A 57,671-nucleotide genomic window follows, 5' to 3' on the forward strand; every position below is an offset into this window, starting at 1 on the left:
TACCAGCTAGTATTCCCGGTATAATAGCTGTCTTTATTAGTAAACTTCTTTTAACAATTTTTTCGATCAGTAATATTCCAACCTTCTTGCTTATGGGCTTAGTCTATTGCAGCGTTTATGGTTGTAGTGTCTTTTTGTTTATGCCCCATGTGTCTCAACAATTACTTGGGTTACTTACTAAAAAAGAAAAGAGGTATCGGCGATGAGAAATAAAATAAAAGAGAGTATACCAAAACCAATGTTGGAACAGCTTAAGAATATTAGGAACTATGGCAGAAGTATCTCATTATTTAGGAAAGACAAACAACGTTTTCTACGTTATTTTTCAAAGATAAATACTCATGAAGAAGATCAATTAAAAGCTCGTTTACTGTTCTTTAGTCATTCAGTTGAAAAAGGCTTATCTAGAGAAAATTTTCGGTATGGATTTGGTCAAAAAGTCATCCCGGAATTATATGGATTGATCCAAACGTATCACGAATTAGGCTATGATCAAGAAGATGAGACCTATTTAAATGCAGTGTCTGTAGTGGACGAATATATCAAGATCCATGAAGAAAAACATTACGATCTAAGCGATCGGATCAATGTGGCTGAATTTAAAAAAAATTATTGTCGGAACAAATTTGAATTTGGCGGAGTAAAAGCAGTTAATCGTTCTGCTTCAAATGAAAACCAAACGAAGGACTTTAAAGAACTAGCACTCAACCGTAATAGTGTGAGAGATTATCAAGATACTGCGGTGGACTTAGAGAAAATCAATGAAGCGATTCAGATTGCAACGAAATCTCCTTCCGTTTGCAATCGGCAAAGTACACGTATTCGTGTCATTCGTGACTGTTCGCTCATTAAGAAAGCATTAGACATCCAGGGTGGGTTTAAAGGGTATCCTTTACCACCTTGCTTATTGATGATCACCACAGATACACGCTATTTTATCGATGTGACGGAACGTAATCAGGTATACGTAGACGGTGGGTTATTCGCAATGTCCCTTTTATATGCGTTAGAGTATGAGAGGCTAGCAGCCTGTGCATTGAATACGATGTTCGATCCCAAAAGAGAAAGTGCGACGCGAAAGTTATTAGGAATCAATGAATCTGAAAATATGATCATGTATCTAACTGTGGGGAACTTTAAAGATAATTACCGGGTACCTAAATCATACCGATTGAGTGTAGAGCAAATTGTAAAATATTTATAATAAAATAGAAGACAAGAAAGGTTAAACTTTATTGACATAAAGATAATAAGACGAAAAAGACACTCAGTAAATACTAGGTGTCTCTTTCGTCTTATTAGATGAGATGGTGTGAAGAAAATCGGCCTGTAAATCAAAAATATCTAAGTGGGAGAAGCTATAACAATATTTTTTGACTGGTCAGGCAGGCTTTATCTAAGCCTTTTTTGTAAGGTGTAACTCTTACAATACATAGTATAAAGTCTTTTTTTTTTAATTTTTTTCTTTCTTTTTAAACGATAATAGAGATACTGACAAAAATAAAAAATAGTCGTAGGAATATCGATAGAAAAAGCAATACTTTTCCTTATTTTAATTGTAAAAGTTAAAAAATAAAAATAAAAAAATGATGCCATTCTATATAATGAGAAACATAAAATAAGAATAAATCGAAGAGGAATGATAAATGATGGAAGCAAAAGTTGGAACAATCATTTCTGCACCTTCAGTGTCAGGAACGCTTGTTAAAGGAGAAATCATCAATATATTGACACATGTCGTTGTTGTTTCGGCAGATGTGGATCATTATGTCGTAAAAAAAGAAAAATTACTTGCTAACGGTTATACATTAAGTACTGAAGATGTAATTAGTAATAGTTAATTTTGTATGTTAGACATAAAAAGAAAATGCCAAGAAAAGAATTTATCGCAAAAAAGCAAAGATGGCTTCTCCTATCTTTGCTTTTTTGCGATCTTTTATTCAAAATTCATTATACATGAAGCAATATCTTTGATATCAGAGAGTAAGGAACTTAATGAGATAGGATAAACTTTTTCGTTTTTCATACTTTCTTCATCAAGTAGGGTACGTTCACAAATAATTAGATGGTCTGATTTCATAATATATTGTGGGACATCTTCTAGGGAATAGTACAGCGTCGTATCGAGAATCACGTCACTTAATGAAAGCTTTTTCTCCAATGATTTCCTAAATGTAATATGTGAGAGTTCGCTTTCTGCAACGATGATGACTCCGATTTTATGTTTGCTGCCGTTCGTCAATACAAAAGAAGTCAGTTGACAAAAGGCTTGTAAATGGAAATAAGGAATATAGCGAATAGGTGTTTCCAACTCTTGCCCCCATTTTTTAAAAATCTGCTTCACTCGTTGCAGCAATTCCATTTGTTGAGCACTTAAAAAAGTATGCTTTGTTACCAAAAAGTTACCGATATTCAAGGCACATGTATAAAGCAAATTAAATAACGGCACCTCAAATAAAATATCTCCATATAGATTGACCCCAAACTCTTTTTCAAATAGTTCAATCAGTACATCGATTTCTTTAAATTCCGCGACTAATCGATTTCGAACGTACTGATAATCTAAATCGATCATAAAATAGTTCGGTGAATTATAAGGTAATGTACGATAAATAATGGATAAATAAGCAATTTCTTCTTTTTTCAATGTTTCATCATATTCAGGTTCATTGAAAATATCTTGGAACATATTAAAAATGAGGCCATTTTCCAGAATGTTCATTGTTTCTGAAGGAATAACAATAGGGTTACTTTTTCGGCGAGACAGGGCTAAATAAATCGATAGTTTTAAAAAGGTATATTGTGTTTTATTGAGTCGATTTGACAAGATATTTAGAACAGTGTCTGTGTAATGTTCTGCTTTAGCCATAACGTCCCAATTAACTTCTGAGTTTAAATAATCACAGCGCATCCAAATCGATAAAATCAAAAAACGATATTGCAATTCATAAGTTTCTTCAGGATTATCGGACAAAGGTGAAAGCGCTTCTGCAAAATAATTTTCGACATCTTTCTTGATTTTAAAAGCTTTGGTTACTGATAAAAACTCTTCATCAACGAGCGTTATATAATCATATTCGCCAATGATGTAGCGGGAACAAACCTTTAAAAAATTAGAATCTTGATAGATGATTTTGATCAAATCATAACGTCGGATATTCGGTTTAAAGAAAATAAGGATATGACTACTTGTCATTTTATAAAATTTTATTTCATTTTCTAGTAAAATAGATAACTTCTGGAAATCTGATTTGATCGTGTTAAAAGTGACCCCTAATCTCTCTGCGGCTTCCCCTACATTTATTCGTTTTAGTTCAAAAGCAAATTCAATTAATTTCACTTTTCTAATAATATCTTTTTCGATGTAATCTTCAATCACTTTGGGACCTCCCTAAGTTTTTCATTTACTAACTATAAAAATACGCTATTCAAATAACGTTGTTTTTTTTACTTTTTATACTGTTTCATCCAATTGAAGAAATAATAAATAATTTTTTATGAGAGAACGAAAATGGAATCATAGTCTAAAAATAAAAATAAGTGTTTTTATAGGAAATGGGGAGAAAATTCACTAAATAATATTTTTTTTGGTTATTTTAAGATAATTTCATCTTTTATAAAAAACAAAGAAAAATGGATCTGCAGATGCTAGATAGAATAAATAATGTAACAAATATAGAAAAGAAGGAGAGAAATTCTATGAAAAAATTGAAAAATACACTTTGTGTTGTTGCAACGATTTTATGTTTGTTGTTACCAGCAGTGGTTCATGCAGATACGCAAGGGGCAATTACCAATGCCGAAAATGGAATACTGAAAGAACTCCAAGAAGGGGTCACTGTTAAAGGAAAAGCCTTTCATTTCGATCAGACAGATATCACTCAAGCTGAAAATTATTTAAAAGTACATGACTTGTCAGATAACGTTGCAGTTGAAGTGACTAATTATTTAAAACAAGCACGAACATTAATTATGGATAATGCGCAAGATGTTGAGGTTCAATCCGTTAATTCATTAAAACAATTGATTAAATCCTTGCCAAGACCCATTATTGAACAATTAAAACAAATTGTTATCGAAATTGGCAAACTGCTAAATCTAACTGTTACATTCTATCGAGATGGTGTAACGATCGTAGACTCATCAGGCAATCCAGTTTATTCGACGGGGAATGCAATTAAACAAACGGGTGGGAATTATACAATGAGTGCGATCACAGCAGGAGCATTAGCAATGGTTTCTATTATTGCTTATGTTGTAGCGCGTCGGCGTGAGTATCGTGTGTAAAAAGCAATTAGTGAAACAGATTGGGCTAGGATGCTTGATTTCGATCTGTTTCTTTATCCTAAATTATTGTTTTGTTTATCTTGTTGCAAGGCCAGTGATTCAATTTGTTTCATCGTCTATTCAGGTGTTATTACTCTCAGAGGCGCCTAATTTTGAACGAACGTTTTCAACCGGCAACATTAAAAAAACTTCGACAAATCAAGCGGAAATCAATTCAAGTCAAATTCAATTTCCTAAATACGGTGAACACTATGGTGAGATTAGTATTTCTACCCTTAAATTAAAGGTGCCCCTTTACTTTGGCGATTCAGAATCCATTCTTCGTGAAGGAGCGGGTCAGTATATGGGGTCTGTTTTTCCTGGAGAAATCGGGACAACTTTGATTGGTGGACACAATATTGATTCTTTTGGAAAACTATTGAATATCCAACCAAATGAACAAATAGACATCCAGACAACTTATGGAAACTATCACTATACAGTGACCGATAAAAAAGTGGCTAATAAAGCGGATTGGCAAATTGCAAAGGAACTAAGGCAACAAAAAAATCGTGAATTAATTCTTTATACGTGTTATCCAATCGATAGCCTCGGCTTGACAAACGAGCGTTTATTTATAACAGCAAATTTAATTTCTGGACCTAAAATCAATGAAAATAACTAATAAAGGACTTTAGCAATGAAGAAAAGTTTGATGAAAAGAACCGCTCAATTGTTTTTAGCGTTTGTGTGCTCATTTGTTTTCTTTGTTTTTCTGTCACTGATTGGCATACGAATGACACTGATGCGGCCAACATTTATGCAGCAACAAGTAAACCATTCGCAGTATGCATTCAATGTTCAAAAAGAAATGAATAACAAAATCCAAGATTTGGCACGAGGAAGCAATATCCCGCCAGAGGTAGTCAAAGATGTAATTCCGTCCACTCTGATCGAAAAAAATATGACGCAATACGTTAATACATTATATAGTGGTCATTCTTTCACCTTACAAGGTGAAGAAGAAGTGAAAAAAGAACTATACAAAAAAATAAACCAATATGCAGTAGATAAAAAAATGAAAACAGATGAACAGATGAATAAGGGAATTGCTCAATTTGTTGATTCTTCAATGCAGGTAGTGAAACAAGCTATAGAAATTCCTTATCTAGCTAATTTTGTCAATAAAGTCAATCAATATAAGGCAACTTTGAATACTTTTATTATCGAAGCAGGGATTGCTGTGTGTGTGATTATCGGGATGTTGTTCATGACCTGTCGTTCAAATAAAGAAAGAATCTCGTTTACCAGTCTGATACTGGCTGGGACAGGACTCTCTTTAGTAGTCGGACCATTGATCATCTATTTTAATGACTGGATGAGTAGAATAGGGATCATGACACAAAGTATCTATGAATTTGTCCAAACTTATTTAAGGACATTCGATCTGCTCTTTATAAAGATGGGTATCATACTATTGGTTCTATCGATACTTTTCTTTGTTACTTTTGTTGTATTGACACACAAATCAGGAGTTACAAAACAGAAAACCTAACTTGCAGCACCTGGTTCAAAAAAATAAAAAATAGACAATTATCTAGCTGATTATCAGAAAAGGTGGTTAGTCATATGGAGTTGAAATTAAAAGAAAATATCTCTTTTGAAAATAGCGTTTATGTAACGATAAAACCAAAGAAATGTTATGAAATGGTCAAACGATTATTAGATATTCTTTTAAGTATCATTGGACTGATCCTCACTTCTCCTATCCTCCTTTGGGTTTCTTTAAAGATCTACTTGGAAGAACCAGGAGCTCCTATCTTGTTTTCTCAAGAAAGAGTGGGGAAGAACAAGCGTACCTTTAAAATGTACAAGTTTCGTTCAATGTGTACGGATGCGGAAGAAAAACTTGAGAATTTGCTAGACAAGAATGAAATAGAAGGTGCGATGTTTAAAATCAAAGATGATCCACGCATCACTAAGATTGGTAAGTTCATTCGTAAAACCAGTTTAGATGAATTACCTCAATTATGGAATGTGTTAAAAGGTGAGATGAGTTTAGTTGGTCCTAGACCACCTTTGCCTAGAGAAGTACGCCAATATTCTCACCATGATGAACAACGTCTTCTAGTAAAGCCTGGATGTACGGGTATATGGCAGGTAAATGGTAGAAGTGATGTCAATTTTAAAGAAATGGTTGCGATGGATCTCCAATATGTGCAACAACGTAGTATCATAATTGACTTTAAAATCATTTTAAAAACCATATGGAAGATGCTCTACACAAAAGGTGCTTGTTAAGATCAAAGAAGCACATCTGAGTGTTTCACTGATAGATAAGAAAAAATGTTAAGTAGCTTTCTCTGGTTTCAAAATTTTGTTTTATTTCTTAAGGGAATGTTTTTGAATAAGGTCATAAACAGGATGAGCTGTTTATGGCCACTTTTTTGTCAATAAATTAGTTAACGAATACGTAGCCGATTTTTTATTTTTGCATTTTGATTATTCATTGCTTCTTTTAAAAGAAAAAATATAGTAAATCGATGAGGTAAAATTTTGATAAATAAAAGATTTACTGAATCTTTTATTTTACTTATCATTTTAGGAGGCTTGATTCATATGAGTAAGATCTATGAAGCAGTAACCATCAATACTGGTGGAAGAGAAGGAAAAATCTATTCAAAAGAGAAGAACTTTCTATATAATGTAACTTCACCAGGCTCAGGTGTAGCAGATGCAACAAATCCTGAAGAGCTTTTTGCTGCTGCGTACAGCGCATGTTTTAATGGAGCTTTGGAGCTAGTAATGTCAAGAAAAAAACTTGATAATACAACTTCTGTCCGAGCAACTGTTGCTTTGATGAACCATGGAGATGCTGATTTTTCTATTGAAGTTTTATTAGAGGTATTCATTGAAGGAATGTCAAGAGAAGAAGCTGTGCGCTTAGTGGAAGAAGCAGATCAAGTTTGCCCTTACTCTAAAGCGCTGAGAGGAAATACAAAAGTAATCATAGAAGTCGTTAATGAAGATTTCTAAAAAATATAGTTTTAATATATAAAAAGGGATCCATCCATTCATTCATTTATTTCAAGTTAATCTTAAACTAGAAGCCTCTTGGGGGAAGCTTCTAGTTTTTTATTTAGAAAAAATAAGACAAGAACGAAGCTTTGAACCCATTTTCACCTTAAACATACTTTAAGAAAAGAGCCCAAAAAATAAAGACAAAAAAAGCTGAATCATCTAGAAATGGCTTTGGCCTATTTTAAAATGATTCAGCTGTTGGACTGAGAAGCGCTTTGATTATTATTCTGTGTGTGAAAATTGATAGGATCCTTTTGCTATAAAGCCTTGCCCTTTTACTAGGCGCAATGGAGCCAGGTCTTCGGTAGCAATTGGATTAAAGTACAATTTACCATAGGAACGATAAAACCAAACGCTGTCTGTAGGATTATATTGATAGTTGCCGATTCCAACAGTAGGATCAATTGTTAAACTCAACTGATTGGAACCGTCAGATAAGATGAGTTCATTGGTTTTAGAATGCTTTCTCGAAGATCCCCAAATATCTTTTGTGAAGTTCCTGATTTCATAAGGATAAAGTGGATCACCTAGTGCCAGTATACTATTGTTATAATCATTTGTTGCTACTTGCAAAAAAGCATAATCTTTTAATGTTACGTCTTCTAATGCAGTAACATCCACTTCCACACCAATTTTTCCTGCAATGATCGTATAAATGACTTTTTCTCGTAACACAGGTCGCCCAGTACCATTTCTTTTTTTTGTATTGACCGCTTGGACTAAGTTTGTAGTGACTATTTTAAGTTCTTTAGTCGAAAAAGTACTATCTCCGACAATTTTTTTTCCATCTGCATATACTTCTAAACTTTCAGAAGCAGCTGTCGGTGTGTCGACTAATTCATCATAAGTATGCCATCCGCCAGTATAGCCATCATAGTTAGGATCATCGCCATCAATAGCTGATATGGCTCGTAAATCATGATAAGGCGAGACATAATCTGTATAAACTTTATTCAGGACTTCTTTTCTACTAGCAAATTTATCGGTAACATTCTCTGTCGAAAGAGGAAGTAAATAAGCATTAGATATTTGCCAAGTTTGATTTTTAGAAACTTTTCCAATAGTTAACATCAAATCATTCAACTGATCATAACGACTGATGGCTTCGATCTGATTGGCTGTTTTCTTTACGTCCATCGTTTCTTTTTCAATTGGTATATTTTGTTCATCTAGTTTTTGTAAATTCTCATCATAAAATACAATCGATACATTATCTGATGTTGTTAAACCAGGTAAATAGTACTTAAAAGCATTTAGTAGATCAAGATCTTGGGAAGTAGCTGATGTCTTTTCTTCAGGAAGGGTTTGAGAAAAGACGGGGATAGATAAGCAGATTGCTACAATGATCAGTGAGATGAAACTAAGTAAAAAATAAGATTGAATTTGTTTCTTTTTTTTCATAAATGATACGACCAACTCCTTATTGATTTTTTCTTGTAGTACCTAGGTTATTTTAATCCTTCCTTCAATTTTGTTTTTTTTCTTTTTGAGTCGAAGTCACTAGATTTTAGAATTCTAATGAATAGAAGGTTTGAACAACTATTTTTTCTTTTTATTTCTTACAAAAAAAACGTTTGAAAAAAAATAAAGAAAATTTTTTTGTTTGGATTCAGTAATATAAGTACATAGAGATGATTTGCTAATTTTTATCTCTTAATATTCTCTCACGAGGCTGGAGCAAGAAACTGTCCCAGCCTCAAACTCCTAAAAAAAGAACGATTAATCGTTCATTTCAAGAATCTAACAATTGATTGTGAAGGAGCGGAAAAGATGAAGTTGTTTGTATGGTGTTTAACGGTATTAACTAGTTTTAGTTTGGGGATGTTGGTGATGTTTGTTTTTAATTATCCTTATGAAAATTATGGGAATGAAACGAAAGAAATCAAGGTTGCCAATGTTTCTAGTTCGTCCACATCTGCGGATGAAATTGAGGAGCCGGAAAAATTCAATGTATCATTAAAAGAAGCGCTTGAAACTTATCAGACTTGTTATCCTAATCAAGCGATTACTTCTGTGAAAGTTAGTCAGACTGTTGGTCCTTACTATTACGAAATTACTGGTAGAGATGCAACTAAAGAATGCAGCGTAAGAATTTCAACTAAAACAGCGAACATCAAAAAAAAAAGTATATCGCATACGAAACAAACACGAACAAGCCACTACCGAGCAATCCGCAGATCTGTTCAATATCAAAAACTTAAAAAGTTTATCGGAAGTTACTGAAGTAGCTGAAAAAGTAGCTGAAAAAACGACTGGGACAGGAAAAGCAGTAATGTGGTATCTCGAAAGACAATCAGGAAAATCGTATTGGACAATTACTATTAAAGAAAAAATAAAAAAAGTGACAGTCAAAGTTGATGCGTATACTGGCGAAGTTCTAAAAGCTGAGCAGAAGTGAGCGAAATGAAAAAAGCGACTGCGGCTGAAGCATGTGAAACGACCCTCAAAAGTTAGATTTTTGGTCTAACTTTTGAGGGTCGTTTCATTGGACATTGATTTTTATACGTTTTTTGGCAATTGTTCATAAAAAGCTGCTTTAGTTGCTGTAATATAAGGATTTAACCATAAATAACCAATTCCAGCAGTTAGCATGGCTAAGATATGCCAGCCAATAAAGGATAGATCAAGCCAGAACAATTTACCTTTGTAGCCATCCATTAATTTACGACTAGCAGTGATCGTATTGAGCACTCCTGGTTTTTCCCCTGTTTCAGTGATAACATCATAGTAAATGAAGTAACTTTGGGAATAAGAATAACTTTTGATGATACCAGGAATAACGAATAATAACGCCCATAAAGTAGTAAAGATCGAAATCAAAATAGCTAGTAAAATCACACCACCAAGAAATAATCCTGTAAAACCACGAAAGGCATCTTTAAATGGTTCGATGGTCGATTTGGTTCCACGCAGGATATCTAGATAGGTCCATGAGATCCCACTCATAAATAGTGCGCTGATAATACCAGACACAATACCACCACCGCTAGAAGCAGCACCTCCGTTGGTATTGTTTGCCATATCTTGGACAGCTGCAGGATCATTATAGGTATGAGCCAATAATAAAGCGGTCGGAATAGCTATGATCATAATGAGTGCAATTGTGATTAACGTTGGGACTAAATTCAATAATACAGCTTGTCCCCAGCGTCCTTTTAAACTGTCTTTTGCTTGTTGTTTCAGTTCTTTTGAAGATAGCATGAGTTTCACTCCTTTTTATTTATGCCATAAGTATAACAAAGAAGAAACAATTTGGCTTTCTTTATCTTTTATCTGTTATTATAATTTCTTTAAAAAATGAAGGTTAAATAAACACCTGTTACCCAATGAACCCTTGCAAAAAAGAGTTAGAACGATTATGATGATGGGAGTTGTCAATGCGATTATTATAGAGAAAGTAGGGAATTGAATGACACAACCTGCCATTCGTTATCGTTTAATCAAAAAAGAAAAACATACCGGTGCCCGTCTTGGTGAATTGATCACTCCTCATGGGACATTTCCCACACCAATGTTTATGCCTGTGGGAACACTAGCAACTGTCAAAACCATGTCACCTGAAGAATTAAAAGCAATGGGCGCGGGAGTCATTTTAAGTAATACGTACCATTTATGGTTAAGACCTGGAGAAGACTTGGTAGAAGAAGCAGGCGGCTTACACAAGTTCATGAATTGGGATCAACCGATTTTGACAGATTCAGGTGGTTTTCAAGTGTTCTCGCTAAGCGATATGCGTAACATCGAAGAAGAGGGTGTCCATTTTAAAAATCATTTAAATGGTTCTCGGATGTTTTTATCACCAGAAAAAGCAATTAATATCCAAAATAAATTAGGATCAGACATCATGATGAGCTTTGATGAATGTCCTCCTTTTGATGAAAGCTATGATTATGTCAAAAAATCAGTGGAAAGAACCTCACGTTGGGCTGAGCGAGGCTTAAAAGCCCATCTGAATCCTGATCGTCAAGGATTATTTGGTATCATTCAAGGAGCTGGGTTTGAAGATTTACGTCGCCAAAGTGCAAAAGATTTGATCTCAATGGATTTCCCTGGCTATTCAATCGGTGGTTTGTCTGTTGGCGAACCTAAATCAGAAATGAACCGTGTGTTAGAGTTTACAACACCATTGATCCCTGAGGATAAACCACGTTATTTAATGGGTGTTGGTGCAGCAGATTCATTGATTGACGGCGTGATTAGAGGAGTCGATATGTTTGACTGTGTCTTGCCTACACGTATCGCAAGAAATGGTACTTGTATGACTTCACAAGGACGCTTAGTCGTGAAAAATGCACAATACGCACATGACTTCCGCCCAATCGATGAGAAATGTGACTGCTACACATGTAAAAATTATACACGTGCGTATATTCGTCATTTGATCAAATGTGATGAAACATTTGGGATACGGTTAACGTCTTACCATAACTTGTACTTCTTATTAAACTTGATGAAACAAGTGCGTCAAGCAATCATGGATGACAATTTATTAGAATTTCGAGCAGCCTTTTTTGAGGAATATGGGTTTAATAAAGAGAATGCCAAAAGTTTCTAATCTTTTTCACTAAATTTATGTAAAAAACTAGTGTCTCACGCCTTTTTCTGCTAAAGTTGAGTGTGTAGATACATGTTAGTGAGGTGAAAAAAATGGGATCATTACCAATGTTAGTCATGTTCGTTGCTCTTTTAGCAATGTGGTATTTTATGTCACGTTCACAAAAGAAACAACAACAAGAACGACAAAATTTACTAGACAGTATGAAATCAGGCGATGAAGTAGTTACAATCGGCGGATTACATGGTGTTGTTTCAGAGATCGACAATGAAAAACGCACAGTCGTTATAGATTGTGAAGGGATTTTTCTAGAATACGATCGAGCAGCCATCAAAACGGTTAAACCTGGAACTGTCGTAACCAATGATTCGACAGTAAATACGGTAGAAAAAACAGAACCAAAAGTTGCTGAAACAGTAGAAGTGAAAGAAGAAGCTACTGAAACTGTTGAAACACCTGAAGATAGTAAAGAAAACAAATAGGTAAAGCTTAGTAGTTGAGTCTGAGACGGTGTCTCGGGCTCTTTTTTTATCCTAAATCTCTGACTTTGTTAAGTTTTGAATAAACTGTTTTTTTGATAAAATACTTTGGATCATTAGGATAATAAATAAAAACACTGATAAATAAAGGATTTAATCGAAATTTAAAAAACTGTGAAAAAAATCACAATAAAGGTTTACATCTGAAAAGGTTTGTTGTATGATGAGAATGTGAATTAATTAACAAACAACCATGACCCATTAGGAGGAAGACAATGGCTAAAGTAATGGAGAAAGAACAACCAAAAACTATTGATGTTCAAGGAATGATTGATGAATTAGCAACGAAAGCAAATGTCGCATTAAAAGAGATGGAAAACTTTGATCAAGAAAAAGTAGATCATATTGTGCATGAAATGGCAATGGCAGCATTAGATCAACATATGCCGTTAGCTAAAATGGCAGTTGAAGAAACTGGTCGTGGAATCTATGAAGATAAAGCGATCAAAAATATGTATGCTTCTGAATATATTTGGAATAACATCAAGCACGATAAAACAGTTGGTGTCATCAATGAAGATGTTCAAAAAGGCTTGATTGAAATTGCTGAACCAGTTGGTGTGGTTTGTGGGGTAACTCCAACAACTAACCCAACATCAACGACAATTTTTAAATCAATGATCGCGTTGAAAACAAGAAACCCAATCGTTTTTGCATTCCATCCAAGTGCTCAAAAATCTTCTGCTGAAGCAGCACGTGTCGTTCGTGATGCAGCGATCGCAGCTGGCGCACCTGAAAATTGTATTCAATGGATTGAACATCCATCGATTGAAGCGACTTCAATGTTGATGAATCATCCAGGGATCGCAATTGTTTTAGCTACTGGTGGGGCAGGAATGGTAAAATCTGCTTATTCAACAGGAAAGCCAGCTTTAGGTGTTGGACCAGGTAATGTACCAGCATATATTGAAAAAACAGCAAAAATCAAACGAGCAGTGAATGACTTGATCGTTTCTAAAACGTTCGATAACGGAATGATTTGTGCTTCTGAGCAAGCAGTAATCGTTGACAAAGAAGTCTATGCTGCAGTTAAAGCAGAATTCCAAGCACATCAAGTCTATTTTGTGAAACCAGCTGAACTTTCAAAATTAGAAGATGCAGTGATGAATGAAGGTAAATACGCAGTAAATCCAGCAATCGTTGGACATTCTGCAATGGACATTGCAAAACTAGCTGGCATCAAAGTTCCAGAAGGGACAAAAATGTTAGTAGCTGAATTAGAAGGTGTCGGAGCGGATTACCCTCTTTCACGTGAAAAACTTTCTCCAGTACTTGCAATGGTTAAAGCAAACAATACAGAACATGCCTTTGAATTATGCGAAGGAATGTTGAACTTAGGCGGGTTAGGCCATACTGCAGTGATTCACTCAGAGGATGAAGAGCTACATGTGAAGTTTGGTCTACGGATGAAAGCTTGCCGTATCTTAGTAAATACTCCTTCAGCAGAAGGTGGAATCGGAAATATCTATAACGAAATGATCCCTTCACTAACTTTAGGTTGTGGTTCATATGGTAAAAATTCTGTTTCTAGAAATGTAAGTGCCATCAACTTGATCAATGTCAAAACTGTAGCGAAACGGAGAAATAATATGCAATGGTTCAAATTACCACCAAAAATCTTCTTTGAAAAGAACTCTTTGCTTTATTTAGAAAAAATGGAAAACGTAGAACGTGTCATGATCGTTTGTGATCCTGGTATGGTGCAGTTTGGTTACTGTGATACGGTTCGTGAAGTACTATCAAGACGTAAGAATGATGTGAAAATCGAAGTCTTCTCAGAAGTTGAGCCAAATCCTTCAACAAACACAGTCTATGCAGGAACGAAATTGATGGCTGATTTCAAACCAGACACAGTGATTGCATTAGGTGGCGGTTCTGCAATGGATGCTGCTAAAGGAATGTGGATGTTCTATGAACACCCAGATACTTCATTCTTTGGAGCAAAACAAAAATTCTTAGATATCCGTAAACGGACATATAAGATCGATAAACCAGAAAAAACACAATTTGTGTGTATTCCGACAACTTCAGGAACGGGTTCTGAAGTAACACCTTTTGCCGTTATCACAGATAGTGATACACATGTGAAATATCCATTGGCAGATTATGCATTAACACCAGATGTAGCAATCGTCGACCCACAATTTGTCATGTCAGTACCAGCTTCTGTCACGGCAGATACAGGGATGGACGTATTAACTCATGCGATTGAGTCTTATGTTTCTGTTATGGCTTCTGATTATACAAGAGGCTTGAGCTTACAAGCAATCAAATTAGTCTTCGATTACCTAGAAAAATCAGTGAAAACTCCTGATATGGAATCACGAGAAAAAATGCACAACGCTTCTACAATGGCAGGGATGGCATTTGCGAACGCCTTCTTAGGAATTTGTCACTCAGTTGCGCATAAAATTGGTGGAGAATATGGTATCCCACATGGTCGTACAAATGCCATTTTATTACCACATATCATCCGCTATAATGCAAAAGATCCACAAAAACATGCAATGTTCCCTAAATATGATTACTTCCGTGCAGATACAGACTATGCAGATATTGCTAAGTTCTTAGGGTTAAAAGGACAAACAACAGCGGAATTAGTTGAAGCTTTAGCAACAGCAGTTTATGAATTAGGACAATCAGTTGGAATCAATATGAGCTTGAAGGCTCAAGGTGTGACACAAGAAACCTTAGATTCAACGGTTGACCGTATGGCAGAACTTGCTTATGAAGATCAATGTACAACAGCAAATCCAAAAGAGCCATTGATCAGTGAGCTAAAACAAATCATTATTGATGCTTATAATGGTTAATTCAATACAATTATAGTTAATCAAGAGGTTGAGACAAAAGTGTTCAGCATCAAGAAATAAGAAGGAATTTCCGAAAATTGCTTCTCAAATTTTTGGTAAATTTCGGCTTATTTCTGAAGATGCTACTTTTGTCTCACCGTTTATTCGTTTTTAGAGATGCCAGAAGAGACTGAGACAACTTTTGTCCCAGTCCCTTTTTTTGTCGGAAAGGGAATCAATCTCGTTAGAACTAGCGTAGGAATTTCTTTTGTTAGAAAAAAACGATTAATTCGCTTTTTTAGAAAAAGTAGTTTTATCAAGACTAGTAAACCGTGTTACTTTAGATAAGTAAAAATGAAAAAAGAAAGGAAGTTGTTAGGATGACAAAACTAGTATTTGAGAAAACAAAAAATCAAGATAATACGGGAAAAGAACAATTGATGTCAACCGTTGATTCATTAGAAGTCAAATTGCGGGAAAACTTAGAACCACTTGAAAACATACACAAATATACTGAGCTATACATAGAGTTGAAACATGAACTAAAGAGAGAAATTGAAGAACGGGCTAAGAAAAGAGAGGATTGGTATAAGAAAAAGCATTCTCAAATTAAAAAAAAGGAAGACTGTGAGCAGGAACTTCAAAACGCAGTGAAAGCAAAAAAAAATGCATTATATAAAAGCACCAAGCGAGTACATGGTGAAACGATCAAGAGCAAAAAAAAAGAGCTTAACGAAATAGCAAAAGAAATCAAAAATTGCAAGTCTGAGATAAAAAAACTGACGAAGGAAATGCAGTATTTAACTGGTAGGAGAGGTGAAAAATGGATCGATCATTCTTTATTAAAGTACGTGGTGAACACTAAAGTTGTCGCAGATGAAAAAAATACACCGGAGGATGACAAACTAAAAGAGGAAGCAGCAACCGAAAAAAATATAGCAGCAAAAGAAAAAGTAACAACAAAAGAACTAAAACTGGTTACTAAAGAATTGACTGAAAAACAACGAAAGCAACAATTAAAAAATAATCTCCACAATCTTAAGGAGCTAGATCAAACGTTAAAAAAATTAGGGAATGTAAAGAATCCTTGTTTTAATCAAAATAAAATAGACTATTATGTCATAATACGTTTATATCTTAAAAGATCTATGCAGCTAGAAAAAATTATACGATTCAGGATTAACCCTGGCGGAAAAACGCTCAATTTATTTAGTGCTGGTAAAGTGGATAAAAAGCGAAAAAAAATAGAACGAGATCTTCAGATGAGTCGGAGAGATATTTATAGTTATCTACTAACCAATCCAGATAACTTTAAGCGTGAAACAGCAGTTCAGGAAAAACAGCAGGGGAAAAAACAATTGACTGATCTAATAAGTAAAGAACAAGGGAAAGTATGTGAAACGAGTAATCCTGAGATAGGGAAGGGGATGGGTATAATAAAACCTAGCGCTCCGCCATTGATGCCAGGAATGGAATTATAGCCGTTTGTCAAAGATACATAGGTTTTATTTTTGTTTATCAGATGAAAAAGAGTTGGTATCCTATTATTTATCGCATGAAAACTAGAACAAACGTATGAGGCGATTGGTGAAGGATAAAATAGAGTCAACGCCATAAGAAAATCTCATTCTAAGAAAACTTTGTATTTTTGTAGACAAAAAAGGTCGTCATTCATCTTTTCGATGAGTGGACAACCTTTTTGAGTTGAATCGATTTGTTTATTTCTTTCGTGTGCCATATTTGGTCAGAGGGATTCCTCGGGCTTCGCACCAATCTTTAGTAGTTCCAGATAAAATCAAGGGTTGGTGATGAAGTTCTTGGATAGTTTTAGCTCCTACCATGGTCAATAGCCGTTGAAGTTCTGCTTGCCATTGTTGGACTAGTTGGATCGTTTCTGCCACGCCGTGTGTCATGAGATGCGTTAAGATCGTTCCAGAAACGCCTACTGCATTGGCACCAAGACAAAGTGCTTTGAAGAGGTCGAAGGCATTGCGAATACCACCAGAAGCAAGAATCTCTACTTGATGTTGGGCTTCGTTTGCCTCTAGCAGAGAAGTAACCGTTGATTGTCCCCAATCGACTAAATAATCTAACTCTCTTTTTTTGCGACGAGCATTTTCGATTTGAGTGAAGCTGGTTCCGCTTCGGCCACTGATATCGATTGTCTGAACCCCCAACTCGGCTAGTTCATCGATCGTTTCTCTAGTCATACCAAAACCGACTTCTTTCACGATCAAAGGAACCGAAATGCCTTCGCTGATTTCTTTGATCAATTCTTTCCAATTGGAAAAATCACGATCCCCTTCAGGCATCACCAATTCTTGTGGTGCATTGAGATGAAGTTGTAAAGCATCGGCTTGAAATAGTTCAATCGCCTCTTTTGCTCGTGTTAAAGAGGTGCCGGCTCCTACGTTGGCAAGGATCTTTCCTTCTGGATAAACGTCACGCATGATCGTGTAAGAGTCGCTTAAAGCAGGATCTTTTAAAGCTGCACTGACTGAACCCGTGGCAATCATTAAATTTGTTTCTTTTGCGATCATCGCTAAATCATGGTTGATTTTTTTAGTTTTTTCACTTCCACCAGTCATAGCATTGATATATAAAGGATAGTCTAAAGTTAAGCCAGCAACAGTCGTATGTAGATCAATCTCTGACATGGAAACTTCAGGTAAGGGGTTATGAACGATTCGAACCGTATCAAATTCATTTTTTTGTTTACTATGAAAAGCTTTAGCTAATGAGACATGTTCATCTTTTCGATTCATCCTTTTTCCTTTCGTTGGTTACTATAGACGTGTAATGGCAAGGGTGTAATTTCTGCTAATTCCCAAGCGCTCATCAAAGGCAAGATACCGGATTTTTGATCCACGATTACGATACCACAATCGCCACCACCTGCTCCAGATGATTTTGCTGCGCCCTCGTATTCTTCTGCTAAGCTACATAATTTATTTAAAGCAGGGGTTTCGATCAATACGCCCGTAATTGACGATAGCTCATGGAGTAGTTGTCGGTTTTTCCTGATCATGGCTTGGATCAAATCAATGTTATTTTCTTTGAATCCTTTAATCATTTCATGAACGCATAAGGTACTATCTTGTAAAAATTTTTGATAGGCTACCATTTTTTCCTTACGTGAGCGATGGACTTGATCGACTAAATCAGAAGTTGATGCAGGACTGCCAGTCCAACCAATCAGTAAACGCAGATCTTTCGGTGTCGGAAGAGACTCAATGGATAAACCAGGCCAATCCATTTCGATGAGTTCAACGATCGTATGTTGTTTTTCTTGTTCTTGGAGCCACTGGTGATCAAAGGTTGAAAAAGCAATCCAACCACCATAACAACTAGCTGCAATATCTCCACAAGAGCCATTATCTTGAACCGTTAAATTTGCTAGTGCAGCAATTTTGAAAATTTCAATCTGTGTAAGATTTAACGCATAAAACATATTCAATGCCTTGACTGTTGCGACAGTTACGGCGCCACTTGAGCCTAGACCGTATTTGCGTCCGTTAGAACTATCCAATTCACTTGTCACTTTTAGGTCATAAAAAGAAAGTAAAATATTTTTTTCTCGTGCGTATTTTTCAGTCAAACGAATGGCAGCAAGGATATAATGAAATGGATTTTCACGAATATCCAAGACAAGTTCACCATCACGCCGAGTCCAACGAATCGGCATGCCACTATATTGCTCAGATTGGATGCTGCCGACTTTTCGTGCGGTTTCAACGGTTACAGTAACAAACTGATCAATGGCTACGATGATAGCCGGATGTCCGGTTTCAACAACTGCGTATTCTCCAGCAATATAAAGTTTTCCTGGTGCAGATACTTCAATCATAAAAATCTCCCTTTATTCAATAATCGTCATTCCTGGACCTGCAAAAGCCGAAATGACTTGTTGGCTACTAAATAAGTCACTAAATGCTGTTTTGACCTTATCTAGATGGTCTTTTTGAACTAGCACTTTCACATTTGGGCCAGCATCCATAGTAAAGTAACAAGGAATCCCTTGGTTTCTTAAATCCCGCACCGCTTGCATGGCTTTTAAACTATCAGGAGACCAGTAGGTAAATGGCGGACGTGCAGCTAATGTCGTTCCATGCATTTTTAACCCATTTTGTTCCATAGTTTCACCTAGAAGTTGAAAGTTCTTAGTTTTGATTGCTTGTTTTAGTTGATAAAGATCGGCTTCGACAGAATCTAACCATCCTTGATAAAAACTTGAAGTTTCAACCGTTCGGCGCATACCATCACGACTTGAGACATCCTTTTTTTGTTCATTCAACAATAGAAAGACCATCGCTAAGTGATCTTCAAAACCGTCTGAGAAAATTGGATGAGCATACGAACTTTGATCATCGTGTCCTTTTTCCCATTCAACAAATCCACCAAAAATACTCCGACAAGCGGAACCTGATCCTCTACGAGCCAGTCTTGATAAAGCTTGATCATCTAATCCTAATTTCAATGCCTCGTTGCATGCTCCGGCTAAAGCCGCTAAGCCGCTGGCAGAAGAAGCTAAACCCGCAGCAGTCGGAACGAAATTCTGGCTGATCACTTTTGCTTTTTTCGTGGTACCCGCTTTTTCTCTCACAATATCCAAAAAAGTACTGATTTTTTTGGTTGCTTTTTCATCTTGCAATTGATTATCTAAATAAAATTGGTCTTCTGTGTAAGCTTCTGAAAAGCTGACTTCAGTTTCCGTATAAAATGCATCTAATGTGAGTGATAAGCTGTTATTCATCGGGAGAATTAATGATTCATTTTTTTTACCCCAGTACTTGATAAGGGCGATATTCGTATATGCTCGTGCTTTGCCTTTAAACATAGGTATGTACTCCTAATCCTTGAATCCAAGTTGCAGCTGCTCCCGCTTGTAAGAGGGCTTCGCTGATTTCTTGGGCTTTTGTTTTTGTTTGAGCTAGCGCAATCATGCAGCCACCCCGACCACCACCAGTTAGTTTTGCTCCCAAAGCGCCTGAATCTCTAGCGGTTTCGATCAATACATCAAGAAAATCGTTGCTGATCGTTAAATTTTTTAAAATTAGTTGGGCTTCATTCATCGCTTGGGCTAAATGCTCGGGGTTATTTTTAACAATGGCTTTTTTGGCTTGCCTTGTTAAGTATCCTAGTTGTTGGATTTTTTGTCCAACTTTCTGCTGATCTTTTTCAAATAAATGAGCAACGTCTTTGACCACTGCTCGCGTCTGACCTTTGATTCCGGTATCAGCGACAATCAAAAAAGCGTCGATATTTAAAGAGAAATAATCAAACGGGTGTCCTTTCACAAAGTAGATTGGTTCTAAACTGCTTGTTGCCGCAGCATCGATACCACTAGGATTACCATGGGCAATTTTTTCTGAAATTTGGACATTTGTCAAGAGCTGTTCGCGAGAAAGTGGTTGTTCGAGATAATCGTAAAAGGCACGAGTAACTGCCGTAGCTACTGCAGCGCTTGAGCCCATTCCACGTTCGGCAGGGATAGTGCTGTGAATAGTTAACTCTAATGATTGCTCAATTTGCAGTTCCTTTTTTAAGTTGAATACTAACTGCTTGATGTTTTTTAACGAATGTGGGGCATCACGCAGTATTCCTGTATAGTAGGAAGAAACAAGCTGATCTCCTGACGAAGTGATGTGTTCATTCAAGGAAGCAACTACTTTTGCTGCCTGAAAAGGAAAAGCGATTGCCGGTTCGCCGTAGACAACTGCATGTTCGCCCATCAGAATAATTTTACCATTTGATTCCCCTTGGCCATAATTTGCCATAATCTAACTCCTTCTTTTATTCCCATAACTTTTTTGAGCAAAAAATAAAGCGCCTTGGATCCTTTGCGCTAACGAACAGATTGTATAACATAGAAGTTCAAAAAACAATTCATCTTTATTTTACTAAAACCTTCCCAGAAGTAAAATAAAGAATACGTTTTCTGTTGAAAAACCTCTTTTTTCTTAAGATTTTATTGAATTTTATGAATGGAAATATCCTGTTATTCCTAATTGACACCACCAGATATTGGGGGTATATTTAAAAAGAATTGGAAAAAGACACAACATTTAGTGATAAAGTGAGTTGGAGGTTAATGAGTGTGATTGTTTTAGCAGGTACCATTGGCGCTGGAAAATCAAGTTTAACAGAAATGATGGCTGAACACTTTGGAAGTCGAGCTTTTTATGAGTCAATCGAGGATAATGAGGTATTGCCTTTATTTTATGCCAATCCTGAGCAGTATGCGTTTTTGTTACAAATCTATTTTTTGAATAAACGTTTTGAAAGTATCAAGCAGGCAATGAAAGAAGACAACAATGTTTTAGATCGTTCGATCTATGAAGATTCTTTGCTTTTTCATTTGAATGCTGATTTGGGTCGGGCAACTGAAACAGAAGTTCGAGTATATGACGAGCTATTAGCAAATATGATGGAAGAGTTGCCGTATGCCGCACATAAAAAACATCCGGATTTATTGGTTCATATTCGTGTTTCATTTGATACGATGCTTGAACGGATCGAAAAAAGAGGACGATCATATGAACAACTTTCCTTCGATCCAAGCTTATATGATTATTACAAAGAATTGAATCGTCGCTATGATCAATGGTATGACGAGTACAATGAAAGTCCCAAAATCCAAATTGATGGCGATCGATTCAATTTTGTGGAAGATCCCCAAGCAAAAGTAGAAGTGCTGAACATGATTGAAGAAAAGTTAGCAGAAATTCGTCAAGAAGTCTTTGTTTCTTGAGTCCAATAAAAAATGATAGTATAAAGAAGACAAGATCTAACTTCGATAGCTAAGCCGAAGAAATTGAAAATAGGAGAGCTATTTTCGCTTTTCATCGGCTTATTCTGTTTTTTGAGAGCGAGACAGCGGTCGGAATGGCTAACTATCTATAAATTCGCCAAGAATACTTGGAAGAGTAGCCATGAGACACTCAATGAATCTATCAGTGCAGGAAGAAGGGGAAGGTATGAGAGAAAAACGTTTTTTTAATTTTGATCAAAATTTTTGGATGAACGTACCTAGAGATGATGTGATGGGAATCAAAAATCTTAAGGAAGAGTATGGCATTAGTGATGAGATGCTTACCTATTCTTTAGACAAAAATGAACGTGCTCGTGTGGAATATGATACTCTTGATGATATTTTACTTTTAGTCACCAATGTCCCTCATCAACAAAAAATAGAAAACCACTATGAAACAAGTCCAGTAGCATTTATTCTAAAAGAAAATGGTCTATTTACATTTACGACTCAAAATACAGAATATGTGATTCGCCTGATTCGTTCAATCTTAGATCGGGATTCCGAGATAAATGTATACAGTTTACTTTTTCGTACGCTCTTTCTGATTTCAGATTCCTTCTTCCCGTTGATCGAAGAAGTGAATAGTGAACGACAACGCTTAAACCAAAAGTTGCGAGAAAAAACTACGAACCGCAATTTACTAGCTTTATCTGACCTCGAAGTTGGTTTAGTTTATCTAGTGACTGGTACAAAACAAAATGTCGTATTATTAGAACAAATCAAAGCATTAGCGATTTATCGAAAGCTCACTGAAAAAGAGAAGGAACAATTGGATGATGCATTGATTGAAGCAAAACAGGCAGTGGAAATGACCAATTTGGCCTCCCAGATCCTTGATCAACTTTCGGGAACGTATAATAATTTGTTGAACAACAACTTAAATGACACGATGAAATTTTTGACAGTCTGGTCATTGATTCTGACCGTTCCTACCATTGTGACAGGCTTTTTCGGTATGAATCTACAATTGCCTTTTACACATTCTGTCTTTGGTTGGGGGATCGCCTTATTCATCAGTCTGATATTGTCAGTTTGGATGCTGATCGCATTGTGGCGTAGGATTCGGTAGTTTCTAGGAAGACGGTCATCAAAAAAGTTGAGTGTCTGATGAAGGGTGTGTTTCGATAGCTAAAAGTTTTTTTATTTAGACAAGGATACAACTAAAGTAATTAACTGATTGGGGAATGTTTTGAGAGTCTCTAGTGAAAAAGATTGACAAAGAAATATAGTTTTGCTATACTATTGAAGTTGAGAAATAAAAGCAGAAGCACCCGCTTCTCGCCTTAGTTGATTCAGTCACTGGGCTAGATAGTTTTCATCTATTGAATTAGGTGAAGTACGTGCGGGTTCTGGAAGAGAACTCGTTTTTTTATTGCCGAATATTCGGTACGCTTTTCTTTCTCTCATAATATTTGGAGGTGAATGACCATAGCAAAGGATATGATGGTTAACGACGGCATTCGTGCACGTGAGTTACGATTGATCGGTTCAGATGGTGAGCAATTAGGAGTTAAGACAAAAGCAGAAGCATTGAAAATTGCAGAACAAGCAAATTTAGATCTTGTGTTAGTTGCCCCAAGTGCGAAGCCACCAGTTGCGCGAATCATGGACTACGGAAAATACCGTTTCGAGCAACAAAAGAAAGACCGCGAGGCGCGTAAAAAACAAAAAGTGATCAATGTTAAAGAAGTTCGTTTAAGTCCAACAATTGACGTGAATGACTTCAATACAAAACTTCGTAATGCACGTAAGTTCTTAGAGAAGGGCGATAAAGTGAAAGCTTCTATCCGCTTCAAAGGCCGTGCCATTACCCACAAAGAAATTGGTCAAAAAGTCTTGGATCGCTTAGCTGAAGAAACTGCTGATATTGCGACAGTTGAGCAAAAAGCGAAAATGGACGGACGCAGCATGTTCTTGACGCTGGCACCGAAAAACGACAGTAAGTAATTTGAATGACTCACTGACTGTTGGACAGTCGATAGTCGGATAACGAAAGATTTTGAGGAGGAAATATAGTCATGCCAAAACAAAAAACACACCGCGGATCAGCAAAACGTTTCAAACGTACTGGTAAAGGCGGATTAAAACGTTTCCGCGCGTTTACAAGTCACCGTTTCCACGGTAAAACTAAAAAACAACGCCGTCAATTGCGTAAAGCAAGCATGGTTTCTAGTGGCGACTTCAAACGTATTCGCCAACAACTAGCAAAAATGAAATAAAAAAAACAAAAAGATCGAAATTTGAAGATTTATTTTTATTAGGAGGAATTAAACATGGCACGTGTTAAAGGTGGAACAGTCACTCGTAAACGTCGTAAAAGAATGCTAAAATTAGCAAAAGGTTACTACGGTTCAAAACACACTTTATTTAAAACAGCAAAAGAACAAGTAATGAATTCATACAACTACGCATATCGCGATCGTCGTCAAAAGAAACGCGACTTCCGTAAATTGTGGATTGCTCGTATCAACGCAGCAGCACGTATGAATGGCTTGAGCTACTCAAAATTGATGCACGGCTTGAAATTAGCTGAAATCGACATCAACCGTAAAATGTTAGCCGACTTAGCTGTCCACGATGCAGCAGCATTTACTGCATTAGCTGACCAAGCTAAAGATGCTTTAGCTAAATAAAGGGTATTCAATACCCACAAGCCCACTTTAATTAGTGGGTTTTTTTGTTATTTAAAATTTAATCTAAACTCATAAACTCCATTAGCTTATCAGCGGTTTGTTCACTGTACTTATCATTTAAATGCGTGTATCCATTTAGTGTAGTTTTCACATTAGAATGAAATATTCCTGTACTTTTTTTAGATTTCTTTCTGATAACTAAAGTAGGCTTACATACGTATGCCTAAAACTATGAATAGTAATGAATGTTAGGTCTTTACTAGTCTTCTTTTTATACTCGGTTCTAATTTTCTTACTAGTTATAGGACTAGTGCCTACATAGTAATCAAACATGTAATTGATTGTGTTATCTGCTTTTTGTATTGTTTAATTTATATCATAAAAGATCTCCTTTTTATGGCATAGGATAAAGAGTTCTGACTAAACCGTAGATTGGTAATTTATTCACATTTAAGTATAGAAATAAATGCGCTTTTATGATGGATTTTATAGAAACCTTTGTTTGTTTTATTCTTTCTAAAGAGATAGTTAATATGGGGAAAATTATTAATTAATAGAAGAAGTCAAGGTTTATAAGTGGCTTGACAAAAAAGAATTTAGAAAATACAATTAATTTGTAAATAAGAATTAACCGTATACAAATAATACTATTTTTCGGTGCATCAATTTAATTTTGATGGGACCCTTACACGAATGAAGTGTAAAAGATTTTTTATCCCTTGTGCTTTTAGCATAAGGGATTTATTTATGTTCTAAAAATTTGTGCGCTATGAAAAATGATGTGGGTGAAGAGAAATCTTAGAATAATTTGAACAGAAAGAAGAAAAGATTCTTTCACGATTTCTTGTTCTAGAAGGTGTTTATACATAGGCAAATTGAAATAAACCTTAATGTTTCAAAAAATGAGAAAGTATTTCGAAAAGTATTTTCTTATTTTCCTCGGAGTCCAAAACTCCCCTCAGTCGCTTCGGGTGTCTCTAAAAACGAATAAACGGCGTTTAAAAAGCAACTCCTCAACAATAATCGATGGTTTTCTAAAATATGAGGAGCTATTTTAAAAAATCCTCTCTTATTTGCTCGGAGCTGAACGCTTCTTTCACAGCCTCTTGCTAAACGGTGTTCAAACATCAGCTCCTTGAAATAAGCCTGAATTTTTCAAAACATGAGAAGCTGTTTCAAAAAATTCTTTCTTATTGTCATCAGAGCTACCCGATGTTTTCACGACCTCTGATTCACGGCGTTCAAGAAGCAACTCCTCAACAATAAGCGATGATTTTCTAAAATATGAGGAGCTATTTTAAAAAATCCTCTCTTATTCGCTCGGAGCTGAACGCTTCTTTCACGACCTCTTGCTATTACGATAATCTTGCTTATGCTGTCTTTTTTCGAATAACGAACAGGTCAGGTGCTTGGTCTTTATCTCCCTTTTTCAGGGGCGGAGAATAGGGTTAGTCCTTTGATTATTCGTACATAACACGCATTCATGATTACTGATGGTTTTTTCCTTATTTGATCTATGTGGCAGTCGAATACAAAAGTAAGAATGTAAGTTGAATCAAAAAATGCTATAATTTTCTTTGTGAATCACAGGAACCCTTTTTATAGCAAAATTTAAGAAGAAAGTAGGAGCGAAGTGAAACAAATAAAAGAGACTATCCGCAATAATAAAAAAATTTTAGTTCTTATTTCTGCCTATGTTATCATGGTTGTTTTAAATTTTTTGACACCGTTAATTGCGGATGATATTGAGTATATGTATAAAACAAGTAGTTTTTCATCTATTTTACATGATGAATACACACAATATATGACCTGGACGGGAAGATCCGTTGTCCATATCATTGCACGTTTGTTTTTGTTGATGCCTAAAACAGTATTTAATTTGGTCAATCCACTGATCTATGTTTTATTGACATTATTGATTTATAAAATGACCACAAAAGATAATACTACGTTTTATTCCTTCAAATATTTTTTAATTAATGTATTTTTATGGTTATTTGTCCCAGCTTTCGGTCAAACAATTTTATGGGAAACTGGTGCTGCTAACTATTTATGGGGAGGTATCATCGTTGTCAGTTTCCTATTTCTTTACCACCGCTATTATGAGAAAGAGCAAGAATTGTCTTTTAATCCTATAGTAAATAGCATATTGCTACTCATTTTAGGAATCTTAGCTGGCTGGTGTAATGAAAACACTTCTGGTGGGATGATCTTGATTGTTCTTGGCTACCTCTATTTTTATTATCAAAAGAAAAAGCCTTTACGACCATGGATGTTCACAGGATTGTTAGGAGCAATTTTTGGCTTATTCATGATGGTAACAGCCCCTGGAAATGCTGTTCGAGCTACTTATTTTGCTCGTAGCCAGTGGTCTTTACCTCGGAAATTGTATTCGGGCGTTTTTTCAATCACAAAAACGCTATATGAAAATAGTTTAGCTCTTTTTGTGTTGATGGCGATTCTGATCGTGTTGGGAATTTTCTTTAGTAAACACAAAGAATGGTTGAGACTATCCTATATCTATCTCTTTGCAGGGATAGCCACGATCTATGTATTATCTCTTTCACCAGCTGGACTTGATTGGGGAAGATCATTTTTTGGTGGTGTTTTATTTATCATTATGGCGATGGCGTTTGAATGGCCAGATAAAGTGTTGAAATCTACCCAGGGAGCGTTTTATGGGGTGATTAGTGGCGTATTGATTACCCAATTTCTATTTACTTTTGCTTTAGGAGTCAATGACATAGCACTTTCTTATAGAGAGATCAATCAACAATACCATTACGTCAGAGAGCAAAAAAAACAAGGGAATTTGAATCCGGTGATTGCCAACTTTACGATTTATAATCAAACTGGTCATACTGCTTACTCGGGAGGACTATCCCACGTAAAAACGGATATAACGAAACAAGTCAATCGAGCGAATGCAAAATATTTTGGTTTAGAGTCCATTCATTCAGTACCAAAAGAGGCTTGGGAAACAATCTATCAACAGGGAGATCCAAAATGGATGAGTATTTGGAATGCTAACGCCTATTTTGAAGCATTAAGTCAAACTGATCATTTGATTGTGATGGCAGGTGCAGGAGACAAGACACAAATGAACCAACAGTTAGCTGAAGAGATCCGTAAGCTGTTCCCTGAGTTTAAAAATGGGGATTCAGAAAGTTCTTGGAATTTTTCGGGTATCCGTCTGTTAGGAAAAAATCCTGAATTTTCACAGACAAAGAACTATAATTCTGTTAGCCAAGAAATCAATGGGAAAGAGATCTCAGTATCTTCAAGTTTTACACCGTATGCTGACCAACAGTTTGCTGCGATAAAAGTGGGTGATATAAATGTTGCAAGAAATAAAGCGGGCATAAATATTGCTGTTTTGTCAAAAGAAGGAAAAATAGTAGATGCTGTTAATATTCAATTAACTGGTGACAAACTAACCCTCTCAAGATAGAAGAGAGAAAATAGTAAGAAAAACGAGCCTACCAAAAGGATCACTCTTTTTGGTAAGCTCGTTTTTTAAAGAAATTTTTTGGACAAGCAAAAACCTCAACCATGTTGACTAACTAATGATTGAGGTTTTATTTCAATCAGGGCGTACTTCGTGCAGTTGTTTGACACGCCCTCCGATCGATTTAGCAAAAGCTTCTGATGCTTTTTTTTCTTTGAAAATCAATAAGTTATCTGGATTTTTTTCTCTTGTGCGGCAGCCTGTTTTATCAATGTAACCGTGCAATACTTTCACAACATACATGATGATCACCTGCTTTTTATTTTATTATACGGATGAATCAAGCCAACACAAGAAAAAAGGCAGCTTTTTTGATTTTTTTTAAGAAAATCCGTAATGGAAATCCTAAAAAATACAAGAGGTAAATACTATTCTTCAGCTATCCAACTGTGCATACTCGTGGAATAAGCGATCTAATGCAGGATTTACCCGTTCAAGTTTGGTTAACTTCTGATTGTCAGCGAGTAAAAAACAATGTTTGCTAGAGCCAGTTGTTCGTAATTTTCCGTCATCTAAACCGTAGATTTCATAACTAAAATTTAATCTTGTTCCACTATATTGTTCGATTTTAGGCAAAATACGAACAGTTTCACCATAACGAATCATTTCTTTGTACTGGCAAGTGACTTCTAAAACAGGGATGATCACCCCTAGTTTTTCAATTTTTGTATAGCTGAAACCTAAATGATCCAATAAAGCAACACGAGATTCTTCCATCCAACGGATATAGTTGCTGTGGTGGATGATCCCCATTTGATCGGTTTCATAGTAAAACGGCTCACGCGTGTATCCAGTAAATTTTTCCATCATTAGAACTCCTTGTTTCCATCTTTTTTCTGACTAAAATAGTGCATCCATTGAGGGATTGCTTGACTGATTTGTGTCGGTAAAACAACATATTGTTTTTTTGCCAGTTGATCCCCAATAAAACTATGCAGGTAGACAGCTGCTGCGATTGTTTCATCGTTTTTAGGGAATTGTGCCAAGAATCCAGTGATCATACCAGCTAATGTATCACCAGTACCTCCAGTGGCCATTGCGGCAGAGCCAGTAGTATTTTGATAACATTCTTGTTGCCCGTAGATCGTGGTTCGATGACTTTTTAAAACAATCGTTGCGCCTAATTTGGCTTGCTGCTTGCGGTTGTTCTCAGGTGTTTGTTCCTCGATCTTAAGTGAGCTTACTCTTTGCCATTCCATTTGATGAGGAGTCATGACGGTTTGCTCGGGAAAATGGAGGGTTAGATTTTCTTTAGCGAATAATGTTAATGCTGAACCGTCCATCACTAACCACTGATGGCTTTTTTGATGTGCTAAAGTGAATGCTAATAATTCTAAACTCAATGAGGAGTCCCCTAATCCTGGACCAATCAATAGAACGTCTGCCGTGTCCATCACTGCTAACAGTTGTTCTTTTTCTTGCCAGTCGATGCACATTGCTTCAGGTAAATGGGTGTGAAGCGGTGCTTGATTCCGCTGGTCTGTAGCAACAGTCGTTAATCCTGCGCCACTGTGTACAGCCGCTAGTGCACTCATGATGATCGCACCACCAAATTGATGGTTACCGCCAATCAAGACAGTACGACCGAATGTTCCTTTATGTGACTTTTCTGGGCGTGGTTGAATTACTTTTTGTAATAAATCGCTATCTATTAACAATTTCTCCGCCTCCTTTCTTGTATTATAACTGAGTATTTTTAAATAAAATACCGTTTGGCTAAGGAACCACAAATTTTTTTGCACGTTTTTTTGGCAGGATTTATGGTATGATGGACAGGTAGACTTAATGAGTGGAGGATTGATTTTATGACAATCGATTGGCAAAAAGAAGTAGAAGCACGTAAAGAAGAACTACTTGAAGATTTAAAAAATCTTTTACGTGTGAACAGTGAACGGGATGATTCAAAAGTAACTCCTGATGCACCTTTTGGACCTGGACCTCGAGATGCGCTAAAACATATGTTGGCTTATGGCGAACGTGATGGGTTTGTCGTAAAAAATGTTGATAACTATGCAGGACATATTGATCTTGGTGAAGGTGATGAAACTTTAGGTATTTTTGGTCATATGGACGTAGTACCAGCAGGGGATGGTTGGGACACAGATCCTTATGAACCAGTAATCAAAGATGGAAAAATCTTTGCTCGTGGTTCTAGTGATGATAAAGGACCAAGCATGGCTGCTTACTATGCCATGAAGATCATCAAAGATCTTGACTTGGAATTATCCAAAAAAGTTCGTTTTGTAGTTGGTAGCGATGAAGAAAGTGGTTGGGCAGACATGGCTTACTACTTTGAACATGAAGAAGAACCTGACTTTGGATTTTCTCCAGATGCAGAATTTCCAATCATCAATGGTGAAAAAGGAAATGTTTCTTTCGCACTACGTTTCCAAGGAGATAACGCAGGAGATTATGTCTTGAAGACATTTACTTCAGGGTTACGTGAAAACATGGTGCCTGGAACAGCAACAGCGACTCTTGAAGTACCAAGTGCGGAAGCTGCGATCCAAATGGAAGAAGCTTTTTATCGTTTTGTTGAAGCAAACCCAGTAAGTGGTTCGATCGAAGCGGATAATACCTATGTGAAAATCGAATTGATCGGAAAGGGCGCACATGGTGCAAGTCCTCAATCAGGGATCAATGCCGGTTCATTCTTAGCATTATTCTTAGACGATTATGAATTTATCGGTTCTGCTAAACAATTCATCCATGTAGCAGCAGCCTATGTCCATGAAGATTTTTATGGAGAAAAATTAGGGGTTGCCCATGAAGACGAAAAAATGGGTAAATTGACCATGAACGCTGGATTGTTTGCCTTTAAAGAAAATGGGTCAGAAGAAGATAACTATATCAACATGAACTTCCGTTTTCCAAAAGGGGTTACCGTTGATGGCTTAGAAAATGACATTGCAACAACGATGAAAGCAGAAGGAGCAACAGTTACTCGTGGCGCACGTGTCATGGAACCTCACTATGTACCAATGGAAGATCCATTGGTAGCAACTTTATTGCAAGTTTATGAAGACCATACAGGCGAAAAAGGCTATGAACAAATCATTGGCGGCGGAACCTATGGCCGACTATTGAAACGTGGTGTAGCTTACGGCGCAATGTTCCCAGGCTATACAGATACAATGCACCAAGCCAACGAATTTATGAGTCTGGATGATCTTTTCAGAGCAACTGCCATTTATGCAGATGCCATCTACCGTTTGGCGAAGTAAAAGTGAATGAAACTCATGCTGATTCATCGGCTATCCTTGTTCTAAAAGATAGTTTTTGAAAAGGATCGTTGGAAAAGTGAATGAAAAAGATGTTCTAACATGATATGGATGTGATTTTTTGCTTGATGAGGCGAAAAATCACATCCTTTTTACTTGCTAAATAATATTCTAAATATTCAACATCGAAGATTGTTCCAAAAAAACAAATGAATGATATTTTTTATGAAGGAAAAAATAATATTTGTAGTTAATGATGAGGAGATAAAGATAAAAAACAGTTATTGGTTCAGCGATTCTCATCAATAAAGAAAGTCGCTAGGAATAAATATCATTAGCATAGAACAAAAAATCTGTTATTTAGAAATTTTTGGCTAAAAAAACTCTACATTTGTGTTACATTCAGATTATTAATCAAATAAGAGAAGGGGATCTAATGACAGAAATAGCAGAAGGTAGAGGATTTACAAAAGCAGTGATTGATAAGCAAAAAAAAATAGTAGAGAACGCCTATAAAACAATGGATAGTCACGCTACCTATCCTCACGGAGAAAATTATAAAAACGCAGCTCGTATTCATGAAAAAGAAGAGGAAAAGTTAGCAATGATGCTAAGACACCCAATTAAAGCAACAGATAAGGAATATAGTCGTGAAGAATTGAAGGCGCAAAAAAAATTAAAAGCACAGCTCTTCTCAATTTATGACGCTTATTCAACCCATCCTCATAATGATAAAGCAAGAAAAGTAGAGAATGACTACTTAAAAGCAAAGTGGGATTTACATATTATGAAAGAAACAAATAGAGAAATTCAAGATAAAAGAGAACGTGCAAAAATAAAACATTCTCCTAATAATGAAGAAGCGAGGATACCAGAAAGGAAGCAAGAAACTCAATCAATAGTCCAAGAAGGTAGTTTAGCAGTAGATGAAGAACGAGAATTTTTTAAACAAAAAGATTCTTCTCTTTATGAGACAGTAGAAACTGAAGTTATCGACAAATTAAGCCCGTTAGAAAGTAAAAAGGAAGAAGCACATACAAAGTTATCTAAACTAGACGAAGAAACTAAAAATATCTTAAATAGTATAAGAGAACGTGATGAAGCCAAAAAAAATTTTTTGGATAGCTATGTTGAAAAGTTATCTCTACAATCAGATGCTGAACAAATAGAATCGAAAATTAAAGCGATTGATCAGTCGTTCTTTAGAAAAATCATTAATTTTTTTACTAAGGAACAGGCCGAATTACGAACAGAGTTAGATACAAAAAAAGCTACAATTAATACTATGAATTCTAAAATAGAAGAAGCACAAACAGTTTACACAAGAAATGAGAATATCCTTAATGAAGTTTTCTCTAGTAATGAAATATTTGAGGGGTGGAAAGAAAAGTGTGCAAACATAGGAGCCACTTTGAATGATTTAAATCAGAATTATGAAATAGTAAAGGAAAATATACCAAAAGAGGTAAATAGGGAAGCTTTAACGAAAAAAATAGAAAATTTACAGAAGAATTTAGAAGAAGTTAAAGGTACTGTGGGAGGTATAACACAAAATCTGCAAAAAATAGACGAATACCGTAAGCAAGAACAAAGTAAAGATCAACAAGGATTTATTCGTCTGATAAGCAAAGCGATAGATCAAACAGTAATCGAAACAGTAAATCAAACAAATGAAAGAAGGGAACAAAATGCTAAAAGCAAACATTTGAATGAAAGAGAAAATATCTTTACCAATCAACTTTCGGCTGAATTGGGAAATAAAAATGTACGTATTGAAGAATTAAATGCACCTGGTTTGTATCAATATTTAGTCCATAAAAGCACCGAATTAGATATGAAAGTTCAAAATATCTTTTCCAGTGACTTTAAACAATTATATGACTTAACGATACAAGAGCGTGATAAGGCAAGTCATTCTGTGAAAAAAATTATCCAAGAAATTGCGAAGATACATAAGGATTGGGAAAAATCAACGAAAAAAATGATTAATAGCGATCAGCCGAGAGTAAAACGATTTCTTAGTCGATTTACTAAAAAACATATAAAAGCTAGAGAAAAGTACACTGCCAAAAAAAGTGTCTTATCGACAACTTTTGAGAATAAAATAAAGGAACTCATTGAGCGAAAAAGGATTGAAACAGAAAAGAATGAGCAGGCTGAGAGAATTTTTATCAAGGCGAGAAAGGAAGTTGATCATGTTAACAATGGATTGGCAGATTTAAAAAGCCAGTTGAAACAGCTGAAAAATAAATATCCAACAGGAGAAGAACATCCAAAGATTAATAATGAACTAGCTGCTCAAATAAAGAAAAGTTTAAAATTTATTAAGGAGCAACAACCAAAGATAAAAGAACAATTGGGTTTTTGGGTGATGCTAGAACTTAAAGATAAGGAACCTTCAAAAAAAGTGGATCAGTTACCGAAAAAATCTGTTGATTATCAAAAGTATAGAATATTGGTAACGAATGCTTGGAATAAGGAGTTGTTAAAAAATAACAAAAATCGCAACCGGCAATCTCAACAAGTACATAACCAAACGAATCAATCAATTGGCAGAGAAGTACATACATTATAGAGAATAAAATTTTGTACTCTCTAATATGTGGCGGTATCTTGCTTGATGTTTTACTAAGATATGATATACGTATCAAGTGATACAAGAGATTACTGAAGAAAAAAGTGGTCTGTTATTGAAGGAGCATCTTTTGAATCTGTAATTAAGAAAAATATAGGATTGGCATTAAAATCAAGAATGGAAAAGCAAAAATTGCTTTTGATCTTCTTGATTTTTTTGTTTGCTTTCGGAGGTGAAGTCAACGATTGGTAAATGCTGACGAGTAAGTACAGATAGAGGATCCTAAATGCTACTTGTTTCGAAAAATGTTAGTTTGATCTCTCAGAATTTTTAATGGTGCGATGAAGTGTCTTTTTATTCTAGAAGAATGAAACTTTTTTAAAAATTTCCAAACAAAGAAATTATTAAAAAATAAAGTTTTTATTGTCATGTTACGCTTAATTTATCAATATACGAAGGAGTGAAATAAGAATGGGAAGGCCAGTTTTTCAGGAAGGAATAACTCAGCAATCAGCTGCAGAAGTAGACGCAGAAGCTGAAAAGAAAAAAGCGATGGATAAAGCTATAAAAGAAATTGACTTACAACAAGAAAAAGTTGATGGTGCATGGCAGATATTGGATCATATGGAAACATATCAACCTTTTTCAGATGAGTTTAAGGTTGCGAAGAGTATCCATGTAGCTGCAGAAAATAAACACGCTGAAATGGTGGATGAATTTTTAAAAGAATATAAAGTGATGCCTTCCAAACCAAAGAAACAGGAAATAAAACAGGAAACAAAACCAAAAAGTGAAATTGACGATAGTAAGCGAGATCCAGAACCTGAGGAGTTTGGTCCTAACGCACGGAAGCAAAAGGAGGAAATAGATCAACAAATCAAGGAATCAGAGACTAGAGTAAAAAATATTATAAAAGACTTGTTTCCAAATAGGGATGTTATTAAGGAACTAAAAGAAATAAAAAAAGAAACAGAAGAAGACATAAAAGAAGAAATCGAAGAAGAAGTAGAAGAAGAAATCGAAGAAATAAAAGAAATAAAAGAAGGAATAAAAAAAGAAATAAAAAAAGAAAGAAAGAATCAGCTTAGTAAATTGAAGACATCTTCCTTAGAACCCGTAAATAACAATCTAGTAGATAGCTTAAGTAGTAAAGTTGGTGAGAAACCGTCATTCTTCAAACGCTTGCTTAATTTTTTTACTGGAAAAAAAGAGCAACCAAGGAACCCCATACAGCAAACAACCTTGAAAACTAAGTATTGGGAGGCAGAATTTAAGAAACGCTTTGAGGCAAAACTTGAGGAACGCTTTCAGGAAAAACTTGGGGAACGTTTTCCAGAAGAACTTAAGGCACGCTTTCCGAAAGATCTTAAGGAACGTTTTAAGACAATAGGATCTACAGATGAAATTGCAAAACAAGTAAAAAAAGGCTTAGAAAAAGAAATAAAAATGTTCAAAAAAGAGTTAGATAAAGTAGAAAAGGAAAAAGTAAAAGCAGTTAAACCTTATGCAATGAAAGTATATGCTGAAATCATTAGGAAGGTGACAACGCTAAAGGATGGAATAGAACCACTACAACTTGAAGCCCGAAAACTAATTAACGACAACTCGAAGAAACCTCAAAAAATCCGTAAAAAGATTAATCAAGCACAACAAAAAGCTACTATATACTTGGATCAACCGGACTCACTAAACATGCAAAATGGTCAGAAGCTTAATAGTAAAAAACATTCAAGGGCATAGTAACTTAGCAAGGCATCGTCAAAAATTCTCAAACAAAAAAATTATTAGTAAATAACATGAATAAACTCCTGATACTCTTGTATTACATATGTTAGTACGAAAAACAGAGGAGTGAAATGAAATATGGAAAGTCACGATAAAAAAAGTTACTCAAGTACCATCAACCGCACGGTACAGCGATCAGGAGTTAGAAACTCTAAAGGGAAATTTTAAAGAAGCAAAAAAAGTTTACAGATGAGAAAACTATACCGAATCAAAAAGCTTTTGAAGGTTCACAAAAACAATACAATAATGCATTAGAGAACAATAAAAGAATTAAAGAAAAAGTTTCTAAAGACATAAAAAAAGTAAACAATATAAAATCAGCATAGCAAAAAACTCTGGAGAGAATGGCTGTAGCATCAGAACAACTCGATAATCCTCTAATTGATGATTTAGATAAAAAGGTAAATAATTTTGAATCCCAATTTAAAGATAAGATTAGCCAAATAGAACAAAAGCTATCGCCTGTTCAAAAAGGCGATCAACAAATAGCTGAAATAGGTGAGGTAGATACATCTATTGGGGAGGTAAATACGAGATAAAAAAAACTATATACGGATCTCGTTACTAAGAACCAAGCCGTCACTGATTTCAACAATCCTTTTGTACGGAAGTTGTTTAACATCTTTACAGGAGAAAAAACTAAATTAACACAAGATGTAAAAACAGTTACTGAGGATATTAAAAATACGAATAATCAACTGATTGAAGATATTAATCAGAAGGGTAACTTAGAAAAAATGGTCACTGGGAATTTAGATAAGAATATAGCTGTCTGTGATCAGGTGAAAAGTGAAATTAACGTTCCTAAAGCGAAACTTAGTGAACTGTCAGCAGAGTATGACGTTGTTGAAGATAAGACAAAGGGACTACGAGATGTTAGTAAACACAGAAGAGAACAACTTGAAAAAATTAGTGGGAAATTAAACGTCATGGAGCAAAAGGTTGAGGACTTAGAAAGAAATGTACAAGGTTGGAAAGGAAAACATGAAAAATTTAAAGAAAAGCTTCTAGTGAGAAAGCAAGAGATAAACCAATTAAAAGAGAATGCTCAACAGCGGGTAGAAAAGCTCAACAACCGAGGTGATAAACAAGATCAAATGCAAAATAGCAATAAAACGAATCGAACTTCAAGAGGATAATCGGATGGTGAAATGCCAGCAATCATAGATAGTAAAGCAGAAAATAATCCATTGATGAAAAGAGCAACGTACATAAATAATTAGATAGCAGTATCTTACTTGGATAATCAATTAAATTTAGGAAAAAAGAGCATAGGTGTTCCCTAAAATTTAACGTTTTTACGTATATTTTTTAGGAAACACCTTATTTTATATCAATCTGTTTTTTGAATCGGTGTATTGATAGAACAGGTTCGGTATATTTTTTAAGTGAGAGTTCTATCTCAGTCTCTTCTAGTATCTCTAAAAACGAATAAACGGTGTTCAAAGAGCTGACCTTCGGCGATAAGTCAAAAAATCTCAAAACATGAGGAGCTGTTTCGAGATTTTCATCCTTAATGCTCCTGCGATTACTCGTCGCAGTTTTTACTTGGTGAGCGCTCAGGTCAAGACACTCTTTTCACAATCTCATGTCTGAACTAGTTTATTGTCACCGCTGTCCCACTACAGGTGACCATTAGCATTCCGTTATCGCTCCCCAATACTTCATAATCCATTTTCATCCCAATGACTGCATCTGCACCTAATGATCGAGCACGCTCTTGCATTTCTGCTAAGGCCTCTTCACGTGCAGCAAGCAATTCATCCTCGTAGCTTTTTGAACGTCCGCCAAAAACATTGCGAAATCCTGCCCCGATATCTTTTAATACGTTGATTCCAGTAATGACTTCACCAAAAACAATGCCTTTATATGCTGTTACTTCTTTATTTTCCACGTTGTTTGTTGTTGTAATGATCATTCGATCACTCCTTTCTTTAAAAATAGTATATCAAAATTTATTTCTTAAGTCGCAATTGGAATTAGCTAGTCAATTACAGCGCATCATTTCCAAAAAATGGACATTCTATTATATACTGGAACTATGCAAAAGAATGTAGTTGATGATCAAAAGAATGAAAGCGCAAACTTGGCGTGACCACAAAAGGAAGAAGGAGAAATGGCATGAAAAAAAGTATCTTACTTGTCTCCCATAGTCAACAGTTAACGGATGGACTCAAAGAAATGATTGAACAGATGCAACAATCAGAAGATGTGTTACTTTTTTCCTTAGGAGGGGTAGAGGGAAGAATTGGTTCTGATCCGATGAAAATCATCGATGCGATCAACCAATCAGCTGATTCCGCCATGTATTTTGTGTTTGCGGATATCGGGAGTGCGGTTTTGAACGCTGAAATGGCCAAGGAAATGTTGGATGAAGACCAACAAAAGAAATACTACCTTGTGGATGCGCCACTTGTTGAAGGGGCTTTTGCTGGAGCGATCACAGCAGGTATCACGGATGATCCTCAACAAATACTAACGGAAGCACAGAATGCGGGAAAGAAAGGGTGGACGTGAAATGAAAAAAATCATGAATAATCCTAGTACGATCGTAGAAGAAATGTTGTCTGGTTTAGTGATAAGTTATCCAGAAATGATTCACCAAGTAGCTGATTCTCGAGTAGTAGCAAAAAATGATCAAGTAGAACAAGTTGGCTTGGTTTCTGGGGGAGGAAGTGGTCATGAACCAGCGCATGCAGGTTTTGTTGGTGCTGGGATGTTGAGTGCTGCAGTTTTAGGAGATGTTTTTACTTCGCCGACACCTGATCAGATTCAGATAGCTATCAAAGAAGCGGATCAAGGAAAAGGCGTTTTATTGATCATCAAGAATTATACAGGAGATGTACTCAATTTTGACATGGCTAAAGAAATGGCGGCTATGGAAGGGATTGAAGTAGAAAGTGTTGTAGTGGATGATGACATTGCGGTGGAAAATAGCACATATACTGCTGGCAAACGTGGAGTAGCTGGAACAGTTCTTGTGCATAAAATCTTAGGGGATGCCGCTAGGAAAGGTGCATCCTTGCAAGAATTGAAGGAACTAGGAGATAGACTAGTTCCAGCGATCAAGACGATTGGTGTGGCATTGCGTGCGGCCACGGTTCCTGAAGTAGGAAAGCCAGGATTTGAATTAGCCGAAGATGAGATCGAATACGGAGTAGGGATCCATGGCGAGCCTGGTTATCGTAGAGAAAAGTTGCAACCTGCTAAAGTATTAGCTGAAGAATTAGTAACAAAAATTTTAGCTGACTACCCAGAGAAACCAAAAGAAGTTGGAGTGCTAGTTAATGGGATGGGTGGTACGCCATTGATGGAACTCTTTGTTTTTATGAATGATGTCCAATCATTACTCGATCAAGAAGCAGTCAAAGTGACATTTCATAAAGTCGGTGATTTTATGACTTCTTTAGACATGCAAGGATTATCTCTGACGATGATTGACCTAACAACTAAGAAATGGCAGGAAGCATTGGAAAGTGAAGTTCACACAATTTCGTGGTAGAAGGTGGGAGAATAATGGAACTAACGGTCAAAGAAATTCAAGCGTGGTTAACGGATTTTACAGAGAAAATCGATGAAAATAAAAGTTATCTGAGTGAGCTCGACACGCCAATCGGTGATGGCGATCATGGCAATAATATGGGGCGAGGGATGACGGCTTATAAAGAAGCGTTTCAAAAAGAACAACCGAAAACGATCAGTGACACGTTCAAGGTTCTTTCGATGGCAATGATCTCAAAAGTTGGAGGTGCTTCTGGACCATTATATGGTTCTGCCTTTATGAATATGATGAAGGCTACAAAAGACATTGATGTGATTACATCACAAGAACAATTAGGGAAAATCATTGAAGAAGGAAAAAATGGGATTCAAGCTAGGGGGAAAGCAGAAGCAGAAGAGAAAACGATGCTAGATGTCTGGTTACCTGTTACTGAAGCCTTGAAGAATAATCGATTAACAGAAGAAGTGATTGAAGAAGCGAAGGAACATACAAAAGATTTAGTAGCCAAAAAAGGACGTGCCTCTTATCTAGGGGAAAGAGCCATTGGCCATATCGATCCCGGAGCAGCTTCTAGTGCTATTTTCTTTGAAACTTTATTAACTAATATAGAATCATAAATAACAAAATATTTATATAGCTGACTTTTTGACCAGTAAAAATGGGAACAAAAGTCAGTTTTTTTCTATTCCAGAACACTTATGAGAATATGCTTTCAAATCAAAAAAACAAAGGATAAACAATTTTAAAACAAAAATTTCCAAACTGAGAAAATGTCGGAAAAATAACAGTTGTCGCGCGTGTTATTCTTAACACACTAAAGTAATAAAGGAGATAAGCAGATATGGGGGATTTAAATAACAAAAATAAAAATGTGACAGTATCTAGTTTAGAAATGGAACAGGAAGATAAATTTAAGAAATATAAAAAGGAATGTATAGCAGCGTATGTCACTAACGACCAAGCTAAAATTGCGTCAATTGAACAAAACAAACAAAACCTGTTGAAAAAACACGAAAAATCAGATCTACGTCTAATGAGCGAATATTCTTTTGGTTCATATAAGGAATCATTAGTTGTTCCTAAAAAAGAAGTACAAAAGTGTCTTGAACTAAATAAAGACATGAGTTCAGTAATTAGTATGCAAAATAAGTTAGAGCGTGATGAAGACGACATGAAAATAAAAATTCAGTCGTTGGAAGAAGAGATAGGCGTAGAATTGACTAGCTACACTAGTGAAAAAAACAACATGGATAACAAATTGAATCGGTTAAATGCAATACCAGTACTAATCAAGGAGAAGACTGATGAAATCGATAAGATCAAAGCTTCACCGTTTAGAAGATTTTTAAGTTATTTTACAGGTGAAATAGGAGCATTGGAAAAAGAGAAGCGTTCATTGGAAAATGAACAAAAGCTTATAAAAGGTAAACTGGAGTCTGATCTATCATCACTTTATGGGAAAGGCTATAGTTTGAGTGGGGAGGTTGATAGTAAAAAGATAAAGAAGAAATGGATAAATAAAATAACGAAAGAATATTCTGATTTGAATATGAATGAACAATTTAGTATGGTGAAGAAAGGTTTTATAGATTTAAATAATAAAGTATCAGCCAGTCTATTTCCGTACGTGGCACCGCTATTAGGCGAACTTGCTCGCTCAATTTATACGACCGAAAAAAATTTCTTAGAGACACAGCAGAGATTTGAAAATATCAAGAATCATCGCCCACAAGTACTAAATGCGGAGTTACATGAATATCAGAATAAAGTACAAGCTGAAATGGAAAGAAATGATGAGCAAGAAACAAATGAAGTGCATGAAACAATAAAAATAAATGGTGAACAAAAAACAAATGAAGTGCATGAAACAATAAAAATAAATGGTGAACAAAAAACAAATGAAGTGCATGAAACAATAAAAATAAATGGTGAACAAAAAACAAATGAAGTGCATGAAACAATAAAAATAAATGATGTGCAAAAAACAAATGGTCCACGTGAATTATATACTCTGATAGAAGGAGTTACGCAGCCACAAAGCCAACCAGGGAAACAACAAAGCCAACCAGAGAAACAACAAAGATCAACGCCTGAACACGATTCACGTAATTAGTAATATGTTTGGAAAGTTTCGTTTGTCCAAATGCGTTTCGTCTAAGTTTAGGCACAACGCATTCGTTTTCGAAATATCTCGATTATTAAATGATAAGGAGTAAAAAAATGTCAATACTACCAAAAGCAAAAGAGGTTAAAACAAAAGAAAAAATTTATCAGCTTGTTGAACAAGAAGTAGTATCTAAAAAAAATGCCAAGATTTACCAATTAACTGAGGTAAATGGAAATAAAAAAAAGAGTATAAAGATGGAAATCCCCATGCTATTGGATAAGGAATTTTTACATACATATAAAACGATCCTAGAGTTAGATAAGCAAAGACAGAAGCAGTATGCTCGAGTTTCTTATTTGAAAAAAGAACGGATGAATCGATTAAATTATTTAAATCATGCAAAAAAATTAGACGTAGAACCACGAGATCAGGAAAATATGAAGGTTCATTTGACTCAACGAATCGATAAATTGCAGGATAGTATGAACAAAAACGAAGAAAAATTAGCAAAAGGTGTGAATTGGTTACAAAAATATATGTTGAAAAAAGAAATTGACGCTCAAAAAGCTGAGTTAGCATTAGGGAAAAAACTTCTAGGAACAAAAAGTCTTGAAAAGTTAAAGAAAGATGTGAGCAAGGAAAGAGAGCGTTTTTTAAATTTGAATGTTCAACTGGAAAACACTACTCAGAGTCAATCACAACTTCTGGTTGCCAAAATGATGCCTTTGATTAATAGTTTTAAAGGATTGGTAAAACAAGATATAGAATATACAGATAAGCTGATCGCCTCTCTGGAAAAGCATATGGAATTAGAACAAGGGAATGGACAGCGACAAAAAGCTCAATTAAAAGACAAAGTACAGAAAAATGGGACAACAAAGCAGAATCCAGTTAATAGACAACCAATTACACAAGCAAAACAAGATTTAAATGATAAAGGAAGATGATTATCGAGTATTTTCACCGAAATAATTCCATGCTCACTCTTTTCTTGCTATTTTTATTGTTCCTCTCATTGATAGTCTTTACAATGTAGGATAGGGAAATCGTTAAGAAAGAAGTGGCGGAATGGATTTATTAACTAGTGATTATGAATTGTTTGATCGTTCGATGTATACCTTTAAGCAGCTAAAAGAAAGTTATACTACTGAAGAATTAGTACAGCTTAAGGTGAGGTATCAAACACACTGGCAAAAGTGGAAAAAAATGAATGAACAAGTGGCAAAAGCAACCCCCTTGCAATGGCAGATGAGAAAACCAAAAATCGAAAGTTGGACGAATGGTTGGAATCTCAGAAGCCATTTTTGGTGTGCGTACCGTAGTGAAGGACGCCAACAGGAAAATGCTTGTTTAGCTACTTTGCTAAATAAAAAACAATTTCAAATCTATTTGATGTTTCAACATTATAAAAGTGAAGAACGCCAAGGAAGTATTTCGTCCTTCAATCATCTACTAACGGTTTTAAAGGAATGGAGTAAGCACATCTCAGTTGAAGAGTATTATATTTGGCCGCAACCAGAACATGAACTGGTGGATCACCTGCCGTTAGCCACCTATTTGACGGATAAGCAAAAACAAATCGAATTAAAAAAAGCAATGGAGGATAAAACCTTCCAACTTGGTAAGCTTTATTTTTATCCGAATGAATTAAAAGATGCTGAAAAGTTGATTTTAGATGGTATGCAGGAATTGATGCCTTTATACCTTCGATTGAATGGGAAATAATAACATTAATTAGGGTGAGAGAAAGAGGTATTTGATCGCTTAGATGATCGAAAACGTTAAAATAATAAAATAAAAGAAGTAAATTTGTCGTTGATAAATACTAGTTTATAAAATTTTCTTAAGCTTCAAAAATTTTTAAAATTTTCATTTGATGGTCAAATGAGCGCCATTGAATGGATCATTCATCTTAGAAAAAATGGATGAAATAAAGGGATCAATGAGTTATTTTAGGTAATTGGATGCAAATAATTTTAAAAAAAGAATGTTCGGATTTTACTGTTTTATTCCATTGTTGAAGAAGTATAGAAAGAAATTTTTATCTTTTTTATTGACAAAGAAAAAATAGCGTTCTATGATAGACACATATTAACTTGATAACAGGCAATGATCAAAACGCAGTAGTTATTAAAGCCAATGTTTCAGAGAGCTAGTGGTTGCTGAGAACTAGTACAAGCTTTAAGACGAATTACATTTTAGGAGCCTTTGGCATTGATTTGTCACGTGACAGCGTTAAATGTTTGAGTGATATGTTTTGAATGAAACATATAAAATGGGTGGTACCGCGAGATTTCGTCCCTTGGTTAGTTAACCAAGGGATTTTTTTTTATTGATTTTAATTAGTATGAATGATAGCAGGTTCCTGCTTTCACAATAAAATGATACGGAGGGATTTAACATGAATATTATCGACGAATTAACTTGGCGTGATGCCATTAACCAACAAACGAATGAAGAAAGACTTCGTGAACTTGTTGACGAAAAGAGTATTTCACTATATTGCGGAGTTGACCCAACTGGGGATTCTATGCACATCGGACATTTGATTCCATTTATGATGATGAAAAGATTTCAATTGGCAGGACATCATCCATACATTCTGATCGGTGGCGGAACAGGTACAATTGGAGACCCAAGTGGCCGTAAGACAGAACGTGTCTTACAAACAATGGAACAAGTCCAACATAATGTTGATGCTTTATCTAACCAAATGAGAAAATTATTTGGGAAAGATGCAAACATCACGTTTGTAAATAACTATGATTGGTTATCAAAAATCTCATTACTTGAATTTTTACGTGATTACGGTAAAAACTTCAATATTAACACGATGTTAGCGAAAGATATCGTAGCAAGTCGTTTGGAAGTCGGTATCTCATTTACAGAATTTACTTACCAAATCTTGCAATCAATTGACTTCTTGCACTTACACAAAACATATGATGTTCAACTACAAATCGGTGGTGCTGATCAATGGGGGAACATCACAGCTGGATTAGACTTAATCCGTAAATTAGAAGGACCAGAAGCAGAAGCATTCGGTTTAACGATCCCATTGATGTTAAAAGCGGATGGGACAAAATTTGGTAAAACTGCCGGTGGCGCTATCTGGTTAGATCCTGAGAAAACATCACCATTTGAGTTCTACCAATTCTGGTTGAACCAAGATGACCGAGATGTTGTGAAATACTTGAAATTCTTTACTTTCTTATCACAAGAAGAAATTGAAGATTTGGCGAAAAAAGTTGAAACTGAACCTGAAAAACGTGAAGCACAACGACGTTTAGCAGAAGAAGTGACGAGATTCGTTCATAGTGAAGAAGACTTGAAAGAAGCACAAAAAATAACAGAAGCATTGTTCTCTGGAAACATCAAAGAATTAAATGCAGCTGAGATCGCTCAAGGATTTGGTAAAATGCCAAACGTTGAAATTTCAAGTAAACCTGAAAATATCGTGGAATTATTGGTTTCCACAAAAATTGAACCATCAAAACGTCAAGCGCGTGAAGATGTTTCAAACGGAGCTATAAGTATTAACGGTGACCGTGTTACCGATTTAAATTTTGTCATAGATCCATCGAAGGAATTTGATGGTAAGTTTGTGGTTATTCGAAAGGGTAAGAAAAATTACTTTTTGGCCAAAGTAGTTGATTAGAATTTAGTAATTTTTTGGCTTGAAAATGGTCAACTCTATTACAAGATTCCAATTTTGAAACCCAACCTAAAAGGGTGACGTGGGATCTCGTTAATACAATCTTTACGAGGGAATTTACTTTTGTAAATTCCCTCGTTTTTTTTAATTTTTTTAAATGTGTAAACAATTTACACAATTGACAATTATTATAAAATGATTAAAAAACCACTTGTGATTTAGTTTACAGAAATAAAAAACAGGTGTAATGTAGGGCTCGACAAAATTTAAATATTTTTTAGGAGGGTTTCACATGGAATCATTGTCAAATGAATTAAACCTAAATGCACTATTTATCGGAGACAAAGCGGAGAACGGCCAACTCTATAAAGATTTGTTGAACGATTTAGTAGATGAACATTTAGGCTGGCGACAAAACTACATGCCACAAGACATGCCAGTTATTACACCAGAAGAACAAAGTAGTGCAAGTTTTGAGCACACAGTCAATAAAACAAAAGATGTTTTATCTGAAATCTCAGCTCGTATGCGTACTCACTCAGTACCATGGCATACAGCTGGACGTTATTGGGGTCATATGAACTCTGAAACATTAATGCCATCTTTACTAGCATATAATTTCGCAATGCTATGGAATGGTAACAACGTTGCTTACGAATCTTCTCCAGCAACAAGTCAAATGGAGGAAGAAGTAGGACTAGAATTTGCGAAATTAATGGGCTATAAAGATGGCTGGGGACACATCGTTGCTGATGGTTCTTTAGCTAACTTAGAAGGTCTTTGGTATGCACGTAACATCAAATCACTTCCACTTGCAATGAAAGAAGTTGCACCTGAATTAGTCTCAGGAAAAAGTGACTGGGAATTGATGAACATGTCTACAAAAGAAATCATGGACTTGTTAGATAGTGTTCCAGAAAAAATTGATGACATCAAAGCACATTCTGCACGTAGCGGAAAACATTTACAACAATTAGGAAAATGGTTAGTACCACAAACGAAACATTACTCATGGCTAAAAGCAGCTGATATCATCGGTATCGGGTTAGATCAAGTAATCCCTGTACCAGTTGATCACAACTATCGAATGGATATCAACGAACTTGAAAAAATCGTTCGTCAACTAGCAGCTGAAAAAACACCAATCTTGGGTGTAGTCGGTGTTGTTGGTTCGACAGAAGAAGGAGCCATTGACGGTATCGATAAAATCGTTGCATTACGTCGAGTATTAGAAAAAGATGGTATTTACTTCTACTTGCATGTTGATGCTGCTTACGGCGGTTATGGTCGTTCCATTTTCTTAGACGAAGAAAATAACTTTATTCCATTTGAAGAATTAAAAGATGTTCATGCAAAACATCATGTATTTACAGAAAACAAAGATTATATCTTAGAAGATGTACACCGTGCCTTCAAAGCAATTGAAGAAGCAGAATCTGTAACAATTGATCCACATAAAATGGGTTATGTTCCTTACTCAGCTGGTGGGATCGTCATCAAAGACGTACGTATGCGCGACGTTATTTCTTACTTTGCCACTTACGTGTTTGAAAAAGGCGCAGATATCCCAGCATTACTTGGTGCATACATTTTAGAAGGTTCAAAAGCAGGAGCAACTGCTGCTAGTGTTTGGGCTGCACATCATGTCTTACCACTTAATGTAACTGGTTATGGTAAATTGATGGGAGCTTCAATCGAAGGAGCACATCGTTTCTATAACTTCTTACAAGATTTATCATTTAAAGTCGGCGATAAAGAAATCGAAGTACATCCATTAACTTACCCAGATTTCAATATGGTTGACTATGTATTTAAAGAAAAAGGCAACGACGATCTAGTTGCAATGAACAAATTGAATCATGACGTTTATGACTACTCTTCATACGTTAAAGGTAGCATCTATGGTAATGAATTCTTGACATCACACACTGACTTTGCTATTCCAGATTATGGCAACAGCCCATTACAATTTGTGAACCAATTAGGTTTCTCAGATGAAGAATGGAACCGTGCAGGAAAAGTAACTGTTTTACGTGCAAGTGTAATGACACCATACATGAATAAAGCAGAAAACTTCGAAGAATATGCTGGAAAAATCAAAGCAGCTCTTCAAGAAAAATTAGAAAAAATCTACGCAAATCAATTACTAGCAAGCGAAGAAAAATAATAAAATAAAAAACATTCTGAGTATAAGAAGTAGAAGTCACTTTTATTGTATGCTATAAAACCGAATAAACGGTGGTAGCTCAATCGAAAAATACAGTTGAAGGATCTTTAAAATACAAAAAGTTATTTTTTAGATTCTTCTGCTGGTTTTTCTGAGCTCAGCACTTCTGTTATCTGCTCAGGTGTTTTTTGTTTTACAGGTTGTCTTTGAAGCGATACAAGTAATCTGTTCAAAACAGCCGAGGTTGTAATGAAATAGCTTGCGCTCTTTTAGGTATTTGGTATGAATGAAGAGAAAGATCGAAAAGCTTCAATACAAATACAGCGAATGGAACACAAGACTATTTCAGATTTTTCTTTTTTAGCAAATAATAACTAATAAAATCCAGTCACTAAGCATCGTTTTTATACTAAAAAAGTTGTGGGGAACAACCTCTTGGCTTTTGTCTTGCGACTTGGGATTACTTTGAAGACAACGTTTTTTTATTCAAAAAAAACAAGGAGCGTGTCAACAGTGAGTAAATCACAAGTAAGTAAAATGGGTCTTGGGACCTTTGTCGGTCTGACGATGGCTTTGTGTGCGACAGTTCGGAGTATTCCGACTTTAGCAGCCGTTGGTTGGACATTGATTTTTTATTCAATTTTTGCCGTACTGTTTTTTGCCGGTCCTATTTCGATGGTTTCTGGTGAGCTTTCTACGATGCTTCCACAAGAAGGTGGACCACAATTATGGGTCAAAACTGCCTTAGGAAGTAAATGGGGATTTGTTGTTGCCTGGTTGCTTTGGGTTCAAATGTTCCCAGGGATGGTTATGGTTGCATCAACATTAGGTCCATTATTAGGAAATACATTCGGGAACGTAGAATTAGGCAATAATCATTTATTTGTATTAGGTTGTATTTTAGTTATTTATTGGATCATTACAATTTTGAACTTGAAATTTGATATGGCCAAAGTTGGTGGGAACATCGGCGTTTGGTTAGGTGTGTATATCCCAGTGGTTATCATGTTTGTCCTTGGTTTATTCGCCGCATTCAAAGTGGGGCTAGTATCTAATGGTTACTTAGGAGATTTTTCTTGGTCAAAAGCTTTCCCAGATTTACAACATAGTGAATCATTGAAATATCTTGCAGGTATCACATTTATTTTTGTTGGTATCGAAATGAGTTCTGTTTACATGCCTCGTTTAAAAGATGCAACGAAAAACTACACTAAAGGGGTCTTTATTGCGTTGATTGGTCTTGTTTTATTGAACGTGATCAATGCAATGTTAGTTGCCAATGTTGTACCAAATGGAAAAATGGAATTAGCAAACATTACGCAACCAATCTTGATTTATTGCCAAATCCTTGGATTACCAACAATTATCGGGAACATCTTCAGCTTTATGGTGTTTATCGGTGTGTTACTTCAATTATCTGCATGGGTAACTGGACCATCTAAAACGATTATCCAAGTAGCACGTGAAGGTTTCTTACCACCTAAATTTGGATTCCATAAAGAAAATCAATATGGTGTTTCTCGTAATGTCGTATTAACTCAATCAATCGTTATTTCATTATTCGCTTTACTTTACGGCGTAATGGATGACGTCAGTGCTGTATTCTTAACATTAACAAATGCTACAACTGTTATTTATTGTATCGTCTATATTTTGATTGCTGTTTCATTGATCAAAATGAGAAAAAGCCATCCAGATTTAGAACGTCCTTATCGAATTGGTAAAAAAGGAAATGGAATGGCTTGGGTAGTTAGCTGCATGTTGATTTTCTCTATCATTGCAGTAGTTGTATCCACTTTAGGAACATCTACCTTGACGGATGCATTATTGGTAGCAGTTATTGCAATCGTTATGTTTGTCATTCCTTTGATCATCAATCGTTTTAAAAATGATTCTTGGGGAAGCGAAGTAGAAAAGAGTTTAAAAGAATAGAATAAATAAGAAGCAAGTAAAAAATGTAAATAGGGAAGGGGGCTATGACAAAAATCTTGTCACAGTCCCTTATTCCTAACAAACGGTGTTCCAGAAGTAGCTCATGTCTGTTACAGCATGGTTTGCCAAATGTATGCTTTTTAATCAGGGAACCTTTGCGAAAATAACGCTAATCATAAGGTTCAGCGGATTTGAGAAAATAATCGTCATTAGCATCGTCTATCCGCTAAAACAAAAAAATGATGCTATGACCAGTTGTCCTACCAAAAGAACGCTTTTTTTTAGGTAGGGCTTTTTTTGTAAAAAAATAGGAGAAGATACGATGAATAAAAAAATATCTGTGAAAGAAAGTATGGCAGTTTTATTCATATTGTTGGCGATATTAGGAATACTGATTATTGGATTTCAATTGTCTCCGCATATTCCTATACTAATTGCTTTCATGTGTTTGTTATTTTATGGACGATTTAGAGGTTTCTCATGGGATGAGATTCATGATGGGATTGTCAAAGGAATTACTCCAGGGATCATCCCAATTTTGATTTTTCTATTGATTGGTGTTTTGGTAGCTTCGTGGATTTTATCTGGAACGATTCCAACGATCATGGTTTATGGTTTCCAATTGATCTCGGTTCGCTTTTTCTTACCGACTGCTTTTCTTGTTTGTGCAATCGTCGGGATTACGGTGGGAAGCTCATTTACAACGATTTCAACGATCGGTATTGCTTTTTTAGGAATCGGTCATATTTTAGGTTTTAGTGATGCGATGACGACAGGAGCAGTTGTTTCGGGGGCTTTTTTAGGAAATAATTGTTCGCCGTTATCTGATACTACGAACCTGGCGGCAGGGATCGGAGAAGTAAATTTATTTGAGCATATCGCTCAAATGCGTTACACTGACTTGCCGGCATTTTTAATTGCTATGTTATTTTATGTTTTTCTTGGGAATGGAAGTCACACAGCGGATCTACATGCGATCACGGATATGATCCAAAACATGAAAGCAGGTTTCTGGATCTCTCCATGGACGTTGATCCCATTAGTGATCTTGTTTGGTGGAGCGATTAAAAAAATTCCAGCGATTCCAACACTACTAGTTGGTTCAACTGCTGCGATCATTCTTTCCTTCATCAATCAACCACATTTAACGATGTCAAAAGTAGCTAATATTTTAATGAACGGCTATGTTGCCCATACAGCAGACCCTAAAATCAATGAATTGCTTTCAAGAGGGGGAATTGTTAGTATGCTTGGTTCAGCAAGCTTGATTCTTCTAGCTTTAGCTTTGGGTGGCTTGTTGATCAAATATACGATTGTGGAAACGATTGTTCAGGAATTGCGAGAAAAAATGGATCGGCCTTCTCGCTTGGTTGGCTTTACAGCATTAAGCTGTATCGGGATCAATTTGATCGTAGGCGAACAGTACTTGTCGATCATTTTACCAGGCGAAACCTTTAAGCGATCGTTCGATCGTGCGGGCGTTAATAAAAAGTATCTTACCAGAACTTTGGCAGATGCTGGAGCAACCGTTAATTCACTCGTTCCGTGGGGAGTTAGTGGTACCTTTATTATGGGCACGATGAAAGTCAGTGCATTACAATATCTACCATTTACTTTCTTCTCGATCTTAGCACCGATTTTTACGATTTTGAGTGGTTTCTGGCTTAATCAAAAGATGAAAAAACGCACCAGTGAATAGTCTAGGCACCATCAAGGTTTGAGAACGAGAATCGAAATAGCTTTTTATACTCAGTTTCTTTTTCATGAAAAAGTTATTTGAAGAGTGTAGATTCTTAAAAAATGAACCTGTATAGTAAAAAAACAACTGAAGACACTACAAATAGTTTATTTGTGTGTTCAACAGTTGTTTTATTTTTTTTCTTGTAAACGAGGAACGACGGTTTCTCGTTTGACGAGTTGATGAGGAATGACTAAACGAACACCGCTACTGATTTCATCGTGGATCAATTCGTATAATTTTTGCATCGCAACCCTTCCTAATTCAGAAATATCGATATCGATACTGGTTAAATAAGGGTGAGTCAATGTAGCGAAAATAGAGTTATTGAAGCTGATGATTGATAGGGTATCAGGAATTCGATAGCCATACATCTGTGCTAGTTGCATCGTTCGTAAGGCAAAAATATCGTCAATGACTACAAGCGCTGTTGATTGTGACTTTTTCAAAGTGGCATCAAAAGCTAAATAATCTTCGGGTTGTTCGATCACTACACTAGGATGAACTGTAAGTCCAGCTAGCATCAAGGCTTTTTGGTAGCCAAAATAACGTTCGAAGTAAAGGCTCTCGTGGGTTGTATTGGTTACGAAAAGAATGTTTTCATGACCGTTTTGAATCAAGAAATCCGTGGCTTGTTTACCTAATAATTGGTTATCATTATCGACATAAATGATTTCATTCTCATGTCGGTAAGGCTGACCAATCAAAGTGAAAGGAATCTCATTCGTATAGAGATAATCTATGACAGGATCTTCACTGTCGGAATAAACTAAAATAAACCCATCGACTTGTTTTTGCAGATGCATCCGTTGCACGTTTTCTAATAAAGTATCAAAATTTTTGGCTGTTGCTATAGCAGTTGTCAGATCATAACGGCGTGCTTCTTCATTGATCGCTTCCATGATCTCAAGATAAAAAGGATTCCCAATCCGTTCTTTTGAATCAAGGGGTGGGAGAATGACGCCAATTGCGCTAGAAATTCTTTTCCCTAGATTTCTAGCAGTGATATTTGGTACATAGCCTAGTTCATCCATGACTTTTCGTACTTTCTTTTTGGTTGCCTCTGAGATGCTTGGATGGTCATTGATGACCCGTGAAACAGTCGAGGTCGCAACACCAGCTTTTTTGGCTACATCCTTCACTGTGATCGCCATAAACGATACACCTCTTTTCTAGACTTGCTTTTCATTTAATCGATGAAATTGATAAGTGGTAGAGCAAATTTTTTCTTGTCCCGGATATAATGCGATTGACCCAAATTCAGGGAAATGAACGGCATCAGGAAGTTCTTGTGGTTCAATTGCCAACCCATAATTTGAGTGCATTTTTTGGCCATTGATTAAAAAATCTGCTTCAAATCCAGTCGTAGAAAATAATACCATACTTTTGCTCGTCGTTGCTATAGACAACTGGCGACCAGCTTGCTTTTCGGTCAAGGTAAGTATTTTCTTCGTTCGTTTAGGCGTACTTAAAACAAAAGCATCATCTAGTCCGTATGGATCATTCGTTAAAATTTCCATTAGCGAATGTGAGTGTTTAAAATTAAGCGGTAAGTCGCTGAGAGCGATCACTTCACCAGTTGGTATTTTTTCGTGATCTAAGGCTAATATTCCATCTGTTTGGATCGTTAGTTCATGATCGTAGATATCTCGTTTGCCATTGCCAGAAAGATTGAAATACGCATGATTCGTTGGGTTGCAGATGGTTTCAGTCGAGCTGCTTGTCTTGGTGATCATTTCTAATTTATTTTGGGTTATCTGATACGTAACGGTTGCGGTGATCGGACCGGGATAACCGGAAAAAGTATCCTGCAAATAAAAAACAACACCGATCGCTGTAGGAGTCTCAAAAACTTCCACCTCCCAATACTGAAATGCCCAACCGTTTGAACCACCATGGATATGGTGATTTCCTTCGTTTTTTTCTAGCTGATGATCAGCCCAAGAGCCATTTTTAATTCTGCCAGCGACTGGTCCAATCGTTGCCCCAAAATAGCTTTGATCTTTTAAAACGTCTTCTAAGGAATCATAAGATAATAAGACATTTTCTAAGTGACCATTTTTATCTGGAGCCAGAATTTGATGAAGCCTTGCCCCGTAGTTGAGAAGAACGACTGTGAGTTCGTCGTTCTTCAATGTGATTTGCTTCAAGTTGGTGTTGGGAATGGGGATCACAGTGATGGAAGGTTTAGACATACTGTGTCCACTCATTTTTTAAATAGTCTAGTGTAAGGCAAGTCGTATCAGGTACGACTGGGATATCTTTTCCAAGATCTTCTATTCGTCCAACACCAATTGGAAATGCCCCGCTAGCACGGATTGCTTTGATCCCAGATTGTGCATCTTCGATCCCGATGCATTCTTGTGGGGATAAGCCAATTTCTTTTGCGGCCAATAAGAAAATATCGGGAGCCGGCTTACCCAGTTTGATCGTTGCAGGATCGGCAATTGCATCGAAAAATGGCGTTAATGCCATTTTAGCAAGGAGGAAAGGTCCGTTTTTACTAGCTGAAGCAAGGGCAATCTTGATCTTGTTTGCTCTCAATTCTTCAAGTAATGGCAATATCCCTGGAAAAACATCTGTAGGCGTGATCGCTTGAATCATTTCAAGATAGTACTCATTTTTTCTGTGCGCTAATTCTTGAAATTCTTGTGGGGAAAACTCACTTTCTTTTTGTCCGTAGGAAAGCAATAAGCGAAGTGAATCTTCTCGACTAACCCCTTTCAATTGTTCGTTGAATGTTCGATCAATGGGAACACCGATTTCCTGACCTAATTTTTTCCAAGCGCGATAATGAAACTCCGCAGTATCTGTAATCACCCCATCTAAGTCAAACAAAACTCCTTTAAACATCTAATTCCTCCTTACGCAAAGGTACCTTTAACTGGTCTTCTAAAAGATACGTTTTTTCGTACACCTTTAATGGGCAACTTTCGCCTGATACTAAGGTCAATTGCACCTGTTCACTAGACACCGAAACAAATAATAAACGACCACGATAATTCACATGGAAGGAGTAGGCTGTCCACGTGTTTGGTAAGAAAGGAGCAAAACGTAACTGTTCGTGATCTGTTTTCATTTGAGCGAATCCTTGGACGATTGCGAGCCAACTACCAGTCATCGACGTGATGTGTAAGCCGTCTTCGGTATCGTTATTATAATTATCTAAATCAAGGCGGGCTGTCCGTTGATACATTTCCACTGCCTTATCCTCCATACCTAATTCAGCAGCTAAAATGGCATGGATGCTTGGTGAAAGGGAAGACTCATGAACGGTCATTGGTTCGTAAAAATCAAAGTTTCGTTGTTTTTCTTCTTTGCTAAACGAGTCGTTGAAGAAATAGATTCCTTGTAGCACATCCGCCTGCTTAATGAAACAAGAACGCAAAATTTTGTCCCAAGACCAATGTTGGTTTAATGGAAGCTCGCTAGGAGATAGCTCTGATACCGGCAATAATTCTTTATCTAAAAATGTATCATGTTGGACAAAAATACCTAATTCTTCATCTTTAGGAAAATACATATTTTCTGCAATGGTTTGCCAATTCGTTAGTTCTTCGTCAGTGACCGTTACAGCAGTTTCTGTTTGGAATTTTAAATAGTTTTCCCGGGTATACGTTAATACCCAGCAAGCTATCGTATTGGTATACCAGTTGTTATTGATGTTGTTTTCATATTCATTCGGACCAGTCACACCATGGATCATATATTTGTTATGACGTTTTGAAAAATGAACCCGATCTGCCCAAAAACGAGCAATCTCAACTAATACTTCTAACCCTTCTTTTTTCAAATAATCGGTGTCACCTGTATAGTTCGTATAGTTGTAAATCGCATAAGCGATCGCACCGTTACGATGGATCTCTTCAAAGGTAATTTCCCATTCGTTGTGGCATTCGACCCCTGTAAAAGTAACCATTGGGTACAAGGCGCCTTTTAAACCTTGTTGTTGGGCATTATGAATAGCTTGAGGCAATTGATTATGGCGATATTTAAGGAGATTTTTTGTCACTTCGGGTTTTGCCAAAGCAAGATATAAGGGGACAGCGTAAGCTTCCGTATCCCAATAAGTAGCACCACCGTATTTTTCTCCTGTAAAGCCTTTGGGTCCAATATTCAAACGTTCATCTTCGCCATAATAAGTAGAAAATAGTTGGAAAAGATTGAAACGAATCCCTTGCTGTGCTTCCTCGTCACCTTCGATCACCACATCAGCCAGTGCCCAGCGTTTGCTCCAAGCAGTGGTTTGTTCTGCTTTTGCTTGCAGATAATGACTTTGTAAGTCACTAAATTCTTGGAGAATCTGTTGGACTTGCTGTGCTTCGGGGATGTCACGGCTCGTCAATACAAGCACTTCTTTATCAAGTGTCACGGATTGATTCGTTGTTAAGTCGAAAGAAAATTCCCCAAGGACTGCTAATGTATCTTCGTGGTAAATTGGTTGCGCTAATTCTTCATTCACGAAATGTCTCATGGCAGCTGTTACGGTAAATTGTTCGATCGCAAAATTATTTGGAATCGTTTTGGTCATTAAGTAGGCCGTTTCATCAGAAGTACCTCGACCGATTTCATTCCATAAATGTTCATCATAGTTACTATCTTCATTTTGAACGTTACTATCCAATTTAGAGATGACTTTGACCGTGCCATTTCCTTCGAGCATCGTAACTGTTAAACGAATATAAGCAGCTTCGCTTTTGACGATACTTAAAAAACGTTCAAAGGTGATCTTTAGTTTGTTAGTTGCAGTCGTTACTGTGTAACTACGTGATAACACACCGTTTTTCATATTCAATTCCCAATAAAAGTCTTCTGGTTCGATTGTAGCAAGGTCTAATAATTGCTCATCGATATAGATATCCATGGCAATAAAATTGATTGCATTAATCACTTTGCCAAAATATTCGGGATAGCCATTTTTCCACCAACCAACACGAGTCTTATCGGGGTACCAAACCCCAGCTAAATAAGTTCCTTGATGATGATCACCTGAATAGGCTTCTTCAAAATTCCCTCGCATGCCCATGTATCCGTTACCAATACTAGTTAAAGATTCCTGTAAACGGAGATTTTCCCGATCTAATGTGTTGGTGCTGATCTTCCAAGGATCAATTTGAAATAGGCGCTTGATTTGTTTCATTGTACTCCTCCTAGGTAATTTCATTGATACGTTTATAATAAACGCAACCGATTGCGTAAGTCAATATAAATAAAGCAGAATTTTTCAGCGGGGATTTAAAATAAAGGAATGAAAAGGTGATTTTCCTGAAAAACATTAACTGTTTTGATAATAAGTTACTACTAAATGCGAAAAGAAAATGATTCTTCTGATAGCGACTGTTTGGGTAGAAAGTGAATAAAATCAAAAATAAAGCATTTACAAAAAAAGAAACAAAGGCTATAATAACTAACAACGAAACCGATTGCATAAAGGGGAGCAGGAGTTATGAAGAAATTATTTAATTTTGAGTTTTGGCAAAAATTTGGGAAAGCTTTAATGGTTGTTGTGGCAGTGATGCCAGCTGCGGGTTTGATGATCAGTATCGGGAAATCTATCCCGTTGATTGACCCTAACTTAGCTTTTTTAGTAACAACGGGTGGTGTCATTGAAAATATTGGTTGGGCGATCATCGGGAATTTACATCTGTTGTTTGCTTTAGCAATAGGTGGAAGTTGGGCAAAAGAGCGTGCAGGTGGTGCTTTTGCGGCAGGAATATCATTTGTTTTGATCAACCGGATCACGGGAGCGATTTTCGGAGTGACGAGTGAGATGCTAGCAAATGAAGATGCCTTTACCCATACATTATTTGGCACGAAGATCATGGTCAAAGGATTTTTTACTAGTGTATTAGAGGCACCTGCGTTGAATATGGGCGTGTTTGTAGGGATTATTGCTGGTTTTGTTGGTGCAATGGCCTATAATAAATATTACAATTATCGTAAATTACCTGATGCGTTATCTTTCTTTAATGGAAAACGATTTGTTCCATTTGTAGTGATTCTTTGGTCAACGATTGTAGCTTTAGTATTGGCTGTTGTCTGGCCAAATGTCCAAGCAGGTATCAATAATTTTGGTCTTTGGATCGCTCAGTCACAAGAAAGTGCACCGGTTTTAGCGCCATTTCTTTATGGTACCTTAGAAAGATTATTGTTACCTTTTGGTTTGCATCATATGTTGACGATTCCGATCAATTATACGCAATTAGGGGGCACGTATGAAATCTTATCTGGTGCACAAGCAGGAACGCAAGTCTTTGGACAAGATCCTTTATGGTTAGCTTGGGCTACTGATTTGGTCAATTTAAAAGGTGCGGGGGATTTGTCACAGTATGAATTTGTGTTGAACAACTGGACACCAGCTCGTTTTAAAGTGGGACAAATGATTGGTTCTTCTGGTATTTTGATGGGGTTAGCTTTAGCCATGTATCGAAATGTTGATCTTGATAAAAAAGCACGCTATCGTTCCATGTATTTCTCAGCTGCATTAGCTGTTTTTCTAACAGGGGTTACTGAACCATTAGAATTTATGTTTATGTTTGCTGCAGTTCCACTTTATATTGTTTATTCTGTGATCCAAGGGGCAGCATTTGCAATGGCAGATTTATTACCGTTACGTGTTCATTCCTTTGGAAACATCGAATTGTTAACTAGAACTCCTCTAGCGATGAAAGCTGGACTTGGTGGCGATTTGCTTAACTTCGTCATTTGCGTCATTTTGTTTGGAGTTGTTACGTACTTTGTGGCAAACTTCATGATCAAAAAATTCAATTTTGCTACACCAGGGCGTAATGGTAATTA

The 57,671-nt window shown here is 36.1% G+C and carries 51 protein-coding genes and 2 other annotated features (2 of these 53 only partly in view); of the genes, 36 read left to right on the forward strand and 15 right to left on the reverse strand.

The window, feature by feature from the left end:
- The 3 genes from IGJ18_RS01090 to IGJ18_RS01100 form a co-directional block, all read left to right on the forward strand.
- On the forward strand, nucleotides 1–206 hold the final stretch of the coding sequence (locus IGJ18_RS01090; protein WP_438842747.1) for a lipopolysaccharide biosynthesis protein. 1,306 nt of this gene lie to the left of the window's left edge; the window shows 206 of its 1,512 coding nt (coding positions 1,307–1,512); the start codon falls outside the window, past its left edge; its stop codon occupies nucleotides 204–206.
- The gene (locus IGJ18_RS01095) at nucleotides 203–1,204 is read left to right on the forward strand and encodes a nitroreductase family protein (protein WP_095454086.1); all 1,002 of its coding nucleotides are present in this window, start codon (nucleotides 203–205) and stop codon (nucleotides 1,202–1,204) included. The genes IGJ18_RS01090 and IGJ18_RS01095 overlap by 4 nt, the downstream gene beginning before the upstream one ends.
- 442 nt (nucleotides 1,205–1,646) lie before the next feature.
- Entirely contained in the window at nucleotides 1,647–1,841 is a 195-nt protein-coding gene (locus IGJ18_RS01100) for a hypothetical protein (protein WP_438842748.1), read from the forward strand.
- Between the two features lie 95 nt (nucleotides 1,842–1,936).
- On the opposite strand, the gene IGJ18_RS01105 is transcribed toward IGJ18_RS01100, so the two are convergent.
- Complete coding sequence (locus IGJ18_RS01105) at nucleotides 1,937–3,379, reverse strand: helix-turn-helix domain-containing protein (protein WP_095454085.1); 1,443 nt, start codon at nucleotides 3,377–3,379, stop codon at nucleotides 1,937–1,939.
- Nucleotides 3,380–3,699: 320 nt separating this feature from the next.
- On the opposite strand from IGJ18_RS01105, the gene IGJ18_RS01110 reads away from it, so the two are divergent.
- The 5 genes from IGJ18_RS01110 to IGJ18_RS01130 all read left to right on the forward strand — a co-directional run bounded on the left by IGJ18_RS01110 (nucleotide 3,700) and on the right by IGJ18_RS01130 (nucleotide 7,302).
- Nucleotides 3,700–4,287: a cell wall protein gene (locus IGJ18_RS01110; protein ID WP_207413951.1), complete on the forward strand. Its 588-nt coding sequence runs from the start codon at nucleotides 3,700–3,702 to the stop codon at nucleotides 4,285–4,287.
- Nucleotides 4,271–4,951, forward strand: coding sequence for a class D sortase (locus tag IGJ18_RS01115; RefSeq protein WP_095454083.1), 681 nt, complete (start codon nucleotides 4,271–4,273; stop codon nucleotides 4,949–4,951). Before IGJ18_RS01110 ends, IGJ18_RS01115 begins: the two co-directional genes overlap by 17 nt.
- A 15-nt stretch (nucleotides 4,952–4,966) precedes the next feature.
- Nucleotides 4,967–5,821 carry a hypothetical protein gene (locus IGJ18_RS01120; RefSeq protein ID WP_438842749.1) on the forward strand — a complete coding sequence of 285 codons (855 nt, stop codon included), beginning with the start codon at nucleotides 4,967–4,969 and terminating at the stop codon, nucleotides 5,819–5,821.
- 74 nt (nucleotides 5,822–5,895) lie between these two features.
- Nucleotides 5,896–6,567, forward strand: a complete 672-nt coding sequence (locus tag IGJ18_RS01125) for a sugar transferase (protein ID WP_438842750.1) — start codon at nucleotides 5,896–5,898, stop codon at nucleotides 6,565–6,567.
- A 318-nt stretch (nucleotides 6,568–6,885) separates the two neighbouring features.
- A complete protein-coding gene (locus IGJ18_RS01130) occupies nucleotides 6,886–7,302 on the forward strand; it encodes an Ohr family peroxiredoxin (RefSeq protein ID WP_438842751.1) in 417 nt (138 codons plus the stop codon).
- Between the two features lie 267 nt (nucleotides 7,303–7,569).
- Here the strand turns inward: IGJ18_RS01130 and IGJ18_RS01135 are convergent, their stop codons facing one another.
- Entirely contained in the window at nucleotides 7,570–8,748 is a 1,179-nt protein-coding gene (locus tag IGJ18_RS01135) for a hypothetical protein (RefSeq protein ID WP_438842752.1), read from the reverse strand.
- A 369-nt stretch (nucleotides 8,749–9,117) separates the two neighbouring features.
- On the opposite strand from IGJ18_RS01135, the gene IGJ18_RS01140 reads away from it, so the two are divergent.
- Nucleotides 9,118–9,570, forward strand: a complete 453-nt coding sequence (locus tag IGJ18_RS01140; protein WP_126344803.1) for a hypothetical protein — start codon at nucleotides 9,118–9,120, stop codon at nucleotides 9,568–9,570.
- Nucleotides 9,571–9,619: 49 nt separating this feature from the next.
- The gene (locus IGJ18_RS01145) at nucleotides 9,620–9,745 is read left to right on the forward strand and encodes a PepSY domain-containing protein (protein WP_081248800.1); all 126 of its coding nucleotides are present in this window, start codon (nucleotides 9,620–9,622) and stop codon (nucleotides 9,743–9,745) included.
- 101 nt (nucleotides 9,746–9,846) lie between these two features.
- Here the strand turns inward: IGJ18_RS01145 and IGJ18_RS01150 are convergent, their stop codons facing one another.
- Nucleotides 9,847–10,548, reverse strand: coding sequence for a DUF975 family protein (locus IGJ18_RS01150; RefSeq protein ID WP_010720297.1), 702 nt, complete (start codon nucleotides 10,546–10,548; stop codon nucleotides 9,847–9,849).
- A 208-nt stretch (nucleotides 10,549–10,756) separates the two neighbouring features.
- On the opposite strand from IGJ18_RS01150, the gene tgt reads away from it, so the two are divergent.
- From tgt to IGJ18_RS01170, 4 genes are all read left to right on the forward strand, one after another.
- Nucleotides 10,757–11,902: a tRNA guanosine(34) transglycosylase Tgt gene (gene tgt, locus IGJ18_RS01155; RefSeq protein WP_010720296.1), complete on the forward strand. Its 1,146-nt coding sequence runs from the start codon at nucleotides 10,757–10,759 to the stop codon at nucleotides 11,900–11,902.
- A gap of 92 nt (nucleotides 11,903–11,994) precedes the next feature.
- The gene (yajC, locus tag IGJ18_RS01160; RefSeq protein ID WP_010720295.1) at nucleotides 11,995–12,384 is read left to right on the forward strand and encodes a preprotein translocase subunit YajC; all 390 of its coding nucleotides are present in this window, start codon (nucleotides 11,995–11,997) and stop codon (nucleotides 12,382–12,384) included.
- A 272-nt stretch (nucleotides 12,385–12,656) separates the two neighbouring features.
- Nucleotides 12,657–15,254, forward strand: a complete 2,598-nt coding sequence (gene adhE / locus IGJ18_RS01165) for a bifunctional acetaldehyde-CoA/alcohol dehydrogenase (protein WP_010736883.1) — start codon at nucleotides 12,657–12,659, stop codon at nucleotides 15,252–15,254.
- 359 nt (nucleotides 15,255–15,613) lie between these two features.
- Nucleotides 15,614–16,714 (forward strand): hypothetical protein, encoded by a 1,101-nt coding sequence (locus IGJ18_RS01170; protein ID WP_438842753.1) that lies wholly within the window; start codon nucleotides 15,614–15,616, stop codon nucleotides 16,712–16,714.
- Nucleotides 16,715–16,951: 237 nt separating this feature from the next.
- On the opposite strand, the gene fni is transcribed toward IGJ18_RS01170, so the two are convergent.
- From fni to mvk, 4 genes are read right to left on the reverse strand one after another with little or no spacing between them, the layout of a single operon-like run.
- Nucleotides 16,952–17,998, reverse strand: coding sequence for a type 2 isopentenyl-diphosphate Delta-isomerase (gene fni / locus IGJ18_RS01175; RefSeq protein ID WP_411244914.1), 1,047 nt, complete (start codon nucleotides 17,996–17,998; stop codon nucleotides 16,952–16,954).
- Complete coding sequence (locus IGJ18_RS01180) at nucleotides 17,995–19,080, reverse strand: phosphomevalonate kinase (protein WP_010720289.1); 1,086 nt, start codon at nucleotides 19,078–19,080, stop codon at nucleotides 17,995–17,997. The genes fni and IGJ18_RS01180 overlap by 4 nt, the downstream gene beginning before the upstream one ends.
- 12 nt (nucleotides 19,081–19,092) lie before the next feature.
- A complete protein-coding gene (mvaD, locus tag IGJ18_RS01185) occupies nucleotides 19,093–20,070 on the reverse strand; it encodes a diphosphomevalonate decarboxylase (RefSeq protein WP_438842754.1) in 978 nt (325 codons plus the stop codon).
- Nucleotides 20,063–21,010, reverse strand: coding sequence for a mevalonate kinase (gene mvk, locus IGJ18_RS01190; protein WP_010720287.1), 948 nt, complete (start codon nucleotides 21,008–21,010; stop codon nucleotides 20,063–20,065). The genes mvaD and mvk overlap by 8 nt, the downstream gene beginning before the upstream one ends.
- A gap of 314 nt (nucleotides 21,011–21,324) precedes the next feature.
- Between mvk and IGJ18_RS01195 the strand changes: the two genes are divergently transcribed.
- From IGJ18_RS01195 to IGJ18_RS01220, 6 genes are all read left to right on the forward strand, one after another.
- On the forward strand, nucleotides 21,325–21,984 hold the full coding sequence (locus tag IGJ18_RS01195; RefSeq protein WP_025480454.1) for a deoxynucleoside kinase: 660 nt from the start codon (nucleotides 21,325–21,327) through the stop codon (nucleotides 21,982–21,984).
- A 226-nt stretch (nucleotides 21,985–22,210) separates the two neighbouring features.
- Nucleotides 22,211–23,116, forward strand: coding sequence for a magnesium transporter CorA family protein (locus IGJ18_RS01200; RefSeq protein ID WP_081128399.1), 906 nt, complete (start codon nucleotides 22,211–22,213; stop codon nucleotides 23,114–23,116).
- A gap of 184 nt (nucleotides 23,117–23,300) precedes the next feature.
- Nucleotides 23,301–23,426: a sequence feature (ribosomal protein L20 leader region), on the forward strand.
- Between the two features lie 43 nt (nucleotides 23,427–23,469).
- On the forward strand, nucleotides 23,470–23,994 hold the full coding sequence (gene infC, locus IGJ18_RS01205) for a translation initiation factor IF-3 (protein WP_010720284.1): 525 nt from the start codon (nucleotides 23,470–23,472) through the stop codon (nucleotides 23,992–23,994).
- Nucleotides 23,995–24,065: 71 nt separating this feature from the next.
- Nucleotides 24,066–24,266 carry a 50S ribosomal protein L35 gene (gene rpmI / locus IGJ18_RS01210; RefSeq protein ID WP_002289309.1) on the forward strand — a complete coding sequence of 67 codons (201 nt, stop codon included), beginning with the start codon at nucleotides 24,066–24,068 and terminating at the stop codon, nucleotides 24,264–24,266.
- Nucleotides 24,267–24,320: 54 nt separating this feature from the next.
- On the forward strand, nucleotides 24,321–24,680 hold the full coding sequence (rplT, locus tag IGJ18_RS01215; RefSeq protein ID WP_010720283.1) for a 50S ribosomal protein L20: 360 nt from the start codon (nucleotides 24,321–24,323) through the stop codon (nucleotides 24,678–24,680).
- A gap of 1,633 nt (nucleotides 24,681–26,313) precedes the next feature.
- Nucleotides 26,314–28,134 (forward strand): DUF3329 domain-containing protein, encoded by a 1,821-nt coding sequence (locus tag IGJ18_RS01220; protein WP_438774532.1) that lies wholly within the window; start codon nucleotides 26,314–26,316, stop codon nucleotides 28,132–28,134.
- Nucleotides 28,135–28,266: 132 nt separating this feature from the next.
- Here IGJ18_RS01220 and IGJ18_RS01225 read toward each other — a convergent pair whose 3' ends face one another.
- The 3 genes from IGJ18_RS01225 to IGJ18_RS01235 all read right to left on the reverse strand — a co-directional run bounded on the left by IGJ18_RS01225 (nucleotide 28,267) and on the right by IGJ18_RS01235 (nucleotide 29,849).
- The gene (locus tag IGJ18_RS01225) at nucleotides 28,267–28,434 is read right to left on the reverse strand and encodes a hypothetical protein (RefSeq protein ID WP_010720280.1); all 168 of its coding nucleotides are present in this window, start codon (nucleotides 28,432–28,434) and stop codon (nucleotides 28,267–28,269) included.
- Nucleotides 28,435–28,566: 132 nt separating this feature from the next.
- The gene (locus tag IGJ18_RS01230; RefSeq protein ID WP_034699323.1) at nucleotides 28,567–28,998 is read right to left on the reverse strand and encodes an acyl-CoA thioesterase; all 432 of its coding nucleotides are present in this window, start codon (nucleotides 28,996–28,998) and stop codon (nucleotides 28,567–28,569) included.
- A gap of 2 nt (nucleotides 28,999–29,000) precedes the next feature.
- Nucleotides 29,001–29,849 (reverse strand): NAD(P)H-hydrate dehydratase, encoded by an 849-nt coding sequence (locus IGJ18_RS01235; protein ID WP_081128241.1) that lies wholly within the window; start codon nucleotides 29,847–29,849, stop codon nucleotides 29,001–29,003.
- A gap of 147 nt (nucleotides 29,850–29,996) precedes the next feature.
- On the opposite strand from IGJ18_RS01235, the gene pepV reads away from it, so the two are divergent.
- From pepV to IGJ18_RS01260, 5 genes are all read left to right on the forward strand, one after another.
- Nucleotides 29,997–31,415, forward strand: a complete 1,419-nt coding sequence (gene pepV, locus IGJ18_RS01240) for a dipeptidase PepV (RefSeq protein ID WP_010736907.1) — start codon at nucleotides 29,997–29,999, stop codon at nucleotides 31,413–31,415.
- A gap of 433 nt (nucleotides 31,416–31,848) precedes the next feature.
- Complete coding sequence (locus tag IGJ18_RS01245; protein WP_438842755.1) at nucleotides 31,849–33,987, forward strand: hypothetical protein; 2,139 nt, start codon at nucleotides 31,849–31,851, stop codon at nucleotides 33,985–33,987.
- A gap of 471 nt (nucleotides 33,988–34,458) precedes the next feature.
- Nucleotides 34,459–35,727 carry a hypothetical protein gene (locus tag IGJ18_RS01250; protein WP_438842756.1) on the forward strand — a complete coding sequence of 423 codons (1,269 nt, stop codon included), beginning with the start codon at nucleotides 34,459–34,461 and terminating at the stop codon, nucleotides 35,725–35,727.
- 389 nt (nucleotides 35,728–36,116) lie between these two features.
- Nucleotides 36,117–36,311: a hypothetical protein gene (locus IGJ18_RS01255; RefSeq protein WP_438842757.1), complete on the forward strand. Its 195-nt coding sequence runs from the start codon at nucleotides 36,117–36,119 to the stop codon at nucleotides 36,309–36,311.
- Between the two features lie 72 nt (nucleotides 36,312–36,383).
- The gene (locus IGJ18_RS01260) at nucleotides 36,384–36,911 is read left to right on the forward strand and encodes a hypothetical protein (RefSeq protein ID WP_438842758.1); all 528 of its coding nucleotides are present in this window, start codon (nucleotides 36,384–36,386) and stop codon (nucleotides 36,909–36,911) included.
- Nucleotides 36,912–37,369: 458 nt separating this feature from the next.
- Here IGJ18_RS01260 and IGJ18_RS01265 read toward each other — a convergent pair whose 3' ends face one another.
- Nucleotides 37,370–37,690 (reverse strand): putative heavy metal-binding protein, encoded by a 321-nt coding sequence (locus IGJ18_RS01265; RefSeq protein ID WP_010720273.1) that lies wholly within the window; start codon nucleotides 37,688–37,690, stop codon nucleotides 37,370–37,372.
- A 203-nt stretch (nucleotides 37,691–37,893) separates the two neighbouring features.
- On the opposite strand from IGJ18_RS01265, the gene dhaM reads away from it, so the two are divergent.
- The 10 genes from dhaM to nhaC all read left to right on the forward strand — a co-directional run bounded on the left by dhaM (nucleotide 37,894) and on the right by nhaC (nucleotide 50,834).
- Nucleotides 37,894–38,289: a dihydroxyacetone kinase phosphoryl donor subunit DhaM gene (dhaM, locus tag IGJ18_RS01270; RefSeq protein WP_010736909.1), complete on the forward strand. Its 396-nt coding sequence runs from the start codon at nucleotides 37,894–37,896 to the stop codon at nucleotides 38,287–38,289.
- Between the two features lies 1 nt (nucleotide 38,290).
- A complete protein-coding gene (dhaK, locus tag IGJ18_RS01275; protein ID WP_010720271.1) occupies nucleotides 38,291–39,274 on the forward strand; it encodes a dihydroxyacetone kinase subunit DhaK in 984 nt (327 codons plus the stop codon).
- Nucleotides 39,275–39,288: 14 nt separating this feature from the next.
- Nucleotides 39,289–39,891 (forward strand): dihydroxyacetone kinase subunit DhaL, encoded by a 603-nt coding sequence (dhaL, locus tag IGJ18_RS01280; protein ID WP_207426865.1) that lies wholly within the window; start codon nucleotides 39,289–39,291, stop codon nucleotides 39,889–39,891.
- Between the two features lie 224 nt (nucleotides 39,892–40,115).
- Complete coding sequence (locus IGJ18_RS01285) at nucleotides 40,116–41,387, forward strand: hypothetical protein (protein ID WP_438842759.1); 1,272 nt, start codon at nucleotides 40,116–40,118, stop codon at nucleotides 41,385–41,387.
- Nucleotides 41,388–41,494: 107 nt separating this feature from the next.
- Nucleotides 41,495–42,328 carry a hypothetical protein gene (locus IGJ18_RS01290; protein ID WP_081128232.1) on the forward strand — a complete coding sequence of 278 codons (834 nt, stop codon included), beginning with the start codon at nucleotides 41,495–41,497 and terminating at the stop codon, nucleotides 42,326–42,328.
- A 121-nt stretch (nucleotides 42,329–42,449) separates the two neighbouring features.
- Nucleotides 42,450–43,106: an HI_0552 family protein gene (locus tag IGJ18_RS01295; RefSeq protein ID WP_081128230.1), complete on the forward strand. Its 657-nt coding sequence runs from the start codon at nucleotides 42,450–42,452 to the stop codon at nucleotides 43,104–43,106.
- Between the two features lie 375 nt (nucleotides 43,107–43,481).
- Nucleotides 43,482–43,687, forward strand: a binding site (T-box leader).
- A gap of 95 nt (nucleotides 43,688–43,782) precedes the next feature.
- Entirely contained in the window at nucleotides 43,783–45,039 is a 1,257-nt protein-coding gene (gene tyrS / locus IGJ18_RS01300) for a tyrosine--tRNA ligase (protein WP_010736915.1), read from the forward strand.
- Nucleotides 45,040–45,328: 289 nt separating this feature from the next.
- Nucleotides 45,329–47,203, forward strand: a complete 1,875-nt coding sequence (gene tdc / locus IGJ18_RS01305; RefSeq protein WP_010736916.1) for a tyrosine decarboxylase — start codon at nucleotides 45,329–45,331, stop codon at nucleotides 47,201–47,203.
- A gap of 513 nt (nucleotides 47,204–47,716) precedes the next feature.
- Complete coding sequence (gene tyrP, locus IGJ18_RS01310) at nucleotides 47,717–49,135, forward strand: tyrosine-tyramine antiporter (protein WP_096709695.1); 1,419 nt, start codon at nucleotides 47,717–47,719, stop codon at nucleotides 49,133–49,135.
- A 322-nt stretch (nucleotides 49,136–49,457) separates the two neighbouring features.
- Nucleotides 49,458–50,834: a Na+/H+ antiporter NhaC gene (nhaC, locus tag IGJ18_RS01315; RefSeq protein WP_081128227.1), complete on the forward strand. Its 1,377-nt coding sequence runs from the start codon at nucleotides 49,458–49,460 to the stop codon at nucleotides 50,832–50,834.
- 170 nt (nucleotides 50,835–51,004) lie between these two features.
- Here nhaC and IGJ18_RS01320 read toward each other — a convergent pair whose 3' ends face one another.
- From IGJ18_RS01320 to IGJ18_RS01335, 4 genes are read right to left on the reverse strand one after another with little or no spacing between them, the layout of a single operon-like run.
- A complete protein-coding gene (locus IGJ18_RS01320; protein ID WP_096709689.1) occupies nucleotides 51,005–52,027 on the reverse strand; it encodes a LacI family DNA-binding transcriptional regulator in 1,023 nt (340 codons plus the stop codon).
- Nucleotides 52,028–52,045: 18 nt separating this feature from the next.
- On the reverse strand, nucleotides 52,046–53,068 hold the full coding sequence (locus tag IGJ18_RS01325) for an aldose epimerase family protein (protein WP_240273842.1): 1,023 nt from the start codon (nucleotides 53,066–53,068) through the stop codon (nucleotides 52,046–52,048).
- On the reverse strand, nucleotides 53,061–53,726 hold the full coding sequence (gene pgmB / locus IGJ18_RS01330) for a beta-phosphoglucomutase (RefSeq protein WP_010736920.1): 666 nt from the start codon (nucleotides 53,724–53,726) through the stop codon (nucleotides 53,061–53,063). The genes IGJ18_RS01325 and pgmB overlap by 8 nt, the downstream gene beginning before the upstream one ends.
- Nucleotides 53,719–56,013, reverse strand: coding sequence for a glycoside hydrolase family 65 protein (locus IGJ18_RS01335; protein WP_438842760.1), 2,295 nt, complete (start codon nucleotides 56,011–56,013; stop codon nucleotides 53,719–53,721). The genes pgmB and IGJ18_RS01335 overlap by 8 nt, the downstream gene beginning before the upstream one ends.
- Before the next feature lie 306 nt (nucleotides 56,014–56,319).
- Between IGJ18_RS01335 and IGJ18_RS01340 the strand changes: the two genes are divergently transcribed.
- A protein-coding gene (locus tag IGJ18_RS01340) for a PTS transporter subunit IIBC (RefSeq protein WP_438842761.1) crosses the window boundary here: on the forward strand, nucleotides 56,320–57,671 show its 5' portion. Its footprint extends 826 nt past the window's final position; only the first 1,352 of its 2,178 coding nucleotides appear in the window; the start codon lies at nucleotides 56,320–56,322; its stop codon lies beyond the right edge, outside the window.

Origin of the sequence: Enterococcus sp. AZ078, assembly GCF_051714985.1 — a bacterium.
GTDB classification, from domain to species: domain Bacteria; phylum Bacillota; class Bacilli; order Lactobacillales; family Enterococcaceae; genus Enterococcus_B; species Enterococcus_B hirae.

What these genes read in the sequence shown, in the direction of transcription:
- IGJ18_RS01095 (WP_095454086.1), top strand. Translation starts at nt 203, where the DNA reads ATGAGAAATAAAATAAAAGAGAGTATACCAAAACCAATGTTGGAACAG.
- IGJ18_RS01100 (WP_438842748.1), top strand. Translation starts at nt 1,647, where the DNA reads ATGATGGAAGCAAAAGTTGGAACAATCATTTCTGCACCTTCAGTGTCA.
- IGJ18_RS01110 (WP_207413951.1), top strand. Translation starts at nt 3,700, where the DNA reads ATGAAAAAATTGAAAAATACACTTTGTGTTGTTGCAACGATTTTATGT.
- IGJ18_RS01120 (WP_438842749.1), top strand. Translation starts at nt 4,967, where the DNA reads ATGAAGAAAAGTTTGATGAAAAGAACCGCTCAATTGTTTTTAGCGTTT.
- IGJ18_RS01125 (WP_438842750.1), top strand. Translation starts at nt 5,896, where the DNA reads ATGGAGTTGAAATTAAAAGAAAATATCTCTTTTGAAAATAGCGTTTAT.
- IGJ18_RS01130 (WP_438842751.1), top strand. Translation starts at nt 6,886, where the DNA reads ATGAGTAAGATCTATGAAGCAGTAACCATCAATACTGGTGGAAGAGAA.
- IGJ18_RS01135 (WP_438842752.1), bottom strand. Translation starts at nt 8,748, where the DNA reads ATGAAAAAAAAGAAACAAATTCAATCTTATTTTTTACTTAGTTTCATC.
- IGJ18_RS01140 (WP_126344803.1), top strand. Translation starts at nt 9,118, where the DNA reads ATGAAGTTGTTTGTATGGTGTTTAACGGTATTAACTAGTTTTAGTTTG.
- IGJ18_RS01145 (WP_081248800.1), top strand. Translation starts at nt 9,620, where the DNA reads ATGTGGTATCTCGAAAGACAATCAGGAAAATCGTATTGGACAATTACT.
- IGJ18_RS01150 (WP_010720297.1), bottom strand. Translation starts at nt 10,548, where the DNA reads ATGCTATCTTCAAAAGAACTGAAACAACAAGCAAAAGACAGTTTAAAA.
- tgt (WP_010720296.1), top strand. Translation starts at nt 10,757, where the DNA reads ATGACACAACCTGCCATTCGTTATCGTTTAATCAAAAAAGAAAAACAT.
- yajC (WP_010720295.1), top strand. Translation starts at nt 11,995, where the DNA reads ATGGGATCATTACCAATGTTAGTCATGTTCGTTGCTCTTTTAGCAATG.
- adhE (WP_010736883.1), top strand. Translation starts at nt 12,657, where the DNA reads ATGGCTAAAGTAATGGAGAAAGAACAACCAAAAACTATTGATGTTCAA.
- IGJ18_RS01170 (WP_438842753.1), top strand. Translation starts at nt 15,614, where the DNA reads ATGACAAAACTAGTATTTGAGAAAACAAAAAATCAAGATAATACGGGA.
- fni (WP_411244914.1), bottom strand. Translation starts at nt 17,998, where the DNA reads ATGAATCGAAAAGATGAACATGTCTCATTAGCTAAAGCTTTTCATAGT.
- IGJ18_RS01180 (WP_010720289.1), bottom strand. Translation starts at nt 19,080, where the DNA reads ATGATTGAAGTATCTGCACCAGGAAAACTTTATATTGCTGGAGAATAC.
- mvaD (WP_438842754.1), bottom strand. Translation starts at nt 20,070, where the DNA reads ATGTTTAAAGGCAAAGCACGAGCATATACGAATATCGCCCTTATCAAG.
- mvk (WP_010720287.1), bottom strand. Translation starts at nt 21,010, where the DNA reads ATGGCAAATTATGGCCAAGGGGAATCAAATGGTAAAATTATTCTGATG.
- IGJ18_RS01195 (WP_025480454.1), top strand. Translation starts at nt 21,325, where the DNA reads ATGAGTGTGATTGTTTTAGCAGGTACCATTGGCGCTGGAAAATCAAGT.
- IGJ18_RS01200 (WP_081128399.1), top strand. Translation starts at nt 22,211, where the DNA reads ATGAGAGAAAAACGTTTTTTTAATTTTGATCAAAATTTTTGGATGAAC.
- infC (WP_010720284.1), top strand. Translation starts at nt 23,470, where the DNA reads ATGACCATAGCAAAGGATATGATGGTTAACGACGGCATTCGTGCACGT.
- rpmI (WP_002289309.1), top strand. Translation starts at nt 24,066, where the DNA reads ATGCCAAAACAAAAAACACACCGCGGATCAGCAAAACGTTTCAAACGT.
- rplT (WP_010720283.1), top strand. Translation starts at nt 24,321, where the DNA reads ATGGCACGTGTTAAAGGTGGAACAGTCACTCGTAAACGTCGTAAAAGA.
- IGJ18_RS01225 (WP_010720280.1), bottom strand. Translation starts at nt 28,434, where the DNA reads ATGTATGTTGTGAAAGTATTGCACGGTTACATTGATAAAACAGGCTGC.
- IGJ18_RS01230 (WP_034699323.1), bottom strand. Translation starts at nt 28,998, where the DNA reads ATGGAAAAATTTACTGGATACACGCGTGAGCCGTTTTACTATGAAACC.
- pepV (WP_010736907.1), top strand. Translation starts at nt 29,997, where the DNA reads ATGACAATCGATTGGCAAAAAGAAGTAGAAGCACGTAAAGAAGAACTA.
- IGJ18_RS01245 (WP_438842755.1), top strand. Translation starts at nt 31,849, where the DNA reads ATGACAGAAATAGCAGAAGGTAGAGGATTTACAAAAGCAGTGATTGAT.
- IGJ18_RS01250 (WP_438842756.1), top strand. Translation starts at nt 34,459, where the DNA reads ATGGGAAGGCCAGTTTTTCAGGAAGGAATAACTCAGCAATCAGCTGCA.
- IGJ18_RS01255 (WP_438842757.1), top strand. Translation starts at nt 36,117, where the DNA reads ATGGCTGTAGCATCAGAACAACTCGATAATCCTCTAATTGATGATTTA.
- IGJ18_RS01265 (WP_010720273.1), bottom strand. Translation starts at nt 37,690, where the DNA reads ATGATCATTACAACAACAAACAACGTGGAAAATAAAGAAGTAACAGCA.
- dhaM (WP_010736909.1), top strand. Translation starts at nt 37,894, where the DNA reads ATGAAAAAAAGTATCTTACTTGTCTCCCATAGTCAACAGTTAACGGAT.
- dhaK (WP_010720271.1), top strand. Translation starts at nt 38,291, where the DNA reads ATGAAAAAAATCATGAATAATCCTAGTACGATCGTAGAAGAAATGTTG.
- dhaL (WP_207426865.1), top strand. Translation starts at nt 39,289, where the DNA reads ATGGAACTAACGGTCAAAGAAATTCAAGCGTGGTTAACGGATTTTACA.
- IGJ18_RS01285 (WP_438842759.1), top strand. Translation starts at nt 40,116, where the DNA reads ATGGGGGATTTAAATAACAAAAATAAAAATGTGACAGTATCTAGTTTA.
- IGJ18_RS01290 (WP_081128232.1), top strand. Translation starts at nt 41,495, where the DNA reads ATGTCAATACTACCAAAAGCAAAAGAGGTTAAAACAAAAGAAAAAATT.
- IGJ18_RS01295 (WP_081128230.1), top strand. Translation starts at nt 42,450, where the DNA reads ATGGATTTATTAACTAGTGATTATGAATTGTTTGATCGTTCGATGTAT.
- tyrS (WP_010736915.1), top strand. Translation starts at nt 43,783, where the DNA reads ATGAATATTATCGACGAATTAACTTGGCGTGATGCCATTAACCAACAA.
- tdc (WP_010736916.1), top strand. Translation starts at nt 45,329, where the DNA reads ATGGAATCATTGTCAAATGAATTAAACCTAAATGCACTATTTATCGGA.
- nhaC (WP_081128227.1), top strand. Translation starts at nt 49,458, where the DNA reads ATGAATAAAAAAATATCTGTGAAAGAAAGTATGGCAGTTTTATTCATA.
- IGJ18_RS01320 (WP_096709689.1), bottom strand. Translation starts at nt 52,027, where the DNA reads ATGGCGATCACAGTGAAGGATGTAGCCAAAAAAGCTGGTGTTGCGACC.
- IGJ18_RS01325 (WP_240273842.1), bottom strand. Translation starts at nt 53,068, where the DNA reads ATGTCTAAACCTTCCATCACTGTGATCCCCATTCCCAACACCAACTTG.
- pgmB (WP_010736920.1), bottom strand. Translation starts at nt 53,726, where the DNA reads ATGTTTAAAGGAGTTTTGTTTGACTTAGATGGGGTGATTACAGATACT.
- IGJ18_RS01335 (WP_438842760.1), bottom strand. Translation starts at nt 56,013, where the DNA reads ATGAAACAAATCAAGCGCCTATTTCAAATTGATCCTTGGAAGATCAGC.